The organism is Pseudomonas sp. Marseille-QA0332, assembly GCF_054950175.1.
Genome location: NZ_CM143106.1, coordinates 3,710,572 through 3,767,254, shown reverse-complemented (window position 1 = coordinate 3,767,254; position 56,683 = coordinate 3,710,572). Strand labels below are relative to the sequence as shown.

Sequence of the window (56,683 nt, the reverse complement as noted above, 5' to 3'; positions counted from 1 at the left end):
GGGCCTGCTGCGAACGAACCTCAGCCGCGGTTGCCGTTGAACTGCGCCAAGGCCGGCAACAGTTGCCTGTCGATGGCCTGGCGAACCGCCGGAAGAATGGTGGCGCTGCCGCAATACATCCGCTCGACCATACCCCGCAATGCCCGTGCGTTCGGCTCGGTCAGGCCGCGCACGGCTACTTCGCAAGCCTGTTCCGCGCTCGCGCCGGTTGGCATCTCGAAACCCAGGGCCCGCAGGCTGCCCACCAGGTCATCCTGGTCAATCAAATCCGCATGCATCATGGCTGTTGTCCTTGTTTGCTGCTGTGATCTGCGCTCGATTCTGTGTCCAGCCGGCGCCTGCGGCAAGGCTGCAGTGCCAGAGTGGCCGCTTTGGCTAAGAACAGGTCGTTCCCGGCTAAATCCGTGATCGACGAACATCGCACACTGCCAGCCATCATCAACGTCTCAGGGTTTGGTCACCCTTGTCACGACACGTGGATGTTGCTCGCTCTTGGCCCCGTACGCTCACGGCTTTGCGGGGTCATTTTTTTTGCTGGTCACAGGCAGGTAGTTCAGCGATCGGGCGTGACAGGCTCAACCGGGCAGGCGCATCACCCTTCCCAGGTACTGGGGAACCGGCAGGTCGTGCTGCGCCCTGGCCAGCGCTTCCAGCGAAGCCTGGCCAGGCTCACTGAATGGCGCCGATTTCGGCCCGTCCAGCTGCACATGCAGGAGCATCTGCTCGCTGGCGGCCAGCGCCTGGGCGAAGCCCTCGCGATGCAGGCTGTGGTAGAGATGCAGCCGCTTGCGGTCGAAACCGACGATCTGTGTCTGTACCCATACCTCGGTGCCGAGCTTCACTTCGTGCAGGTAGTTCAGATGGCACTCCAGGGTGAACAATGTGTGTCCATCCCGCTCCCGGCTGTCCGCGTCCAGCCCGATGCGTTGCATCAGCGCATCGGTGGCGTAGCTGAAGATCAGCAGGTAGTAGGCATCGCGCAGGTGACCGTTGTAGTCGACCCACTGTGCCTCGATGGACGTTCGATAGCTGATCAGTGCTGGCATATGGAAATCCTCATTCGGTGAAAGCCAGGCCGTGGCGCGCCTTGGTGTCCGCGATCGCCTGGAGTACCGCCAGCAGGCAGTCGTCGCGATAACGCTCCAGGGCGGCGATGCTGTGCTCGCCCAGTTGGGCCGAAGTGCCTTCCACGACCGCATCGATCAACCGGTCGGTAAGCTCGGGCGCCTGCAGGTGGGTCCATGGCAGTTTCAGTGCCGGACCGAACTGGGCCATGAAGTGCCGCATCCCGGCATCGCCACCGGCGAGCGTGTAGGTCAGGAAACTGCCCATGAACGACCAGCGCAGGCCGGCACCGAAACGGATCGCGTCATCGATCTCGCCGGTAGTGGCCACGCCGTCGTTGACCAGGTGCAAGGCTTCGCGCCAAAGCGCCTCGAGCAGGCGGTCGGCAATGAAGCCGGGAACTTCCTTGCGCACATGCAGCGCACGCATGCCAAGCGCGGCATAGATGCGCTTGGCTGCTTCGATGGCTTCAGGAGCGGTGTGCCGGCCGCCGACGACTTCCACCAGTGGCAGCAGGTAGACCGGATTGAACGGATGCCCGACCAGGCAACGCTCGGGGTGGGTGGCCGATTCGTAGAATTCGCTGGGCAACAGTCCGGAGGTGCTGGAACCGATGATGGCCTCGGGCTTGGCCGCGGCACTGATCCGGGCATGCAGGTCGAGCTTGAGATCCAGGCGCTCCGGTGCGCTTTCCTGGATGAAATCGGCATTTGCCACGCAGGCTTCGACGGTATCGACGAAGCGCAGGCGCGACTGCGCCGCGCCGGCGGCCAGGCCTTTGCTCTGCAGCGCCGGCCAGGCCTTGGCGATACGCTGGCGCAAGGCCTGCTCGGCACCCGGGGCGGGATCCCAGGCGAGCACGTCGAGGCCGTGGGCCAAGGCGCGGGCGACCCAGCCGCTGCCGATGACGCCGCTACCCAGCGCGGCGAAGGTCTTGATCTCGGTGATGAAGGGCATGGCGGGCTCCTGGATGGGTTCAACGGCGCTTGAGGTTCATTTTTTCCCGACCCTGGGCCGGTGTGAGCACACGGGCGCCGAGACGGGAGACGATCTCCAGCGCACGCTCGACCAGCTGGCCGTTGCTGGCCAGGACACCGCGATCGAGGTAGAGGTTGTCCTCGAGACCGACGCGCACGTTGCCGCCCAGCAGGACCGCCTGGGCCGCCATCGGCATTTGCATCCTGCCGATCCCGAACCCGGCCCAGGTCACACCTGCCGGCAGGTTGTCGACCATGGCCTTCATGGTCGTGGTGTCGGCCGGCGCGCCCCATGGAATTCCCAGACACAGTTGGAACAACGGATCGTCCAGCAAGCCCTCCTTCATCATCTGCTTGGCGAACCACAAGTGACCGGTGTCGAAGATTTCCAGCTCGGCTTTCACGCCCAGCTCGGTAATGCGCCTGGCACCGGTGCGCAGCTGACTCGGCGTGGAAACATAGATCGCATTGCCATCACCGAAGTTGAGCGTGCCGCAATCAAGGGTGCAGATTTCTGGCAGCAAGGCCTCGACATGAGCCAGGCGCTCGAGCGGGCCGACCAGGTCGGTGGCCGGGCCGAAGTCCGTCGGCGATTCGCCCGGACCGATCTCCAGGTCACCGCCCATGCCGGCGGTGAGGTTGACGATGATGTCCACGTCGGCTTCGCGGATGCGCTCCATCACTTCGCGATACAGCGCCACGTCTCGGCTGAAACGCCCGCTCTGCGGATCGCGTACATGGCAGTGGACCACGGTGGCGCCTGCCTTGGCAGCCTCCACCGCCGCTTCGGCGATCTGCCTGGGAGTGACCGGCACCAGGTGACTCTTGGCGACCGTGTCGCCTGCGCCGGTCAAGGCGCAGGTAATGATGACGTCATGGTTCATGATGGCTCCTCGTGATAGCTGTGCAGGCCCGAGCGCCGGCAAGCCGACCCCGGCAGGCTCGACGAGGATCCTGCGCGGCGCATGCTGTCTGGAGCCGGCTTGTCGGCGTTCGGGGAAGGGTCAGTTGGCGGAAAGCTCGAGATGCTCCGCTGCCGGCTTGCCGTCGAAGGTGGTGACCCCCTCGAGCCAGCGTGCCTTGTCCTCGGGGTGATCCCTGAGCCACTGACGGGCGGACGCCAGTGCATCCTTGTGGTCGAGCAGCGGCTGCATCATGCGGCTCTCCTGCTCGGCGCTGAAGGTCAGGTTGGCCAGCAAACGGTGGGCATTGGGGCAACGCTGGGCATAGTCGGGCGCGGTCACGGTCCACACCGTGGCCCTGCCCTCGTCCGGCCCCAGGGCATTCTCGCTACCGCCCAGATAGGCCATGTCGATGTTGACGTTCATCGGATGGGGCGTCCAACCGAAGAACACCACCGCCTTGTTGCGCCGCACGGCACGGTCGACGGCGGCCAGCATGCCGGCCTCGCTGGACTCCACCAGCTGGAACTTGCCCAGGCCGAACTGGTTCTTGTCGATCATGGCCTGGATCTGGGTATTGGCGCCGGAGCCCGGTTCTATGCCGTAGATCTTGCCATCGAGTTCCTTCTCGAACCTGTGGATATCGGCGAAGGTCTTCAGGCCCTTGTCCGCCAGGTACCTGGGGACCGCCAGCGTGGCGCGGGCGTCGGCCAGGCTGGGCTGGTCGAGCACCTTGACCTGGTTGGCCTGGATGAACGGAGTGATGGTCTGCTTCATGATCGGGTTCCAGTACCCCAGGAACATGTCCAGGCGGTTGTCGCGGATCCCGGCGAAGATGATCTGCTGCGAGGCGCTGGTCTGCTTGGTCTGGTAGCCCAGGCCGTCGAGCAGTACCTGGGCCATGGCGCTGGTGGCAATGACGTCGGTCCAGTTGACCACCCCCAGGCGCACGTTCTTGCAGGCGGCGGGCTCGGCGGCGAAAAGCGACGTGCAAAGGGTGCTGCTCAAGGCAAGGGACAGCAGGCTGCGGCGGACGAAGCTATGCATGGTGGCTCTCCAACGGCAGTGCGTATTGTTAGGATCGGCCTCTGCGGACCGTAGGGACACGCTACGCTGTTGACTGGATGGAAATTCGCACCCTGGCGACCCACATTTGCACGCAGGCGACCTCTGCGAGCTGGAGCGAGCAATGCCCGATGTCATTCATTTCCTGCTGTTGCCAGGCTTCTCGGCGCTGGGCTTCATCAGCGCCATCGAGCCACTGCGAGTGGCCAACCGCTTTCGTGGGCCGCTCTACCGCTGGCGAGTGCTGAGTCTCGACGGCGGCGCGGTGCAGGCGAGCAATGGCATGTCCGTGAATGCCGACGGTGTGCCAGGGGAAGTCGGCCGTGGACAGATGTTGCTGGTCGTGGCCGGTTTCGAGCCGCTGGCCGGCTTCGGGCCACTGCTGCAGCAGACCCTGCGGCGCCTGGATCACGACGGCGTGGTGCTCGGTGGTATCGACACTGGCGCCATGCTGCTGGCCGAAGCAGGGTTGCTCGACGGCTACCGGGCCACCCTGCATTGGGAAGCGCTCGAGGCCTTCAAGGAGCGTTATCCGCGGCTGCAGGCCACCCAGGAGCTGTTCGAGATCGACCGTCGGCGGATCACCTGCGCTGGCGGTACCGCCTCCATCGACCTGATGCTGGACCTGATCGGTCAGGCCCATGGCAGCGAGCTGGCAGTGCAGGTTTCCGAACAGTTCGTGCTGGGCCGCATTCGGCCCCGCCAGGACCACCAGCGCATGCAGATCGCCACTCGTTATGGTCTGCGCAACAAGAAGCTGGTGAAGGTGATCGGGGAAATGGAGCGCAACACCGAGCAGCCGATCAGCAGCCAGAGGCTGGCCGAAACGGTGCAGGTGACGCGGCGACAGCTCGAGCGGCTGTTTCGCTTGCACCTGGACGACACGCCCAGTGGCTTCTACCTGCGCTTGCGCCTGGACAAGGCACGACAGCTGCTGCGTCAGACCGACATGGGCGTACTGGAGGTGGCGATCGCTTGCGGCTTCGAGTCTGCATCGTATTTCACCCGCTGTTACCGGGCGCGGTTCGCGCGGTGTCCTCGGGAAGACCGACGGGCCTTGGAGGTTTTCTGAGCAGGCTCGAAGACAACCGTCCCTACAACCTCACACTGGCAAACGTCGATTCGTTGCGCGCCTGGCTCAGCGAGGCCAGCGGCCCGCCATGCGGCGAAAGCACCATGGCCTGCGGGATCGGCATCATTGCCACCTGCTGGGTAGTGTTCGAGCCGACGCGCTCGTCACGTGGCGGGATGCCGAAGTATTCGCGGTAGCACTTGGAGAAGTGCGGCGTGGACACGAAACCGCAGACCGAGGCCACCTCGATGATCGACATCGGGGTCTGCTTGAGCAATTGCCGGGCGCGAATCAGGCGCAGCTTGAGGTAGTAGCGCGACGGCGAGCAGTGCAGGTACTTCTGGAACAGCCGCTCGAGCTGGCGACGCGAGACCGAGACGTACACGGCCAGCTCATCCAGATCGATCGGTTCCTCGAGGTTGGCTTCCATCAGCGCGACGATTTCCTGCAGCTTGGGCTGGTTGGTGCCAAGCATGTGCTTGAGCGGCACACGCTGATGGTCCTGCTCGTTGCGGATGCGTTCGTAGACGAACATTTCGGAGATTGCCGCCGACAGTTCACGCCCGTGGTCGCGGCTGATCAGGTGCAGCATCATGTCCAGCGGCGCGGTCCCGCCGGAGCTGGTGAAGCGGTTGCGATCGAGGGTGAACAGCCGCGTGCTCATGTTCACCCGTGGGAAGGCCTCCTGCATCGCGGCCAAGCACTCCCAGTGCACGCTGCAATCGAAACCGTCGAGCAGCCCGGCGCAGGCCAGCGCCCAACTGCCGGTGCACACCGCGCCCAGCCGACGCGACTGGCGCGCCTGGGTCTGCAGCCAGGTGACATGGTCACGGGTGACGGCGCGCTGGATACCCACGCCGCCACAGACGATGACGGTATCCGTGGGCGGCGCGCCGTGCATGGCAGCGTCAGGGGTGATCCGCAAGCCGTCGCTGGCCCAGACCTGACCGCCATCGAGGGTCAACGTATGCCAGCGATACAGTTCTCGCCCGGACAGCTGGTTGGCCATGCGCAGTGGCTCGACAGCGGAAGCGAGGGAAATGAGAGTGAAGTTGTCCAGCAGGAGAAAACCGATGGACTGGGGCGCAGTGCGATTCTGTTGCGGGTTTCCGGAGGTATACGAAGTCATCGCGAGTTCTCCTCACACAATGCAGGGCGTGCCTCAGGCGGGCACTGTTTCTTGTCATGGCCCCGATTCGTCTGCGGGGCTTTGTCGAACACGACGCAATTGTCGTGCCTGAAATTGAACGGTCGTGCAACAAAGCCCAGAAGCGACCCTCATGGCGAGGCATTTCGGAACTGCCATGGGGACTTTCGTTCAGCGCTAAGGCGCGTGCCAGCGCGCTTGCTTCCGTCTCGTGGGCATTTCGGTAGCACTTGTAGGAAACGTACCAACGAACGACATGTGCAAAGTGTCACCACTGTTGCGAAGTATAGGCGACCCGGTGCGAAACGACGGCAAGGACGGCGCACCGGAATATGGCACGCCGTGGCCAGCAAGCCTTGGAAAAGCGCGTGGCGCTCAGCACTCGATGGCGCTCACCGCCAGCCCGCCGCGGGAGGTTTCCTTGTACTTGTCGTGCATGTCCGCACCGGTGTCGCGCATGGTACGGATCACCTGGTCGAGGGAAATGAAATGCTCACCGTCCCCGCGCAGGGCCATCTGTACCGCATTGATCGCCTTGACCGCGGCGATCGCATTGCGCTCGATGCATGGCACCTGGACCAGGCCGCCGACCGGGTCGCAGGTCAGCCCAAGATTGTGCTCGAGCGCAATCTCGGCGGCATTTTCCAATTGCTCCGGCGTTGCGCCGAGGACTTGGGCCAAGCCCGCCGCCGCCATGGCGCAAGCCGAGCCGACCTCGCCCTGACAACCCACCTCGGCGCCGGAGATCGAGGCGTTCTTCTTGCACAGGATGCCTACCGCCGCCGCGCCGAGGAAGAAATCGACCACCTGGGATTCGTCGACCATGTCGCTAAAGCGCATGAAATAGTGCAGCACCGCCGGAATGATGCCCGCGGCGCCATTGGTCGGTGCCGTCACCATGCGACCGCCGGCGGCATTCTCTTCGTTCACCGCCAGGGCGAACAGGTTGACCCACTCCATGGCATTGAGGGTCGAACCGATCACGTTGGGCTTGCCCAGCTCCTGCAGGCTACGGTGCAGTCTGGCTGCCCGACGGCGCACGTTGAGCCCGCCGGGCAAGGTGCCTTCGTGCTTCAGGCCATTGCTCACGCACGCCTGCATGGCCTCCCACAGCTTGAGCAGGCCGGCGCGGATTTCCTCTTCGCTGCGCCAGGCCTTCTCGTTGGCCATCATCAGTTGCGACACGCTCAGGTCGTTTTGCTTGCACAACCGCAGCAGCTCGGCTGCACTGTCGAAGTCATAGGGCAAGACGGTATCGTCGGCATCCAGCACGCCGCTCGCGGCCTGGGCGGCATCGACCACGAAACCGCCACCGACCGAGTAGTAGGTATCACGGTGCAACTCGCCATCCCTGCCCTCGGCCACCAAGGTCATGGCGTTGGGATGATAGGGCAGGTTCTCGTCGAGCAAGCGCATGTCGCGAGCCCAGACGAACTCGATGCCATGTCGAGCGTCCAGGAGCAGGACATTGGTTTCGCGCACGTCAGCAATGCGCGGAACGATCCGGGTAGGGTCGATCGCATCCGGCCATTCCCCCATCAGCCCCATCAGGGTGGCATTGTCGGTGCCATGACCGATGCCGGTCGCCGATAGCGAGCCGTACAGGCGCACTTCGACGCGCTCGACTTGCTCCAGCTCGCCGCGCTCGCGCAGGCCCTGGACGAACAAAGCGGCGGCACGCATGGGGCCGACGGTATGCGAGCTGGAGGGCCCGACACCTATCTTGAACAGGTCGAACACGCTGATGGCCATTGTCGAATCACCTCTTGATGGGCTTGTCTGCCTGCGACATTGCACAGGTGGCGGATGTGCCAGGCTCAGGCACGGAGCCGCCTTGGAGGCCGGCATCATCGGGCTTTTGAGCGTTCTCACGACGTCTGCAAGCGACGTACTTTTGTCCGTCGGCGCCGCATGCCAACGGCTGCGCCCAGGGCGTTTCCCGGCTGCCGGATGACGCAAAACGATGCACGCCGATGGCGAACAACCTATATGCGACATCGTCCTCACCAGATGCGACCCATGCTGTACTGGATACGACCCCACCAGTAGGCGATCGACCAGCACTGGTGGATGATCGAAAGCGACTCACGACTGCACGGCCCCGTCCGTTGCCGCCAGGCGACCAAGGCCGACCGCTGCCATAGAAAGCACGGCGACCCGGGACACCCGAAGACAAGAACACAGGAGTCCACCTTTCATGAAACGCCCGACCCCGCTGTTGCTGGTGGCGCTGTGCGCAGCTCCGTTGCTGGCCCAGGCCGCTGAGCCCGAACAATGCCGGACCGTCCGTTTCTCGGACGTTGGCTGGACCGACATCACCGTCACCACGGCCGTGACCAGCACGGTCCTCCAGGCGCTCGGCTACAAGACCCGCACCACCATGATCTCGGTCCCGGTGACCTACAAGTCGCTGGCCGCTGGTAAGGACCTCGACGTGTTCCTCGGCAACTGGATGCCGACCATGGAAAACGACATCAAGCAGTACCGCGATGCCGGCACCGTCGAGACGGTGCGCGCCAACCTGGAAAACGCCAAGTACACCCTGGCCGTTCCCAAGGCGCTGTACGACAAGGGACTCAAGGATTTCGCCGATATCGCCAGGTTCAAGCAGGAGCTCGCTGGCAAGATCTATGGCATCGAGCCGGGCAACGACGGCAACCGCACCATCCAGAGCATGATCGACAAGAATGCGTTCGGCCTGAAGGACGCGGGTTTCAAGCTGGTGCAATCCAGCGAGGCCGGCATGCTTTCGCAGGTCGACCGGGCCACCAAGCGCGGCGAAGCCGTGGTGTTCCTTGGCTGGGAACCGCATCCGATGAACAAGCGGTTCGACATGAAGTACCTGTCGGGCGGGGATGCGTTCTTCGGCCCCGACTATGGCAAGGCGACGGTCCTCACCAACACCCGCAAGGGTTATGTCGAGCAGTGCAGCAACGTCGGCCGGTTGCTGAAGAACCTGTCGTTCACCCTGGACATGGAAAGCACGCTGATGGGCAATGTGCTGGACGACAAGATGAAGCCTGAAGCTGCCGCCAGGGCCTGGCTGAAGGCCAACCCGCAGGTGCTCGACAGCTGGCTGGCCGGCGTGAAGACCGTGGATGGCGAACCGGGGCTGGAGGCAGCCAGGGCCAGACTGACGCAGTAGCAGCAAGCACGCCCCTGTGCCGGCGCCTTGGCCGGCACAGGCCGACTTCAATCCCTGCAGGTGGAAGCTCGCTATCATGCTTATCGATCAGAAAATACCGTTGGGGCAGTACATCGCCTCGTTCGTGGAATGGTTGACCCAGAACGGCGCCAACTACTTCGACGCCATTGCCCAGGGCCTGGAATTCATGATCCATGGCGTCACCAGCGCCCTGACCTGGTTCAACCCGTTCGCCCTCATCGTCCTGTTCGCGGGGCTTGCGCACCTGATCCAGCGCAAGTGGGCCCTTACTGCCTTTTGCGCCCTTTCGTTCCTGCTGATCCTCAACCTGGGCTACTGGCAGGAAACCATGGAGACCCTGGCCCAGGTCACCTTCGCCACGGTGGTCTGCGTCGCCATCGGCGTGCCGCTGGGCATCGTCGCCGCGCACAAGCCAATGTTCTACACCGCCATGCGCCCGGTCCTCGACCTGATGCAGACCGTGCCGACCTTCGTCTACCTGATCCCCACCCTGACGTTGTTCGGCCTGGGCGTGGTGCCGGGACTGATCTCCACCGTGGTGTTCGCCATCGCCGCGCCGATCCGCCTGACCTACCTGGGTATCTGCGACGTGCCCCAGGAACTGCTCGACGCCGGCAAGGCCTTCGGCTGTTCGCGCCGCCAGCTGCTGACGCGCATCGAGCTGCCCCACGCCATGCCGAGCATCGCCGCTGGCGTGACCCAGTGCATCATGCTGTCGCTGTCGATGGTGGTGATCGCCGCCCTGGTCGGTGCCGACGGGCTGGGCAAACCCGTGGTCAACGCGCTCAATACCGCCGACATCTCCCTGGGCTTCGAAGCCGGCCTGGCCATCGTGCTGCTGGCGATCATGCTCGACCGTATCTGCAAGCAACCGGAGCTGCCAGCGAGGAGCGAGGCATGAACATCATTCGTTTCGAAGACGTCGACGTGATCTTCTCCAACCGCCCGCGCGAGGCCCTCGCCCTGCTTGACCAAGGCATGACCCGCGAGCAGATCCTCAAGCAGACCGGCCTGGTCGTCGGTGTGGAAAAAGCCAACCTGGACATCGACAAAGGCGAGATCTGCGTGCTGATGGGGCTGTCGGGCTCGGGCAAGTCGAGCCTGCTGCGCTGCATCAACGGCCTCAACACCGTCAGCCGCGGCAAGCTGTTCGTCGAGCATGACGGCACGGCGATCGATATCGCCCACTGCAGCCCCGCCGAACTGAAGATGATGCGCACCAAGCGCATCGCCATGGTGTTCCAGAAGTTCGCCTTGATGCCCTGGTTGACCGTGCGCGAAAACATCAGCTTCGGCCTGGAAATGCAAGGGCGCCCGGAAAAGGAACGGCGCAAGCTGGTGGACGAGAAGCTCGAGCTGGTAGGCCTGAGCCAATGGCGCAACAAGAAGCCCGACGAGCTTTCCGGCGGCATGCAGCAACGGGTCGGACTGGCCCGCGCGCTGGCCATGGACGCCGATATCCTGCTGATGGACGAGCCTTTCTCGGCGCTGGACCCATTGATCCGCCAGGGCCTGCAGGACGAGCTGCTGGAGCTGCAACGCAAGTTGAGCAAGACCATCGTCTTCGTCAGCCATGACCTGGACGAAGCGTTGAAGCTCGGTAGCCGCATCGCCATCATGAAGGACGGCCGGATCATCCAGTACAGCAAGCCCGAGGAGATCGTGCTCAACCCCGCCGACGACTATGTCCGGACCTTCGTCGCCCACACCAATCCGCTCAACGTGCTATGCGGTCGCAGCCTCATGCGCAGCCTGGACAAGTGCAAGCGCATCAACGGCTCGGTATGCCTGGACCCGGGCGTTGATTCCTGGCTGGACCTGGCCGAGGGCAACACCATCAAGGGTGCGCGCCAGGGCATCAACGGGCTGGACCTGCAGGACTGGAAACCCGGCCAGGCAGTCGAGACCCTGGATCGCAAGCCTACCCTGGTGAACGCCGATATCGGCATGCGCGAAGCGCTGCAGATCCGCTATCAGACCGGCAACAAGCTGGTGCTGCAGGAAGGCAATTCAGTGGTGGGCATCCTGGGGGACAGCGAGCTGTACCACGCGCTGCTGGGACGCAACCACGGCTGAAGCCGGGCCGCCGCGCGGCCCGGCTGCGGCTCAGCGAACCACGATACCGCGCTGGGCCATGTAGGCCTTGGCTTCAGGCACCGTGTATTCGCCGAAATGGAAGATGCTCGCGGCCAATACCGCGCTGGCATGCCCCTCGAGGATTCCGTCCGCCAGATGCTGGAGGTTGCCCACGCCACCGGAGGCGATGACCGGAATCCCCAGCGCATCGCTGATCGCGCGGGTCACGCCCAGGTCGAAGCCGCTTTTCATGCCGTCCTGGTCCATGCTGGTCAGCAGGATCTCGCCAGCGCCCAGGCCTTCCATCTTGCGTGCCCACTCGACCGCGTCCAGCCCGGTCGGCTTGCGACCGCCATGGGTGAAGATCTCCCAGCGAGGCGCCTGGCCCGGTGCCGAGACCTTCTTCGCATCGATGGCGACGACGATGCACTGCGAACCGAAACGGTCGGCGGCCTCGCCGACGAACGCTGGATCGAACACCGCCGCCGTATTGATCGACACCTTGTCGGCACCGGCATTGAGCAGGTTGCGGATGTCCTGCACGGTGCGCACCCCGCCGCCCACGGTCAGGGGAATGAACACCTGGCTGGCCATGCGCTCGACCGTGTGCAAGGTGGTATCCCGACCATCGACGCTGGCGGTGATGTCGAGGAAGGTGATTTCGTCGGCGCCTTGCTCATCGTAGCGCCGAGCGATTTCCACCGGGTCGCCGGCATCGCGGATATTCTCGAACTTGACACCCTTGACCACCCGGCCGTTGTCCACGTCCAGGCAAGGGATGATACGTTTTGCTAAAGCCATGAACTTCTCCGTTGGCGGGTTTCAAGCTGCAAGCGATCATGCATTGCCTGGCTTGCAGTGCAAGGACAAGCGGTGCGGTCTCGCTTTTAGCTTGTGGCTTGCCGCTTACGCGTAGGTGTCGCAGAAAGCCTGGGCCTCGGCGACGTCAAGGGTGCCTTCGTAGATGGCGCGGCCAGTGATCGCGCCGATGATGCCAGGCGCCCTGGCTTCGAGCAGTGCCCTGATATCACCAAGATCGTGGATGCCGCCAGAGGCGATCACCGGAATCGAAGTGGCTTCGGCCAGGGCCTTGGTGAAGGGCACGTTGCAGCCTTGCATCATGCCGTCCTTGGCGATGTCGGTATAGACGATGGCCGATACCCCATCGGCCTCGAAACGCCTGGCCAGGTCGATCACCTGCACGGAGCTGACCTCGGCCCAGCCATCGGTGGCGACGAAACCGTCCTTGGCGTCCAGACCGACGATGACCTTGCCAGGGAACGCCTTGCAGGCTTCGGCGACGAATTCTGGCTGCTTGACCGCCTTGGTTCCGATGATCACGTAGCTGACCCCGGCCTTGACGTAATGCTCGATGGTTTCCAGCGAGCGGATGCCACCACCGATCTGGATCGGCAGGTCCGGGTAGCGCCTGGCGATGGCGGTCACCACTTCGCCATTGACCGGCTGGCCTTCGAAGGCGCCGTTCAGGTCGACCAGGTGCAACCGGCGGCAGCCGCCTTCGACCCACTTGGCGGCCATGCTCACCGGGTCATCGGAAAACACCGTAGAGTCTTCCATGCGGCCCTGGCGCAGGCGTACGCAGGCGCCATCCTTTAGATCGATAGCAGGAATAATCAGCATGCTGTGTCCTTCGTCGGTTCAGGCGGCAAGCTGCAAGCCACTGGCTGCATGCATGCGCATCAAATGTTCGTCAGGCGATCAAGCCGTGTCGCGCCTGCTCGGTCAATGACTCTTCTCGAGCGCCCACAGGTCGCTTTCGATGCTCTCGAAGCGCTCCTTGAGGTGTACCTGCACGTCGGCGATCGCCCGGTTGTAATAGTGCGGAGCGATTTCCTTGCTGAACAGCTCGAGCACCTCGGCCACCTCGAACGACCCCAGTCGCAGCTCGAAACGCTCTTCGAGAAAGCGCTTGAGGGTATCGAGCGCCTCGCGCTCCTGCTCTGGCGCCAGGGTCATTCGGGCAGCCTTGGGGCCAGGCCGGCCCATTACCAGCGCCCGTCCCAGGCAATGAAGTTCTGCAGCAGCTGCAGGCCGTGGGTGTGGCTCTTCTCCGGATGGAACTGCACGGCGAAGCGCGAGCCGTCGGCCAGCGCGGCGGCGAAGTCGACGCCATAGCGGCCGCGCCCCACCACCTGCCCCGGCTTGCCGGCATCGATGTAGTAGCTATGCACGAAGTAGAAGCGTGCCTGATCGGGAATGTCGTGCCAGAGCGGGTGGTCGACGGACTGGCTCACCTGGTTCCAGCCCATGTGCGGGACCTTCAGGTGCTGGTCGTCCTCGCGCAGGTCCTTGCCGAAGAAGCGTACCTGCCCGGGGAACAGACCGATGCAGTCGACGCCGGCGTTTTCCTCGCTGTGATCGAGCAAGGCTTGCATGCCCACGCAGATGCCGAGGAACGGGCGGTCCTGGCTGACTTCGCGAACCAGGCTGTCGAAGCCCAGGCGACGGATCTCGGCCATGCAGTCACGGATCGCGCCGACGCCAGGAAACACCACGCGGTCGGCTTCGCGGATCACCGCGGCGTCGCTGCTGACCAGCACCTTGCCGGCGCCTACATGCTCCAGGGCCTTGGCCACCGAGTGGAGGTTGCCCATGCCATAGTCGATGACGGCTACTGTCTGCATTACAGGCAACCCTTGGTGGAGGGCATCTGCCCGGCCATGCGTTCATCCAGTTCCACCGCCATGCGCAGCGCGCGGCCGAAGGCCTTGAACACCGTCTCGATCTGGTGGTGGGTGTTGTGCCCACGGAGATTGTCGATATGCAGGGTCACCAGGGCATGGTTGACGAAGCCCTGGAAGAATTCCTGGAACAGGTCCACATCGAAACCACCGACCGAAGCGCGGGTGTAGGGTACGTGCATCTGCAAGCCAGGGCGCCCGGAAAAATCGATGACCACGCGCGACAGCGCCTCGTCCAGCGGCACGTAGGCATGTCCGTAGCGGCGGATGCCCTTCTTGTCGCCAATGGCCTGGGCGAATGCCTGGCCCAGGGTGATGCCGACGTCTTCGACGGTATGGTGATCGTCGATGTGCAGGTCGCCCTTGCACTCGATGTCCAGATCGATCAACCCGTGCCGGGCGATCTGGTCGAGCATGTGTTCCAGGAAAGGCACGCCGATATCGAATCGGGCCTTGCCACTGCCATCGAGGTTGATCGAGGCCTTCACCTGGGTTTCCAGGGTATTGCGCTCGACGGAAGCCTTACGTTCGACCATCACCAGCTCCGCAGAATCATTGGGCGAAAAGGCCGACATTATAGGCCCAGAAGCGCGCGGCTTGGAACGCGGATGACAGGTAGCGGGGAAATTTGTTCCAGGCACGCGTGGCGCGGCCCAGGTGTGCGTGCGGCCTCGATGGGCCGCACGCTCCAGGAATCGGCGGGCGACTGTTCATCGCCGCGCTGACGCATCAATTGAACAGCACCGCCGTCTTCTGCAAGGTCACCCAGATCCCCCAGGCCAGCGGAATCCCCACCACCAGCCAGGCGAACACCACCAGCGGCTTGCTGCCAGGGGCGGCTTTCCACTCCAGGACCTGGCTGCCGTTGGCTCCCTTGTCATGGCTCAGGGCACGCTCGGCGGCAAGCTCGGCATCGGTCATGAAGTACTTGTCGGCGACCGGCCGGACCAGGGCGTTGCAGATGAAGCCCAGCACCAGCAGGCCAGCCAGGATGTACAAGGTCATGTCGTAGGCCGCCGCACGCTCGACCCCAGCCGCCAGCTGGTATTCGCGCAGGTAGGTGATCAGCACCGGGCCGAGCACGCCGGCAGCGGCCCAGGCGGTCAGCAGGCGACCGTGGATGGCACCGACCATCTGCGTGCCGAACAGGTCCGCCAAGTAGGCAGGCACCGTGGAGAAACCGCCACCGTACATCGACAGGATGATGCAGAACGCTGCCACGAACAGCGCGACGTTGCCGATGTGGCCCATGTTCGGCACCAGGCCGTAGAGCGCCACGCCGATGACGAAGAAGGCGAAATAGGTGTTCTTGCGACCGATGTAGTCGGAGAAGGACGCCCAGAAGAACCGCCCGCCGATGTTGAACAGGCTGAGCAAACCGGTGAAGCCGGCGGCAATGGCCGCGATCTGTGCCAGCTGGGCGGCGTTGAGCTCGCCGAAGCTCAGCTCGTTGCCCAGCAACTTGCCGGCGAAGACTTCCTGCAGCAGCGGCGAAGCCATGCCGAGGATACCGATACCGGCCGAAACGTTCAGGCACAGCACCAGCCAGATCAGCACGAACTGTGGCGTCTTCCAGGCCACGCTGACGTGCACGTGCCGGTCGGTGATCATGCCGCTGGCGGATTTCTTCTGCGGTACCATCCAGCCTGCCGGCTTCCAACCGGTCGGCGGTACGCGATAGGCCAGGGCACCGGCAGTCATGAACACCAGGTAGATCAGCGCCATGACCACGAAGCTCTGCCACACGCCGACGCTTTCGGCGGAAGCGAAATGCCCCATCAGCGCGGTCGCCAGCGGAGCACCGACCATGGCACCGCCACCAAAGCCCATGATGGCCATGCCGGTCGCCATGCCACGCTTGTCCGGGAACCACTTGATCAAGGTCGAGACCGGCGAGATGTAGCCCAGGCCCAGGCCGATACCGCCAATCACGCCCGAGCCCAGCCACATCAGCCACAGCTGATGGGTCTTCACGCCGATCGCCGAGATCAGCAGGCCACCGCACCAGCACAAGGCCGAGACCAGGCCAGCCTTGCGCGGGCCGGCATGCTCCAGCCAGCCACCGAGCACGGCGGCCGAGCAGCCGAGGAAGACGAAGAACAGGGTGTAGATCCAGCTGAGCATCGAGATCGGCCAGTCACAGTCGCTGCTCGACAGACGAGCCACGAAGCTCATGTCCGGTGCGCAGGCCACCGGGGCGTCGATGCCGATCGCCTGCGACAGCGGCAGCCAGAACACCGAGAAGCCGTAGGCCATGCCGATGCACAGGTGGATGGCCAGGGCCGCCGGCGGGACCAGCCAGCGGTTGAAGCCGGGACGAGCAATGATGCGCTCCTTGGACAGGAAGCCTGGCTGTTTCGCCGGCACCCCTGCCTCGATATGCTTGTTCATGATGGTTCCTATGTAGGTAAAGGCACGCTTCGAGGGTCGGATGCCCGGCTTTCCCTGGCCTGTGCGAAGGCAATGGTCAGTCTTTTCCAATCGTCCGCGACAATAGGCCGCAGTCGCTGCGAAGCGGCGCAAGAGTACCAGCGCGCACGCCGGTCCGCTCTACTGTGTCACGGTAAATTTCACCAGTGGCTTCAGCGGAGGCGCAGCCTCGCAGCCTGCAAATCGGCCAACGGCTCGGACTGCCCTGGCTGCCGCCATGGACCGAGAAATAGAGTAGGAAATATCCGATATCATTGGTCGGATACTCAGACAGTGCAGGCCGTGACGTTATACTCAGCGGCCGTCAACTTCAGAAATCGGACTACAAGGACTCGCCCATGAAAGCGTTCGGCAAAATCCTGGGGCTGGTACTTCTCGGATTGTTGCTGGTCATCGTGGCGCTGGGCTTCGCCCTGACCCACCTCTTCGACCCCAACGACTACAAAGACGAGATCCGCCAACTGGCTCGCGAAAAGGCGCACGTGGAGCTGACCCTCGATGGCGATATCGGCTGGAGCCTGTTCCCCTGGCTGGGCCTGGAGCTGCACGAGGCCAGCGTCGCCACGTTGCAGAACCCCAAGGTGCCATTCGCCGACCTGCAGATGCTCGGCCTCTCGGTGCGGGTCCTGCCGCTGCTGCGTCGCGAAGTGCAGATGAGCGATGTCCGCATCGAAGGCCTGGACCTGATCCTGGCGCGCGACGAACAGGGCCATGGCAACTGGGAAGACATCGGCAAACCGCTGCCCGATGGCAAGAGCGACACGGCCCCTGCCTCGGCGCCGGACGAGGACGTCGCCGCGGATGGCGAGCAGGCCAGCCCGGCACGTTCGGTGAAGCTGGATATCGATAGCCTGACCATCAACAACGCACGGGTCCGCTACAGCGACGCGCGCACCGGCCAGACCTTCGCCGCCGAAAGCATCCAGCTGAGCACCGATGCCGTGCATGAAGGCGTGAACATTCCACTCAAGGCCTCGGCTTTCCTCAGCGTCGGCAAGCCGAACCTCAAGGCGCGCACCGAACTCACCGGCGAGCTGCGCCTGGACCGCAAGCTCAAGCGCTATGCATTCGAGGACATGCGCCTTTCCGGCGAAACGTCGGGCGAGCCACTGGGCGGCAAGACCGTGACCTTCGCGGCGCAGGGCCAGCTGCTGGTCGACCTGGCAGCCAACGTGGCCTCCTGGAGCGGCCTGAAAGTCTCGGCTAACCAGTTGCGCGCCCTAGGCGAACTGAACGTGCGCGAGCTGGACAAGGCACCCCAGCTCAGCGGCGGGTTGTCGGTCGCCCAGTTCGACCTGCGCACCTTCCTCGAGGGCATCGGCCACCCGCTGCCGACTACCCGCGACCCGGCCGCCTTCGGCAAGCTGGAACTGGTCACGCGCCTGCAAGGCAGCGCCAGCAGCCTGGCCCTGGAGGATCTGACGCTCAAGCTCGACGAGAGCACCTTCAGCGGTCGCATCACCATCGACGACTTCGCCAGGCAAGCCCTGCGCCTGCAGCTCAGGAATGACGCCTTCGACGCCGACCGCTACCTGCCCGCCAGGAGCGAGCAGACCAAGAGTGTCGGCGCGGCCCGCCAGGCCGAGGTGCGTCAGCAGGAAGCCAGCGCAACCGCGGGCGCCGGAACCAGCCCACTGCCGGCGACGCCGACGCAGGTGGCCTGGAGCAATGAGAAGCTGCTGCCGATCGACCGTCTGCGCGCGCTCGACCTGCAGGCCGACCTGAGCTTCACCCGCCTGACCCTGAACAAGCTGGCCATCGCGGACGCCAGCCTCCAGGTGTCTGGCCAGAACGGCCTGCTCAACCTGCAAAGCCTGCGCGGCAACCTCTACAATGGCACCTTCAGCGCCAATGGCACCCTGGACGTGCGTCCGGCAGTGCCACAGCTTGGCGTTAGTACCCGGATCAACCGAGTGCCGGTGGAGCACTTCATCAAGCGCGACGATCCGCAACAGGCGCCACCCGTCAAGGGCCTGCTGACGTTGTCCGGCGACCTGACGGCCAGCGGCAACAGCCAGAAGGCCCTGATCGACACGCTCAACGGCAATGCCAGCTTCACCATCGACGACGGCGTGCTGGTCAACGCCAATCTCGAGCAGCAGCTGTGCCGGGCCATTGCCACGCTCAACCGCAAGCAGCTCAGCGGCGAGCCGCGTGGCAAGGACACACCGTTCGAAGCACTGCGCGGGACCTTGGTGCTACGCAACGGCGTGGCCAGCAACCCGGACCTCAAGGCGCGCATCCCTGGCCTGGCAGTCAATGGCAACGGCGACCTGGACTTGCGCGTACTCGGCATGGACTATCGGGTCGGCATCCTGGTCGAGGGTGACCAGCGCGCCATGCCGGACCCGGCCTGCCAGGTCAACGAACGCTACGTCGGGGTCGAGCTACCACTACGCTGCCGTGGCCCGCTGGAACTGGGCGCCAAGGCCTGCCGCCTGGACCAGGATGGTCTGGGCAAGGTCGCCGCCAAGCTGGCCGGCAACCGCCTCAACGAAAAACTCAACGAGAAGATCGACGAAAAGCTGGGTGACAAGGTCAGTCCCGAGCTCAAAGACGCGCTCAAGGGCTTGTTCAAACGATGAATCCCCAGCAGTTCTCCAGCGCCGTGCTGGATTGGTTCGACCGTCATGGCCGTCATGACCTGCCCTGGCAACAGGGCATCAACCCGTACCGTGTATGGGTTTCGGAAATCATGCTGCAGCAGACTCAGGTGAGCACCGTGCTCAACTACTTCGACCGCTTCATGCAGGCCCTGCCCACCGTCACGGATCTTGCCGCGGCGCCCGAGGACGAAGTGTTGCACCTGTGGACCGGGCTGGGCTACTACACCCGGGCGCGCAACTTGCAGAAGGCCGCGAAGATCGTGGTCGAGCAGCACGGTGGAGAGTTTCCGCGCAGTGTCGCCGAGCTGATCGAGCTGCCCGGCATCGGCCGCTCCACCGCTGGCGCCATCGCCAGCATCAGCATGGGCCTGCGAGCCCCGATCCTCGACGGCAACGTCAAGCGCGTGCTGGCCCGCTTCATCGCGCAGCCGGGCTACCCTGGCGAGCCCAAGGTGGCCAATGCCCTGTGGGCGGCGGCGGAACGCTTCACGCCGCTGACCCGGGTCAACGACTATACCCAGGCGATGATGGACCTGGGCGCGACCTTGTGTACGCGCAGCAAGCCGAGTTGCCTGATCTGCCCCCTTCAGCAAGGATGCGAAGCGCACCTGCTCGGCCTCGAGACCCGCTACCCCGAACCCAAGCCGCGCAAGACGCTGCCACAGCGGCGCACGCTGATGCCGCTGCTGGCCAACGAGCAAGGCGAGATCCTGCTCTACCGACGCCCGTCCACGGGGCTCTGGGGCGGCTTGTGGAGCCTGCCGGAACTCGACAGCCTGGGCCAGCTCGAGGACCTGGCCTACCAGCACGGCCTGCGCCTGGCCGGGCGGCAGCCGCTGGACGGGCTGACGCACACCTTCAGCCACTTCCAGTTGGCCATCGAGCCCTGGCTGGTCCAGGTCGACGGGGCCGAGCCGCGCATGGCCGAGGCCGACTGGCTCTGGTATAACCTGGCCACCCCGCCGCGCCTGGGCCTGGCCGCCCCGGTCAAGAAACTGCTCGAACGCGCGGCCGAGCAAATCACCGCAGGAGAGCCGCAATGACCCGCACCGTGTTGTGCCGCAAGTACAAAGAAGAACTGCCAGGCCTGGAGCGCCCGCCCTACCCCGGCGCCAAGGGCCAGGACATCTTCGAGCACATCTCGCAGAAGGCCTGGGCCGACTGGCAGAAGGAGCAGACCATGCTGATCAACGAGAAGCGCCTGAACATGATGAACGCCGAGGACCGCAAGTTCCTCCAGGGCGAGATGGACAAGTACTTCTCTGGCGAGGACTACGCCAAGGCCGAAGGCTACGTACCGCCTAGCGAATGAGCCCCGAAAAACGTAAGCGACGGAATTAATTTAAAAAATTTTCAAAAGACGCTTGACCGAAACCTGAAAAAGCTTTTTAATGCGCCCCGTTGCCCAGATAGCTCAGTCGGTAGAGCAGAGGATTGAAAATCCTCGTGTCGGCGGTTCGACTCCGTCTCTGGGCACCAAACATCGAAACCCCTGAATCGAAAGGTTCAGGGGTTTTTTGTTTGTGCCGCGCAAAGCCACAAGCCACAAGCCACAAGCCACAAGCCACAAGCCACAAGCCACAAGCAAAGCGATCCGCGCCGGACACGAGCGTGCAATGAGCTGCCTGTCGCGACGTTGGACTGCTTTCACTTGTAGCTCGAGACTTGAAGCATGTGACTCCAAGCCTCAAGCTTGGCTCCTTTCAGACTGCCCAAGGACCCGCCCCGCATGGCCTCCAACACCAAGCAACAGAAACGCGCCAAGCGCGCCGCCACCAAGGCCAAGCAGAACCGCATGGTGCGCAGCGGGCAGGCGGTCAAGGCCATGAGCGGCGAGAGCACCAGCGTCGAGCAGGTCTTCAGCAAGGCCATGGACTCGGGCAGCTACAACGATCTGTTCGCGCGCATGAAACAGGCCCAGGAAGGCGGCCTGGTACCGATGATCTCGGTGTTCCTGGTAGACCCGTTGCTGGCGCTGGTACTCAAGGGCCACAAGGAAGAGCATGCCACTGACTATATCGTCCTGGTGTTCACCGCCTACCGCCAATGGCTCGACGGCGCCGACGAGGACGTCACCATGGCCTGGCTGGAAAGTGACGAGTTCCAGCAGGCCTACATCTCGGCCTCCGAGCTCGTGGCCAAGCAGCAGCAACAGCAGAAGCAGTTTGGCTGAAGTCCCAAGCTGCAAGAAAAAGGCCTCGCCCCCAGGTCGGGAGCGAGGCCTTTTTTCGTCCGCCAGGATCGGTCAGTTATCCAGCACCACCTGTGCGCCAGTGACGGCATGCGACTTGCGCTTGCGCTGGACCAGCAGGCCGGCGGCGACCACGCCGATGCTCAGCAACGCGGTGGCGACGATCTCGGCGCGGTGGTCCGGACGAACCGCCATCACTGCCAACACAGCGATGATGAAGGCAATGGTGGCCCAGGTCAGGCCGGGGAACAGCCACATCCGGAAGGCGATCTTCTCGCCACGGGCTTCGCGCTGACGACGCATGCGCAGCTGCGAGACGGCGATCACCAGGTACACCAGCAAGGCGATGGCTCCCGAGCTCGCCAGCAGGAACTCGAACACCGCGGCCGGTGCGACGAAGTTGGCGAACACGGTCAGGAAGGCAGCGGCGGTGGACAGCAGGACGGCCCAATGCGGCGTGCCGGCCTTGCTCGTGCGCTGGGCCAGGGCAGGCGCATCGCCGCGCTTGCTCAGCGAGAAGAGCATGCGCGAAGCGGTGTACAGGGCTGAGTTCAGGCAGCTGGTGACCGCCACCAGGACGACGATATCGACGATCAGCTTGGCGTTGGGCACACCGACCAGGCCGAGCACGGCCTGGTACGAACCGAGCGCGGCCAGTTCGGGGCTGTTCCAGGGTACCAGGGCAACGACCAGGAAGATCGACACCAGGTAGAACAGGCAGATACGCCAGATCACCGAGTTGGTGGCCCTGGTGATCTGCTTGCCCGGATCCTTGGATTCGGCGGCGGCGATGGTGACGATCTCGGTGCCCATGAACGAGAACATGGTGGTCAGCATGGCAGCGAGCACGGCGCCCAGGCCGTTGGGCATGAAGCCTTGGGTATCGAACAGGTGGCTCGCACCGCTGACCTGGCTGCCTGGTACCAGGCCGAACATGGCCGCGCAACCGACGAAGATGAACGCGACGATGGCCAGCACCTTGAGCAGGGCGAACCAGAATTCGAACTCGCCGTAGTTCTTGACGCTGAACAGGTTGGTCAGGGTCAGCGCCAGGGTGATGACCAGGGAAAACACCCACAGGTCGACCGCTGGGAACCAGGCATGCAGGATCGCGGCAGCGGCGTTGGCCTCCAGCGGGATCACCAGCACCCAGAACCACCAGTACAGCCAGCCGATGGTGAAGCCCGCCCAGTGCCCGATCGCACGATCGGCATAGGTCGAGAACGAGCCGGTGTCCGGCGAGGCGATGGCCATTTCCGCCAGCATGCGCATCACCAGCACGACCAGCGTACCGGCAGCGGCATAGGCCAGCAGGACTGCGGGGCCGGCCTCGGCGATGGCATGGCCGGAGCCGACGAACAGACCGGCGCCGATCACGCCGGCGATGGACAGCATGGTCACATGCCGTTGCTTGAGCCCCTGAGCGAGGTCATTGGAATTGTTGGTACCGCTCATAAACCTACCTTTGCAAGGAGTGGACTTGTGCAGGAAAGCAGGACCCGACAGGCCGCTCATGGGCGCTGACGCATCCGATGGCCTGCTCCTCGCAATAAGCGCGCCAGCCGACGAACCACGCTGTCCGAAATTCCGCACAACCTTGTGCAGCAAGGCCTACAGGCCCTTTGGCCATGATTTGACCGAAAGGTCACCAATACCGCGTCTTTTGTCGGGATTACAGAAATACTCACTTACAAACGCACCAAAGGTGCGCCTTGGTAACACCTGTGCATGAATTGGGGGCATAAAAAGGAGCAACCAAAAGTGCAACCCATTTTCCTCAATGGATATCAGAGGTGTTACCGATGGCCGGCGGCTTCCCTCCGCCACCCAAAAGTGGCACCATCGCGCCTTTTTTCGTGAAGCTTCGCCATGGATGAACCGAGCGGCAGACATTCGCGCGACAGCGCGCTGCAGCGATGCGACAAACTGCCTCGATGCTCGGCGAAGCTGTCCGTCACCCCATAGCTGTCATGAAGCCGCTATGCTAGCTTGGCGCTCGCCAGGAAGGCCGCCAACAGCTGGGAACGCACCTGAACACATGAGGAACGCACATGGCCCAGGCCACGCCCGCGCTGGAAATCCGCAACCTGCACAAGCGCTACGGCGAGCAGGAGATACTCAAGGGCATTTCGCTGACCGCACGCGACGGTGACGTGATCTCGATCCTGGGTTCATCCGGCTCCGGCAAATCGACCCTGTTGCGTTGCATCAATCTGCTGGAAAACCCGCACAAGGGGCAGATCCTGGTAGCCGGCGAGGAGCTCAAGCTCAAGCCTGCCAGCAATGGTGAACTGGTCGCGGCCGACAATCGCCAGATCAATCGCCTGCGCAGCGAAATCGGTTTCGTCTTCCAGAACTTCAATCTGTGGCCACACATGTCGGTGCTCGACAACATCATCGAGGCGCCGCGCCGCGTGCTGGGCCAGAGCAAGGCCGAGGCGATCGAGCATGCCGAGGCGCTGCTGGCCAAGGTCGGCATCCGCGACAAGCGCCACGCCTACCCCGCCCAGCTGTCCGGTGGCCAGCAGCAGCGTGCCGCCATTGCCCGTACCCTGGCCATGAAGCCGAAAGTCATCCTGTTCGACGAGCCGACCTCGGCGCTCGATCCGGAAATGGTCCAGGAAGTGCTAAACGTCATCCGCGCACTGGCCGAAGAAGGTCGTACCATGTTGCTGGTCACCCACGAAATGGGCTTCGCCCGCCAGGTCTCCAGCGAGGTGGTGTTCCTCCACCAGGGCCTGATCGAAGAACAGGGGTCGCCACGGCAGGTGTTCGAGAGTCCCATCTCGGCGCGCTGCAAGCAATTCATGTCCAGCCACCGCTAACGGAGCAACACATGCAGAACTACAAGAAACTCTTCCTGGCCGCTGCCGCCACGCTGGTGTTTTCCGCCAATGCCCTGGCCGCGGAAAAACTGCGCATGGGTATCGAGGCGGCCTACCCGCCGTTCAACAACAAGGACGCCAGCGGCAACGTGGTCGGCTTCGACCGGGACATCGGCGACGCCCTGTGCGCCAAGATGAAGGTCGAGTGCGACGTGGTCACCTCCGACTGGGACGGCATCATCCCGGCCCTGAACGCCAAGAAGTTCGACTTCCTGGTGTCCTCCCTGTCGATCACCGACGAGCGCAAGCAGGCGGTGGATTTCACCGAGCCGTACTACTCCAACAAGCTGCAGTTCATCGCTCCGAAGAACGTCGACTTCAAGACCGACAAGGACTCGCTCAAGGGCAAGTCGATCGGCACCCAGCGCGCCACCCTGGCCGGCACCTGGCTTGAAGACAACTACGGCAGCGACATCGACATCAAGCTCTACGACACCCAGGAAAACGCCTACCTGGACTTGGTCGCCGGTCGCATCGACGGCATTCTCGCCGACAAGTACGTCAACTACGAATGGCTCAAGAGCAAGGATGGCCAGAACTACGAGTTCAAGGGCGAGCCGGTGGTCGACAGCGACAAGATCGGCATCGCCGTGCGCAAGGGTGACGACAAGCTGCGCAACGAGCTGAACGCCGCCCTGAAGGAAATCCTCGCCGACGGCACGTACAAGAAGATCAACGACAAGTACTTCCCGTTCAGCATCTATTGATACGCCCCGACCGGCATCGCCTGGCGCGATGCCGGTCCCTTGAATGCACCTGCCAATGACTATCGATCTGCACGGATTCGGTCCGGCCCTGGCGGCCGGCACCCTGATGACCGTAAAACTGGCGCTTTGCGCGCTACTGCTCGGGCTGGTCCTGGGCCTGCTTGGTGCCTTGGCCAAGACCTCGCCGATCAAGCCTTTGCAATGGCTTGGCGGCAGCTACTCGACCCTGGTTCGTGGCGTGCCCGAACTGCTCTGGGTCCTGCTCATCTATTTCGGCACGGTCAGCCTGATGAATCGCCTCGGCGAAGCCCTCGGCATGCCGGGCCTGGAGCTCGATGCCTTCGCCGCCGGCGTGATCGCCCTGGGGCTGTGCTTCGGCGCCTACGCCACGGAAGTGTTCCGCGGCGCGATCCTGGCCATTCCCAAGGGCCACCGCGAGGCGGGCCTGGCGCTCGGCCTGTCCAAGGGACGCATCCTTGCGCGGATCATCCTGCCGCAGATGTGGCGGGTGGCCCTTCCGGGCCTGGGCAACCTGTTTATGATCCTGATGAAAGATACCGCGCTGGTTTCGGTGATCGGCCTGGAGGAAATCATGCGCCACTCGCAGATCGCCGTGACCGTCAGCAAGGAGCCGTTCACCTTCTACATGGTTGCCGCGTTCATCTACCTGGGCCTGACCATCATTGCCATGACCGGCATGCACTTCATGGAAAAACGCGCCGCGCGCGGCTTCGCGGGGGCCGGCAAATGAACTGGGAAGTCATCATCAAGTGGCTGCCACGCCTGGCCCAGGGCGCGACCCTGACCTTGGAGCTGGTGGCCATCGCCGTGATCGCCGGGTTGATCCTGGCCATTCCGCTGGGCATCGCGCGCGCCTCGCGCAGCTGGTACGTGCGCGCCGTGCCCTATGGCTACATCTTCTTCTTCCGCGGCACACCGCTGCTGGTGCAACTGTTCCTGGTGTACTACGGGCTGGCACAGTTCGACGCGGTACGCAGCAGTTCGCTGTGGCCGTACCTGCGCGACCCGTTCTGGTGCACGGTACTGACCATGACCTTGCATACCGCTGCCTATATCGCGGAGATCCTGCGTGGCGCCCTGCAGGCGATTCCCAAGGGGGAAATCGAGGCGGCCCGGGCACTGGGCATGTCGCGGGCCAGGACCCTGGTCCATATCATGCTGCCGCGCGCGGCCCGCATCGGCCTGCCCGCCTACAGCAACGAAGTGATCCTGATGCTCAAGGCCAGCGCCCTGGCCAGTACCGTGACCCTGCTGGAACTTACCGGCATGGCGCGGACCATCATTGCCCGGACCTACCTGCCGGTGGAGATCTTCTTCGCTGCCGGCCTGTTCTACCTGCTGATTTCCTTCCTGCTGGTGCAGGGCTTCAAGCTGCTCGAGCGCTGGCTGCGCGTCGACGCCAGCCAGGGCCGCTGACCTCGACGGGGCTGGCGACAGCCCCGTTTCTTCGTGACGATCCCATGACCGCCATCCCCTACCTGCAAGGCGACCAGCTGCTCGAACGCTTCCAGGCGCTGGACCTGTTTCTGCGCCAGCACCAGTCTTTGTGGCGACCCCGGCCGTTCGTCGAGCCACAACCGCGGTGGACGCTCGAGCATGCGCCACTGGCCGACTGGCTACGCACCCGCTCGCTTGCAGAGGCCGAGGCGGCCCAGGCCGACCCGCAGCGCCTGCAGGCGCCGGCCCCCTTCCCCGCGCTGGCCGCTCAGGCCGTGACGCTCGCATCCCTCGGCGAACTCCCCGACGTGGGCCTGCACCCAGCCGGACACCGCCTGGATGTTGGCGTGCCAGGCCGCAAATGGCAGCAGATCGAAGCCTTCGGCCGGCGCCTGGCCTACCGCCAAGCCGCGACCCACTGGCTCGACTGGTGCTCGGGCAAGGGTCATCTCGGGCGCCGCCTGTTGCAGCCTGGCCAGCGCTTGACCTGCCTGGAGCACGATTCCGATCTGGTGCGCGCTGGCCAGGCCTTGAGCGACCACCATCGCCTGCCCGCGACACACGTGTGCCAGGATGTGCTGGCGCCTGGCAGCGCCAGGCATCTGGGCAGCGCCACCAGCGCTGTCGCCCTGCATGCCTGTGGTGACCTGCACGTGCACCTGCTGCGGTTGGCCAGCCAGCAAGGCTGCCACCAGGTGGCCGTGGCGCCGTGCTGCTACAACCGCATCCAGGGCACCCATTACCAGCCGTTATCCACCGCCGCACGCGCCTCGAGCCTGCAGCTCTCGCTCGACGACCTAGGCCTTGCGCTCAACGAAGCAGTGACCTCAGGCGCCCGTGCCAGACGCCAGCGCGACCTGTCCATGGCTCGCCGCCTGGCTTTCGACCTGCTGCAACGTCGCCAGCGGCACAGCGACCAATACCTGTCCACGCCATCGTTGCCGGTAGCCTGGCTGCACAAGCCCTTCGAGCAATACTGCCGCGACCTGGCCGCGCTCAAGCAGGTGCCCCTGAGCGGCACGGTGGATTGGCTCGACCTCGAAGCCAAAGGCTGGCAACGGCTCGCCGAAGTCCGCAACCTGGAGCTGGTCCGCCACCTGTTCCGCCGCCCCCTGGAACTCTGGCTGGTGCTCGATCGCGCGCTGCTGCTGGGCGAGCAGGGCTACGACGTAGCGGTCGGCACGTTCTGCGAACACGCCCTGACGCCGCGGAACCTGCTCATCCTGGGCGAACGACGAATTTGAAAACCTGTGGATAACTCTGTGTACAAGCTTTTGATGGAATGGGTTCAATCGGGTTGCAAACGCAGCCGACGAACCGCTTCGCTGGCCCTTTCGATTCTTCGACATCAATGAAAACAGGGCCTTGGGCAACCTTGGAAGAATGCGCCGAACGGTAGCGAGCACGCGGGAAACTGGCACACGCCTTGTGAATAAGCTTGTACGCCAATAGCACCAAAGGGTTCATCGACCATCCGAAAACTCCCGCCATGATTGGACGCACCCTCATACATTTGCCGCATAGGTTTGCCAGCCGCTCCAGCGATATCATGGCCATCCTCTCCCAATGGTCATTCGTCACGAACGGTACTGTCCTGTGTCAAAGTCTGGATCTGCTCTGCTCGCCCTTGCCTGCGCCTCACTCCTCGTCGGCTGCACCCATCCCGATCCCCAGCAGGCCACGGACGCCTGGGACACGCCAGCCATGCAACTGGGCGGCGACCACGGCCTGCCCACGCAGCCTGTCACCGAACGCTGCCGCAAGGACGGCTGCGACAATGCCAAGCTGTTCTTCAACCCCGGCAAGCCGATGAAGCTCGACAACGACCCGATGGCTTCCGACTGGTAGAAAATCCCCTGACAGATCGGTGACTTAGGCCAGAATCAACTAAAAACACGGAAGTGGTTTACAGCGGCCAACCGATCGCTATAATGACGCCCCTATGCCGGTATAGCTCAGCTGGTAGAGCAACTGACTTGTAATCAGTAGGTCCCGGGTTCGACTCCTGGTGCCGGCACCATATCCAGCTCCATCGCGTTCCACTGAATGCCTTGGAAGCCCCTAAAACCCGCCCTTTGGCGGGTTTTTTCGTTCCAGGACCCTCCGTCGGGATCCAACAAAATACCCCATCCCCGGGGGTATTTTTAGGGTACAGCGTCTTTCCTGCATGGAGAACGTACCCTTATGCCACGTCTAGCCGTTCCTCTCAGCGACCTCAAATGCCGTACTGCGAAACCTCGCGAACGTGCCTACAAGCTGTTCGACGGTGGCGGCATGTACCTCTTCGTGAAACCCAACGGCGTGAAAACGTGGCGATTGCGCTACTTCAAGCCCAGCGGCAAGGAAGGCACGCTGATCATCGGCAACTACCCCATCATCTCGCTGGCCGTCGCGAGGACCAAGCGCGATGAAGCCAAGGCCCTGTTGATCGACAACCTCGACCCGATGGAGGAGAAGAAGAAAGCGAAGCTAGCTGCTCAACGAGCTTCCCTGCTTTTTGAAACCGTCGCCCTGGAGTGGCACGCCGAAATGTCCCGGCGCTGGACGGAAGGACACGCCAAGACCGTCATGAGTCGGTTGCGCACCCACGTCTTCCCCCTGATCGGCCAACGCCCCATCGCTGAGCTTGATACTCATGATCTGCTTGAGGTAACCCTGCGTATCAAAGAACGCGGCACCATGGACGTTGCCCTGCGCGTGCAAAACTATCTCTCCACGATCATGCGGGGCGCGAAGCGGGCGCGGCAGATCAGCCAGAATCCGGCGCTCGATCTGGCAGGGTCGATCCATGCCCCGCGTACCGTGCACCGCCCTGCCCTCTCACTCAACCGCCTCCCCGAACTACTCAGCCGAATCGACAACTACAACGGCCGTGAGCTAACCAAGCTGGCTGTACTGCTGACGCTGCACGTGTTCGTGCGCTCCAGCGAACTGCGTTTTGCGCGCTGGGATGAGTTCGACCTGCAACGGGCAATGTGGGAGATCCCGGACACCCGTAAGCCAATCGACGGCGTCCGCAATTCCACTCGTGGGACAAAGATGAGCGGTGACATACAGATAGTGCCGCTCTCTCCCCAAGTCATCGCGATCCTTGAACGGCTGCGCGGCTTGAGTCGCTTCTCCGAACTGGTGTTGCCCGGTGACCACAAGTATTGGAAGCCAATGTCGGAGAACACGGTTAACCAGGTGCTGCGCAACGTTGGCTACGACACATCCAAGGAGGTATGCGGGCATGGATTCAGGACCATGGCCTGTAGCGCCTTGCTGGAGTCAGGGCTGTGGACGGACGCGGCGATTGAGCGGCAGATGAGCCACAAGGAACGCAATCGCGTGCGCGCCGCCTATATCCACAAGGCCGAATTTTTGGAGCAGCGCAGACTGATCATGGCGTGGTGGAGCAATTACATCGATGCCAACAGATCGGGGCATGTGACTCCACATGAGTTCGCCCATCCAGCTGGCGACAACATCACCCCCTTGCCGAGTGGGCGTGGCGCATTCAATCGTCGGTAAACCTTCCAGATCGCCACTGGCCGCTCTTTAATTCGGGTCCATCCAAACAGGGCTGCAAAGCCGCCCTGTTTGGATGGACCTCGCTTTGCAAAGCTAAAAGCCGACACTAATCCTTTGGATACCACTGATTTCCACCGGTGGATAATTTCATGCACAAGCCCAGATGCCCCGTGGATTCTGGCGTTGACCAAATTTATCCACAGGCGTAGAACTGAGGTGCAAACGCTGTCTTGGACAGCACCCAGGTGACCAGAACCTTGAAGGTCACGCCGCTCTCGCGGTGGTTCTCCCCCCAAATGGCGATTCGCATCCGGCAGCTCGCCCGGTCACCTCCCCGGTGATGGATGCCTACTTCAAATCTTGGCCCTCGTGCGCCAGACAACACCTCCTACTTCGCTGCCCTGCAGCAACCTATCCGCTTGGCCGAATATTTCGCCAACCTGCGCCCGTCTCTTTCTCCTGGAAAGAGACGGGCGCTTCTAGCACTGCTGCAGCCCTCATCGCACTTGGCTTTGCGGCTACTCCACTCGTGACAATCGGCGTGACAAACGCCGATGTCACCAGCAACAGCGATGTAGATGATGGTGCTGCAGACCACGGAATGGACTGCACCTGACTGACAGTCAGGCATGCCCCGGTCATCGCACCGCTGCGTTCACTCGGCTCAGGATCTCGCGGCACTGGTCTCGTCAGCCAATGCAGCCTCCACCCGCCCACCGGTAACGGTGCTCAGGAGGCCAGATCATGAGATGCCCTTGCTCTTGGTCGTAAAGAGCCGGCAGTCCCGCGTTAGAGGACATCCCCACAGGTCGCAGGGGCCTTGATCCCTGATAACACTCAGCATTCTTGGCGGGATGACGTGGGGCGAGGACTGGAGAGCAAGAGATGAGGTTACCGACATGGCATTGGTAGGTATGCGGGATGGCCGCAATTTCGGCTATGGCAGGCAACTGAGCTATGCAGGGCCGCAAGCGCTAAAAAACATGTTCGGCGGCGGCCATTACGGCACGGTCAAAGCGCACAGTGATCGGTGGCAGGCATTCGTGAAATGGTGCCGCTCCGAACAGGGGCCGGGTATCAATGATGCACGGCAGATTGATCGGAAGCTGTTGGCCGACTATGCGGCGTATCTGCGCGACATTGTTAAGCGCGGTGATCTCGCCGTCAGCACCGCACAAAACCGACTATCCAGCGTTAACAGGACCATGGCAGCGCTTCGCGGTGATCAGTGCGTGAAATTGCCAAGTCCGAGCAAGGCGTTGAGTATGCAGCGCAGCGGAGTTCGAGACTCAGTGCCGCAGGGCCAAGACCGAAAACAGGTTAAGCAGATTGTCGATGTGCTTTGCCGCGATCATCAGCTACGGTCCGCTGCAATCGTTCTGTTGGCGCGAGCTACCGGCATGCGCTTGCGTGAGGCCATCCTAGCCGACTTGCCACGGCTGAGCCGCGAGGCTAACGACCTAGGCAGGATTAACATCCAGGATGGCACCAAAGGCGGCCGCGCCGGCGCCTCAGCGCCACGATGGATTGCGGTGGACCACCATGTTCAAGACGCACTTGGATTTGCACGGCAGGTGTCGCCTGCGAGTAGCCGTAACCTGATTGCGCCAGACGAAACCTATCGGAATGTTCTGCAGGAAATCATCCGCCCAGCGCGGGACGTCCTGCATGCACACAATCTAAAAGGCTTCCATGAGCTACGAGCGGCGTACGCATGTGAACGCTATGAGCAAATCACCCAACACCCCGCGCCTATCAACGGCGGCCAATGTTGCCTGACAGACAGGAGCCTAGATCGTGAGGCCCGAACGCAAATCAGCTATGAGTTGGGGCACGGTCGGATCAATGTGATCGCGGCCTACATTGGAGGACGCATATGAGTAAGCCATTCGATATGGAACTGTTCTTGGCTGCGGTGCTGACGGGATCGTACGCAACGCGGCAGCGCCATTTACGGCAAGCAAAGCTCATCCAAGCGGAGATATCTGAACGCTGGCAGCTACAAACACCGTGGAGTTGGCAGAAAAAACATGTTGCTTGGTTTCTCGACCACCGACTATCGAGGCGATGCAAGGCAACTCGATATTACTACCTGCTGACCGTGCGGCTGCTGGCTCGTCGTTTAGGAAGGGCATGGGCCTTCAAATGCTAATAAGATCTGATTTTGATAATCGCGGCCGACCGCAACCGACTCGTAGCTGCCATTCTTGATGGCCGGCTATTGGCCGAAGCGAACAGTACCGGGCAGAGTTCGCTCCGTGCTACCAGCTGTCCCTACTGAAGGAAAAAATTGCTGTTAATTATTAATTCCCCGAAGTGACGGCCTATTTTCTGAGCGGGCAGCATTCTTCTTTTTTTAACTCACCCATGCGTAGGTAAGCCTGCTGCAATTCCTTAACGCACTCATCTGCGTATCTGCTGGCTATTGGTGCTTTCGCCGTATATGACCCAACTGTGTCGAACCAGTAATGAGTAGCCTCAAGTATCCGCTTACACGCCGTGTCTACAGCCGGACGGTAATCCTCAGACTTTCGCTGCGCCGCCGCGATCCGAATTTCTTCTTGAGCCTCTCTAACATTGCCCCACACGGAGAGAAAAGCCCTTGCAACCACCTCATTTGGCAGCTCCAGGACATCTATTTTATTTAATTGCTCGCAATAGTTTTCTAGCGAGCGGATCACCTGATCTAGGTCCACATGATAAACAAAAACTCCCAAGCCACAGCATGATTTGAGTAAGCGAACTGAGAAGTCATGAATATCCTTTACGCTCTCACCAATAATACTTAGACGAACCCTTGCTTTCTCCTGCGCTTTATCGTCTTCAAAAAGGCGCCTCTTTTCGTCACGCTCATCCTTAGAATTGGCTATCCAAACCGAAGCCAAAATTGCAGCAATTGAACCAACTGCTTGGACCCATGCAGGTGCGTTGGAGCTTCCCCAAGACCATCCCAACGCCCACCAGATCATAAGTGCAGTCAGCGGCGAAGCCAGTACGAAACCAACGACGTGGCGCCTATGAGTCGTGAATACAGCCTTGTTGAACAGCATTGCTATCTCCGTGCGATTATCGATAGCGAAGCATGCCCGTGAATGGTTAGCTAGTACAGAGTAAATGAACTGATTCCCCTGTTTTTAGCGCAAAAAGCTATAAACATAATCCTGACGTATGTTTGCTTTGGGTCGGTCGCGGCCACCTGCAACCCGCAATCCTTGGCCCGTAACGGATCGCCTAGTCGTTATAAAGCAGCCAAGGTGGACTTGGACTTGCCGTTTGCTTTCCAAGGCCTATAAGCTGCGATCTTTAATACCGGTTACCCTCCCAAGAGGCAACCTTTGTCTACAGATCCGCTATGCCTCATTTTTATACCGCCGCTTGTATCCTTGCTCAAAGCGGCGGGGGATCGCAAAGGCACACCACTCAGCGAGGTTGAGGTGCTTGAGATACGAGATCATGCAACCGCGACAGCAGTGCCTCTCAGTGCCGCCTTTGCGTTGGAGAAAGAGCGGGGTTATAGAGACATCGTTCCGGAAGAGTGCTGGAAGGGATGGCAGCGGGTACGGTCATTCCTCTGAGTGACCTTGGGCTACCCCCATAGCATTGGGAGCCAAGAGACTGGCTATTGAGAGGCCTTTTTCGATGGGCAGCAATCGGCCAATAGCAGTCACTCTATGTGTCCCGTAAAGCAACGGAATTCACAATCGCTACCTGACTTTTTCGAACTAGCTGTTATTAGGTGCATTGTATAATATGAGGTTTCACTTCAGTATTGACAGGATAGCTTCGCTGCTGGAATGATTTGATGTGGTGCTGAGTAATAGGGTCGGGTAGGATTGCAAAATTAACTGGAGGTAGATATGGCTTCACCACAGCAAGAGTTGGTTGTCAGGGGCGAGCAAGTCGAGCGCATTTACATAAATTACGTAGACAAAAAATACGTTGTAAATCGGCGCTACCAAAGGAAGTTGATATGGACTATTGAGGAGAAACAAAGCTTTATTGACTCTATTATTAATGGATTCCCTGTTCCAATCATTTTGCTTGCCGACCCAAAAGATAATCCGGAAGGCCATCTTGAAATTATTGATGGCATGCAGCGCATGGATGCTGTGACGTCGTTTATAAATAACGACTTCTCAGTTAATAACTCATATTTTGACTTGAATACTTTTGCTACGACAAAGGACATGTTGGACCGAAAGATTCTTGAGCAAAAAACACCATTAATGTCTAGAGAGGACTGCCTGTCTATAGCAGCCTATCCAGTCCCACTCTCTATTTATGAATTTGCAGATGGCGAATCAGTTGACGAAGTATTCAGAAGAATTAATTCTGGTGGTCGCCAACTATCTCGTCAAGAGCTACGGGTTGCAGGGGCGACCAATTCTTTTGCAGACTGTGTTCGCATTGTCTCTTCAAGAATACGCGGTGATACGTCAAATAGCACGTTGCTTTTTTTGAACGCCATGAAAAATATCAGCATTACAAATAAGGAACTTTCTTATGGGATAAATGCTGATGAAGTATTCTGGGTGAAAAATGGAATTTTAACCAAGGACAACTTGCGGCAAAGCCGAGACGAGGAGTTGGTAGCAGACGTCATCGCCTATATGGTATCTGATGGCCCCGTAGCATCTAGGACTGAATTGTTTGACGATTACTATGGAGCCAGTGTCCCATTGGAAGGGGCAAGTCTTGACCGCTTCCAAGCTATGGATCTGGCGATTCGTCGACGCAACCCAGATCTTGTCGATCTCGATTATCAACGCACTCATGATGCTCTAGTGCTGTTGCTGGCACAGGCGGAAACGTCGTTTTTCCAACTTTTGTTCCCAGGTAATGGTGTTGGGAACCCGATCCCTAGATATTTCCAAGCTGTATTCTTGGCCATGCATGACTTAATTGTTCGTAAAGGTATGGTTATTACTGATAGGGCTGGAGTCATCAATGCGCTTACCAACAAAGGCAAAAACATCGTAATACAAGAAGGGGGGCGCTGGGGGGCAGAAAATAGGGATGCCGCAGTAAAAACTGTTTTAGGAGTTATTCACCAGTTTTTTGAGGAAGATGCTAACCCAGACCCGGCAAAAGTTCATTGGGTTACCAAGTTGCAAAATCTATTAACGAACTCGAAGACAGAGCAGCCTGCATATGATTTCAAGCAGGGGTTCTTGGAGCTTTCCAATAATCCAGCATTTGACGAAGGCTCACTGGATAAAATTTTGGAAACTTGTTCTGCAATAGCAAATATTCAAAAAGGGCATAAAGGATATGTAGTGATAGGCGTCGCCGACAACTCGGCAACAGCTTTGCGAGTTAAAGGTTTATTTGGAGTTGAGCCACTTCTGTTCGGTGAGTTCCACGTCACAGGGGTCGAGCATGAAGCTAAGTTTTTGGGTAAAGATCTGGATCAATTATTTCAGATTATCACCGACAGAATTGGACGCTCCGAGATTTCTGAGCCGTTGAAGTCCTACATTAACTCACACATGAAGTGCGTGAGTTATTTCGATAAAACAGTTTTCGTTCTTGAAATTGAAGGGCAGGATCAGCCATCGCTGTATAAGAAAAAATATTTCGCGAGACGAGGAACGCAAGTTGTCGAGCTCGGGCCAGAAGATTATCCAGTGCTATTTTCAAGATTCAGATAAATTGTTTGCCATCATGAGATGACTCATAGCGATTGGTTCAGCAACCAGTAGCGCTCATGATCAACAACGACAAATACTGGCACCAGCCTCCTCCTGAAGAAAAAAAGGGGGGCGGTGCCGGTTACATCAAGCATTCTTTTTAGAACTAAACGCCCGCAAGCTGACCTATACAAAGGGCCGTTTGGGGTCGATAACGGTCGTCTATAACAGACTAGTTCGAGACACTTTGTGCTCCTCCCTAGCTAGTATTCGAAACCGGTGATCTCATCACTGAAGCTTTCAAGATGTCTTCAGCAGCAGACGTCCTCTTGCATAGAAGCAATCGATAGAGCCCCAAAATTCCCGATTCGATTCCACAGAAAGCCATAACTAGCTGATTTTTTATAGATACCTTATGAGGTACATCAAAAAATCCACTAAATTCCAAGGCCGCGAATCCCCTGCCCTCACAGCTAGAAACCGTTCGTCTGGTGCCGCATCTAGATCCGCTGCATACCAACGAATACCTCGAAGACCACCACAACCCGTCCTTTGGCAATTTGTTCGTTATGACGTTTTACCTACCACTCGCTCTGCCGCCTTGCGATAAGCCTGTTCCCGCTCGCGCTTATCCACAGCTACCACAAAAACTACAACCTCCTGATCGATCACCTGGTAGACCAATCGGTAGCCGCTACTGCGCAGCTTGATCTTGTAGCAGTCCGGGAAGCCATGCAGCCGGTTCGCCTCAACCCTCGGATTCAGCAAAACCGAGGCGAGTTTTTTCTTGAGTTGCTGCCGGACCGTATCCCCTAGCTTTTGCCATTCCTTTAGCGCTCGCGCATCGAACTCAAGGCTATAGGTCATCCAGCGAAACCCTCACTCGCTGAGGGTCGGCAAGGCGCTCGCGAACGGTCGCTAGCAGCGCCTCATCTTCATCAGTCATGAGCACAGGTTTAAAAGGCAACTGCCCGCGCTCGGCGACGTACTGCAAGGCTTGGCGCATGAGCTCGGAGGGCGTAACACCCAACCGCTCAAGCTCACGATAGGCTCGGATTTTGAGATCGTCGTCGATACGAATATTGATGGATGCCATGATGGCTTGCTCACTGTAATGACAATGGTCTTTACAGTGGCGCAATTCTGGGCAGCAAACAAGTGGCTTATGAGCACAAACCGACGAAGGACAAGGCCGTTACACGCCGATTCGATTCCACAAATAGCTATAAAGAGCTGATTTATTTATAGCTACGCAATGAGGCACACCCCAAAATCCACCAAATTCCAGCCCCGCGAATCCCCTGCCCTCACAGCAAGAAACCGTTCGTCTGGTGCCGCAGGCGCCAGCGAATGAAGATCCGGGTGTTTTCATCAGGCGCGGTCTGGGCAAGCGCGTCCAGCAGCAGCGTGTCGGCACCAATCTGAATATCCAGCTCCGGCCATTCCACCGACCATCCGCCATCGCCCAGCATCACGCCCTCGAAGGCTCCACGTTTGGTCAGGGGCGCCAAGCCTGGATACGCCTTGAGCGCATCGCGCATATCCAGGGTGAAATGTTGGTCGCTGGTAAAATCAGCTCAAGGCTGATGCCCGCCCGAGGCTGCAAAGGCAGCAGCCTGCGCTCGGCGAGGTACTGCAATGCTTGGCGCATGAGCTCGGAAGGCGTAACACCCAACCGCTCAAGCTCACGATAGGCTCGGATTTTCAGATCGGCGTCGATACGAACATTGATGAACGCCATGGTGGCTTGCCCACTGTAATGACAGTGGTCTTTACGGTGACGATTCTGAGCACCGGAGAAGTGGCTTAGGCTTTGTACGAAGAGTGCCTGCACGCCGATTCGACTCCACAAATAGCCATAAATAGCCGGTTTATCACGGGCGAACGACAGCACCTGCAGCAAGTAGATATCGAACGTCTGGTCAGGCGCCTGTGCGCCGACCTGGCCAGCCGCGAGGAGCCCTTGCCGGTACACGGCCAGGGTCGCAACCTGCAGGTCGATCCCTTGTTGCTGCAACGCTGCCTGCAGAACCTGCTGGTCAATGCCATGCGCTATGCACGGGCCGTGTCGGTGAGCCTGGAAGCCAGCGCACTGGGACTGCACCTGCATGTGGATGATCGCGGGCCCGGGATCGATGCCGTGCTGTTGGACAGCCGTCGCCCATCCGTTCGTGCGTGGCGAGGGCTCGCGCAGCCAGGTCTCCGGCGGCTATGGCCTGGGATTGAGCATCGCGCAGCGGATCGCCGTCGGCCATGGCGGCGGGCTGACGCTGGCCAATCGTGAAGGCGGGGGATCGCGCGCGACGGTATGGCTGCCGGACTTCAGTCGTTCGGCAAGGGACGATAGCGTGTCGGTGCTGCCATGACGCGCCAGAAGGCGGGCTCGCTTCGTTTCGGCGCAGCGGCACAGGTATGCCCGGGGCGGGCTAGCGGGAGGATTCCGGGACCGCGAGGCGGCCCCGGAAGCAGGATCAGAAGACGCTGATCGGGTATTCGACGAACACGCGGACTTCGTTGCCGTCGTCGTTGTAGCCGTTCTGGCGGACACTGTTCGAAGTACGCAGGATCGAGCTGCGCAGCTTGACCGAGAGATCCTTGGCCGGGCCTTCCTGGACCACGTAGCGGACCTGGTTGAACAGCTCGCGCTCCTTGCCTTCGCCGAAGCCGTGGGTGTTGATGTTGTCGCCACGCACGTAGGCGACCTTGTAGCTCAGCCCCGGCACGCCGAAGGCGCTGAAGTCCAGGCCGTAGCCGATCTGCCAGGAGCGCTCGTCCTCGGCGTTGAAGTCCGACCAGTAGGAGTTGGCCAGGTAGATGGTCGAGCCACCGTCGCCCACGCCGCCACGATCCTGGTAGTAGCCGTAGTTGTAGCCGGTGTCGCCGGTGCTGCGCTGGTGTGCGATGGTGAACGAGTGCGGGCCATAGGCGTAGGTGGCGGCCAGGCTCCAGATGGTGTTGGAGTCGCCGGTCAGGCCGGCTTCGCGCTCGTACTGGCTGTCGATGTCGCTCTTGTAGCCGTTGAAATCCAGGGTCAGGGACTGGTCGTCGGCGATTGGGTGGACATAGTTCACGCCCAGGTAGTGCTTCTTCATCACGTCTTCGATATCGGAGGTATACAGCGACGCGGTGAGGTTGTCGGTGAACTTGTAGCTGGCGCCCAGCACGTTGATCGACTTCAGGCCGCCACTGTCGCGACCCTCCATGCTCTTGCGCGCTTCCTGGGTGAAGCGGCCGGCATTGATTTCCAGGCCCTTGATCTCCTTGGAGGTGATCAGGGTACCGGTGAAGCTTTCCGGCAGCAGGCGCGAGTCATCGTATTGCAGCACCGGCAGCGATGGCATCTGGTCACCGTACTTGAGCACGGTGTTGGAGACGCGGAACTTGATCGCCGCGCCGGCACGGGCCAGGTTGTGCGGCGAGTTGGTCGGCGCGGTGTCGCTGGCCTTGAAGAAGTCGATACCCGCGCCGCCGTTGCGGCCCTTGCCGCCATCGAGGCGAATGGCATACAGGCCGAAGGCGTCCACGCCCACGCCCACGGTGCCCTGGGTGAAGCCGGAAGAGAACGTACCGATGAAGCCCTGGCCCCATTGCGCCTGGTCATTGGTGTCGTGCTTCTTGTCGCGGTTGATGTAGGCATTGCGCAACAGCACGTTCAGGCTGCTGTCTTCGACGAAGCCGTTGCTGGCGGCCTGATCGTTGGCCTGGGCCTGGGTCGCGGCGCACAGTGCCAATGCGATCAGGCTGATGCTGGTTTTCAACATTTTATTTTCCTTGTTACGAATCAAAACGCACTGCGATCCAACGCCAGGACCTACGCCCCTTCGCAGGTTCGACGCTTCGAGGATCCAGACTGAGCGGCCCGCCAGTGCTTGTTCTGCAGGCCTTTTCCAGCCGCTTGCCGGGAGGTGGCGAGCGGGCGTTGGCGGCATCCTAGCCGCCTGGACTCAAAGATGTCAAAAAAACGTGAAAAGCAGGTGCTTATAACCAAAAACAATCAGGCTTGTGGTTAATTTCATTACGCTTGCGTTGTGAGGCGGTACAAAGTTCTTATTTCTGCTTTTATTGTGGGGCTACGCGGATTAACTCGTAGGAAATGTTGCAACCTTGGCGTCAAGACGAGAAAACCACCGCAAGCGGTGGTTTTCTGAGGTTCCAGTGGCCTGTCAGCTTCAGCGTCTGACAGGTGCCGGCTGCTGCTGGGTCAGGCAATGGATGTTGCCGCCGCCGAGCAGCAGCTCGCGGCCTGGGATCATCACCACCTCGTGGTCAGGGAACACCTTGGACAGGATGGCCCTGGCCTGCGCATCGGCCGGGTCGTCGAAACTCGGGGCGATGATGCCGCCATTGACGATCAGGAAGTTGACATAGGAGCCGGCCAGGCGCACCGATGGGTTACGCTCCTGGCTACCGGCGATCTGGTCGACTCCGGCGCACTCCTCCTCGGTGGCGTGCAAGGGGCCGGGGATCGGCATCTTGTGCACCACGAACGTCCGGCCCTTGGCATCGCGGCTGCGCTCGAGCACTTCCAGGGCTGCGTGGCAACGCGAATAGTTGGGGTCGGCTGGATCATCGGTCCATGCCAGCAGCACTTCCCCAGGGCTGACGTAGCAGCAGAAGTTGTCCACATGCCCGTCGGTTTCGTCGTTGTACAAGCCTTCCGGCAACCAGATGATGGTTTCCAACGCCAAGTAGTCGCGCAGGATCTGCTCGATCTGGGCGCGATCGAGATGCGGATTGCGATTGCGGTTGAGCAGGCATTCTTCGGTGGTGATCAGCGTGCCTTCGCCGTCGACATGGATCGAACCGCCCTCGAGCACGAAGCCTGCGGTTTCGTAGCGCTGGCAGCGCTCCATCTCCAGGATCTTGCCGGCCAGTTCCTGGTCGCGGTTCCAGGGCGCGTACAAGCCACCGTCGAAACCGCCCCAGGCGTTGAAGCCCCAATCCACGCCACGCACCTGGCCGTCGTCATTGATGACGAAGGTCGGCCCGGTATCGCGAACCCAGGCATCATCGCTGCTCATTTCCACCACGCGGATGTTCGGCACATCGAGGCGGCTGCGGGCGTTCTCGTACTGTGCCGCCGAAACCGCCACGGTGACCGGTTCGAAGCGAGCAATGGCCTTGGCCAGCGTCACGTGCGCCGCCTGCGCCGGCTTGCCGCCCAGGCGCCAGTTGTCCGGACGCTCAGGCCAGACCATCCACACCTGCGTCTGGGGCGCCCACTCGGCCGGCATGTGGAAGCCGTCGGCGCGAGGAGTCGTATCGAGAGTCTTCATGGATAACCTCTGCAAAGCCGGAAGCGCAATGCCGGCGGATGAATGGGAAACGTCCAGGCGCTTTATATCGGATAAATATCGAATTTAAAAGCAGACAAAACATTAAAAACCTATGATAAGGCGGCAAAAGCCGATACAAATCGGCTTTACGCTCATCCCAGCACTCCCACGACTGCAGCTTCAGCTTGCAGCTCGTGGCCACCCTCCTACAGCCCCTCGGACAACACTCGATCGACACTGTCGACGAAATGGTCGACGCTGGCCCGGGTCGTGCACATGGGCGGCTTGATCTTGAGGATGTTCAGGTAGTCCCCGGTCGGCTGCATGAATATTCCCAGGTCACGCAAGCGATCGCACAGGATCGCCGTCTCGGCGCTGGCAGGCTCCAGCGTCTGCCGATCGCGGACCAGCTCCAGCCCGAGGTAGAAGCCTGAGCCATGGGCAGCTGCCGCAAGCGGATGCTTGTCGACCAATGCTTGCAGGCGCGCCTTGAAATAGCGGCCGACCTCCCGGGCGTTATGCCAGAGGCCTTCCTCCTGCATCACCTCCAGCACCGCGATGCCGATGCGACAGCTGACGGGGCTGCCGCCGGCCGAAGAAAAGAAATAGCCTTCGGCTTCCAGGGCTTCGGCGATCTCGCGACGGGTGATCACCGCGCCCAGAGGCTGGCCGTTGCCCATGCCCTTGGCCATGGTAATGATGTCGGGCACCACGCCCTGCTCTTCGAACCCCCAGAACCATTCGCCGAGCCTTCCGTAGCCGACCTGCACCTCGTCGGCGATGCATATTCCACCGCGCGCCCTCACCTTGGCATAGACCTCGCGCAGGTAGCCAGGCGGCAGGGCGATGCCGCCAGCATTGCCATACACCGGCTCGCAGATGAAACCGGCCAGCTGCCGACCTTGGGCATCGAGTTGGGCCAGCTTGGCCTCCACGTCGCGCAGATAGCCTGCCGCGCTGTCGATACCGCGGTAGCGACCGCGGAAGGTATTGGGTGCCTCGACCGGATGCACCCAGTCGGGCCGGGTATCGAGCGCCTGGGGATTGTCGGCGATCGAAGTGGAAATGGCATCGGTGGCCACCGACCAGCCGTGATAGGCCTCCAGCACGCTGAGCAGGTCGCGACCGCCGCTGGCGGCCCAGGCAAGGCGGATCGCCAGGTCGTTGGCCTCGGTGCCGCTGTTGACCAGAAATACCCGGTCGAAGCCTGCCGGTGCCAGTGCCAGCAGGCGTTCGGAGAATTCGGCGATGGCTGCGTAATGGAAGCGCGAGTTGGTATTGAGCAGCGACCACTGGCGCGCCGACTCGGCGGCCATGCGGGGATGCCCGTGGCCCAGTACCGCGACGTTGTTGAGCATGTCGAGGTAGGAGCGTCCCTGCATGTCGATCAGATGGTTGCGCCAGCCGCGTTCGATGTGCGGCGGTTGGGCGTAGTAATGCTTCTGCGAGCGGGCGAAGCTGGCATCGCGGCGCGCCAGCAGGGCCTGCGCATCGAGCAGGGGCTCGGCGTCACAGTCCAGGCCGAGCAAGGCACTGGGCGATGGGCAAAGCGCCAGCCAGGCCGGGGCATGCGACGGCCTGGCGAAGAACGGTGGCTCGACCCCTTCGGCGCGGCACAGCTGCACACGCAGCAGGCCATCGACCCAGCCCAGCCCCTGGCCCTCGAGCAAGGCTTGCCCGTGCGCCGGCGAATCCTTCAGCCCGTCCAGCCAGAGCGTCCAGCAGGAAGTGCGCAGGCAGCCGGAAAGCCCGGGGCCCTGCTGCCAGGTTCCGGCCAGCGGCGCCTGCAAGGCACTGCCAAGGGGTACCTGCAGCTCGACGCCCAGGGCGCAGGTGGCTGGCTCTTCGGGGGTGTCGACCTGTGTTTGCGAAAGCCGGTATTGCCCGTACAGGCTGCAAGCGGTGCCGCCCTCGCCTGCCTGCTCGGCCAGCACGCGCTGGTCGAAGCCGGCCTGTTCCCAGTTGCCGAACTGAGCGTGCGGTCCGACCACCCCCAGATCGACCCTGACGACCTCTTGTCCGCTGAGCCCGGGCAGCAGCGGCAGGCATGCGCCGAAGTTCGGCACTGGCAGCTGGTGCCCGGCGGCCAGCAGGATGGCTGCCTGCATCAGCTCGAACGGCACGCTGCTGGCGACTTCGAAGATTTCCCATTCGTGATCGATGTTGTCGCGGATATAGCGATTGCCCGGATCCACGCTCAATTGCTGCGCACTGCTCAACACCAGCACTGCCGCGCGCATCACGACCAGTGGCCAGAGTGCTTGCAGCTCGGCCTCCTGCAGCGGATTCACGGCGTGATAGGCGCGCACGGCCGGCACCACTCGCAATGGATCAGCCTCGGCGTGGTGCAGCAGCGCGGCACAGGTCACCGACAGATCGGCGATGCGCCAGGTACGCGACAGGTCGCCGAAGTCTATGACGCCCTTGAGCTGCCACTGGCGCTGCTGGTCACGCTGCCAGACCGTGTTGTCGTCGCTGATGTCCAGGTGCACGGCCTGCACGGGCAGGTGCTCGCGCCATGGCAGCAGCCGATCCAGGGCCTGGCGGGTGATAGCGGCAACCTGCTGACGCCGTGGATCGTCGCCCAGGACGGGCAGGAGTTGTTCGATCAGGGCTTCGGCATGCCTCGGGTCCCATTGCAGGGTACGTTCGAGCCCCGGATGGTCGAAGCCGGCTAGGGCCTTGTCGAGTGCCGCGCACAGCCCACCGAGTTCGCCGAACAACCGCGCCGGCATGTGTCGAAGGCGTGTCAGCGCCTGGCCTTCGAGGTAGTCCAGCAGCCGCGCATGGAGGGGCTGGCCGTCCACTTCCAGTTCCAGCAGCGCCTTCCCGCACAGCGTCGAACGTACCGCCGGCACCGGCATCCCTTGCTCGCGCAGGTGGGCCAGTGCGGCGTGCTGGGCCTGCAGCTCGAGCTGGCCGTAGCTGCCATGACAGATCTTCAGCACGTAGGTGCCCTGCTGGCTGTCCACGCGAAAGTTCAGGTCCTGCTGGCTGCCCAATGCCTGCAGCGTCGCGTCGATTCCATAATGCGTCTGCAGCAAGGCGCGCGCCTGGGCCTCGTCGATCCGTGGGGAAGGTTGGCTGGAGCGCTGGATCAGGGTGTTGACGAACATCGGTGGTCGCCCTCGGTCTATTTGCTGCCTATATCACAGGCCAGGCCCTCGCTTGGCAAGCACAAGACCGTCGGCAAGGCGCCGCGACCGCGCGAAAAGCGTTCCAGGCCGCAGCACATCCCGCGCTTGCGTATTATGATCACGGCCTACAACTCATCCTCACGTATCGACAGCAACGGAAAGGTGGCACGACACATGCGAATTCTCATTACCGGCGGAGCAGGCTTCATCGGATCGGCGCTGGTGCGTCACCTGATCGACCATACCGAGCACGAGGTGCTCAACCTGGACAAGCTGACCTACGCCGGCAACCTGGAATCGCTGAGCAGCATCGCCCTCGATACCCGCTACGAGTTCGTCCAGGCCGACATCGCCGACCAGGCGACGGTGGCGCGCACGCTGCAACGTTTCCAGCCGCAGGCCATCATGCACCTGGCCGCCGAGTCGCACGTCGACCGCTCCATCGATGGGCCATCGGCGTTCATCCAGACCAACATCGTCGGTACCTACAGCCTGCTCGAGGCCACCCGCGAGTACTGGTCGAAACTGCCGGACGACGAGCGCGCGGCGTTCCGCTTCCACCATATTTCGACCGATGAGGTCTATGGCGACCTGCACGGGGTCGATGACCTGTTCACCGAAACCACGCCGTATGCGCCCAGCTCACCGTACTCGGCGAGCAAGGCGGCCTCGGACCACCTGGTGCGTGCCTGGCATCGCACCTACGGGCTGCCGGTGCTGATCACCAACTGCTCGAACAACTATGGCCCGTTCCATTTCCCCGAGAAGCTCATTCCGCTGGTCATCCTCAACGCCCTCGAGGGCAAGCCGCTGCCGGTCTACGGCGACGGCCTGCAAGTACGCGACTGGCTGTTCGTCGAGGATCATGCCAGGGCACTGCTCAAGGTGGTCAGCGAGGGTCAGGTCGGCGAAACCTACAACATCGGCGGGCATAACGAACAGAAGAACATCGACGTGGTGCGTGGCATCTGCGCCCTGCTCGAGGAGCTGGCGCCCCAGCGCCCGGCCGGCCTGGCCCGCTACGCCGACCTGATCACCTTCGTCAAGGACCGCCCCGGCCATGACCTGCGCTATGCCATCGATGCCGGCAAGATCGAGCGCGAACTGGGCTGGGTACCGCAGGAGACCTTCGAGAGCGGCCTGCGCAAGACCGTGCAGTGGTACCTGGACAACCTGGAGTGGTGCCGCCATGTGCAGGACGGCAGCTACCAGCGCGAACGCCTGGGCAACAGCGATCCCAAGGACCTGATCGCATGACCAAGGGTATCGTCCTGGCCGGCGGCTCCGGCACGCGCCTGCATCCGATCACCTTGGGCGTTTCCAAGCAACTGCTGCCGGTCTATGACAAGCCGATGATCTACTACCCGATCTCGGTGTTGATGCTTGCGGGCATCCGCGAGATCCTCGTCATCTCCACGCCCCAGGACCTGCCGCAGTATCGCCAGCTGCTCGGCGACGGCAGCCAGTTCGGCGTACGGTTCAGCTACGCCGAGCAGCCCTCGCCCGATGGGCTGGCGCAGGCGTTCCTGATCGGCGAGGCGTTCATCGGCCAGGACCCGGTCTGCCTGATCCTTGGCGACAACATCTTCCATGGCCAGGGCTTCACCGAGCAGCTGCGCCGCGCCGTGGGCCAGCCCGACGGCGCGACCGTGTTCGGCTACTGGGTCAAGGACCCGGAGCGTTTCGGTGTCGTCGAGTACGACGGCCACGGCCGGGCCCTGTCGATCGAGGAAAAGCCGCGAGCCCCCAAGTCCAGCTATGCGGTGACCGGCCTATACTTCTACGACAACGACGTCGTGAACATTGCCCGGCACATCGCGCCATCGCCGCGCGGCGAGCTGGAAATCACCGACGTCAACAATGCCTACCTCAAGCAGGGCAAGCTACGGGTCGAGCGTTTCGGCCGTGGTTTCGCCTGGCTCGATACCGGCACCCATGACAGCCTGCTGGAAGCCTCCCAGTACGTGCAGACCATCGAGCACCGACAGGGCCTGAAAGTCGCCTGTCTCGAGGAAATCGCCTACGAGCAGGGATGGATTTCGACCACACAATTGCTGGAGCGAGCCAGGCTGTTCGGCAAGACCGGCTATGGCCAGTACCTGGCAGCCCTGGCCAAGGAGCCCTCATGACCACAAGCGCACCGCTCGACATCCTGATCATCGGCCGCAATGGCCAGCTCGCCCAGGCGCTGACCCGACACCTGCACGGTCACCGCCTGCAGGTGCTGGGACGCGCCGATTTCGACCTGGCACGCAGCGAAACCATCGGCGACCGGCTCCGGCAACTGGCTCCCCAGCTGATCATCAACGCAGCGGCCTATACCGCCGTGGACCAAGCCGAAAGCGAGCGCGCGCTGGCCTTCGCGGTCAATGCCGAGGGCCCGGGAGTGCTGGCCCAGGTCGCCGCGGAGCTGGACGTTCCGCTGATCCACTATTCGACCGACTACGTCTTCGATGGCGACAAGAAGACCCCTTACACCGAGGACGACACACCCAACCCGCTAGGCGTCTATGGCGAAAGCAAGCTGGCCGGCGAACAGGCGGTGGCCAGTGCTGGGGGGCGCCACCTGATCCTGCGCACCAGCTGGGTCTACTCGCTCGAAGGGCGCAACTTCCTGCTGACCATGCAGCGCTTGCTGCAAGAGAAGCCCGAAGTGCGCGTGGTGAACGACCAGATCGGCGCGCCGACCTCGGCCGATACCATCGCCGCCAGCAGCGCCGCGCTGATTCGTCGCTGGCAGGCCGGAGAGGCCGGCGACTGGGGGCTCTACCACCTGGCGGCGCAAGGCGAGACATCCTGGTTCGGCTTTGCCCAGGCCATCGCCGAACAGCTCGAGGCGCGCGGCCTGCCCTGCGCACGGGTGGTACCGATTCCGGCCAGCGAGTACCCGACGCCTGCCCGGCGCCCGCACAACTCGCGCCTGGACTGCAGCCGCCTGGCCGAGCGCTGGCAGGTCAGCCAGCCGCACTGGCAACAGGCGCTGATCGACTGCCTGAAGTAGCGCATAATTGCGTCAGGCCCTCCTGACGCAAGCGAGCGATGATCCCGACTTCCGTACCCCCGCGACGCCCACGCTGGCGCAGCCTGGCGCTGCTGGCCTTGTGCCTGGCGCCCTTGCTCTGGCCGCTGCATCACCTGGCCGAACGCTACTACCAGGACGAACTGGCCTCGCAGAACCGCCAGACCCTCGACCTGTACGTCGCTAACCTGCTCGGCACCCTGCACCGCTACGAGACCTTGCCGCAGATCCTCGGCGAGCTGCCTGCCCTGCGCACGGTGCTGGCCGACCCGTTGAAGCTGGAGGCCGTGACCAACGCCAATCGCCGGCTCAAGGACATCGTCGAGCAGACTGGTGCCGAAGTCATGTACCTGATGGACACGAAGGGCAATACCCTGGCCGCCTCCAACTGGGACAAGCACGACAGCTTCGTCGGGCGCAACTTCGCCTTCCGCCCGTACTTCAGCGAAGCCATGCAAGGCCGCCTGGGACGTTTCTTCGGCCAGGGCACGACGTCGGCCAAGCGCGGTTATTTCTTCGCCGCCGCCGTTCGCGATGGCGAACAAGCGATCGGCGTGCTGGTGGTCAAGGTCGACCTGGACCATACCGAAACCCTCTGGGGCCATACCCCCGAACAACTGCTGCTGACCGACCACAATGGCGTGGTGGTGCTGACCTCGCGCCCGGACTGGCGTTTTCGCGCCACCCGGCCACTGAGCGATGCCGAGCGTGAAGCGGTGATCGCCATCCAGCCGTATCCGACCCAGCTGCCGCAGCCGCTCAGCCTCGACCGTAGCGCCTGGCTGATCCAGAGCGAGTCGATCGAGGAAACCGGCTGGAACGTCAGCATTCTCGCGCCGCGTACCCTGGTCGACCGTTCGGTGCAGACGGTCATGGCCATCGGTGCCGGAGCGCTGCTGGTCCTGATGCTGCTGCTCGGCCTGGCCATGCAGCGGCGTCGCCATTACATCGACCGTATCGACTTCGAGGCCCGTGGGCGGCAGGAGCTGGAAAAGCGGGTCATGGCACGTACCGCCGACCTCGAGGGCCTGAACCAGCGCCTGAAGACCGAAGTGCTCGAACGCGAGCAGGCCCAGCAGGACCTGGTCCGTGCCCAGGACGAACTGGTCCAGGCCGGCAAGTTGTCGGTGCTCGGAACCATGTCGGCAAGCATCAGCCATGAGCTGAACCAGCCCCTGGCAGCCATTCGCAGCTATGCGGAGAACGCCGAGATCCTGCTCGATCACCAGCGCACCGAAGATGCGCGCAGCAACCTCAAGCTGATCGGCGAGCTGACCGGGCGCATGGCTTCGATCATCGCCCACCTGCGCGCCTTCGCCCGGCGCGACCGCCATGCCCCGGAAAGCGTGGCCCTGCAACCGGCCCTGGACGATGCGCTGGCCTTGCTGGCCAAGCGTCGCCGGGCGATGGCGGTGGAGCTGATTCGTGACCTGCCGGATGCCACGCTGTGGGTCCAGGCGGGCGAGACTCGCTTGCGCCAGGTCCTTGGCAACCTGCTGGCCAATGCGCTCGATGCGCTGACCGAGAAGGCCAATCCGCGTCGGCTATGGCTGAGTGCCGAAACGCGCGATGGCTACGTCTACCTGTACATTCGCGACAATGGCCCGGGCTTCACCCGCCAGGCGCTGGAACAGGCCAAGGAGCCGTTCTTCACCACCAAGACGCGGACCCAGGGCCTGGGGCTGGGCCTGGCCATCTGCGAAAGCCTGATGCGGACCCTGGGCGCCGAACTGCTGCTGGCCAACCACCCGGAAGGTGGCGCGCTGCTGACCTTGCACCTGCGGGTAGCCAAGCCTGGCGCCAACCTGCAACCTTCGGAGGACTCTTCGGCATGACGTCCGATTCCCTGATCGACAGCCACCTCCAGGTGATCCTGATCGATGACGACCCGCACCTGCGCCAGGCCTTGAGCCAGACCCTGGACCTGGCTGGCCTGAAAGTGATCGCCCTGGCCGATGCCCAGGGCCTGGCCGAGCGCATCGAGACGGACTGGCCGGGCGTGGTGGTCAGCGACATTCGCATGCCGGGCATGGATGGGCTGCAACTGCTCGAGCGTCTGCAGGCGCGTGACCGGGAGCTGCCGGTACTGTTGATCACCGGTCACGGCGACGTGCCCCTGGCGGTGCAGGCCATGCGTGCCGGCGCCTACGACTTTCTCGAGAAACCCTTCGCCAGCGATGCGCTGCTCGACAGCGTCAGGCGTGCCCTGGCCGTACGCCGCCTGGTGCTGGACAACCGCAGCCTGCGCATGGCCTTGAGCGATCGTCAGCAACTGGCTACCCGGCTGCTCGGGCAGTCGCCGGCCATGCAGCGCCTGCGCGAGCAGATCGGCGCGCTGGCCGGTACCCGCGCCGATGTGCTGATCCTCGGCGAGACCGGTGCCGGCAAGGAAGTGGTGGCGCGCGCCCTGCATGACCTGTCCAGCCGCCGTGACGGCCCATTCGTGGCGATCAACGCTGGCGCGCTGGCCGAATCGGTGGTCGAGAGCGAGCTGTTCGGCCATGAGCCTGGCGCCTTTACCGGCGCGCAGAAGCGCCGCATCGGCAAGTTCGAGTTCGCCAACGGCGGCACGCTGTTTCTCGACGAAATCGAAAGCATGAGCCTGGACGTGCAGGTCAAGCTGCTGCGCCTGCTGCAGGAACGGGTGGTCGAGCGCCTGGGCGGCAACCAGCTGATCCCGCTGGACATCCGGGTCATCGCGGCCACCAAGGAAGATCTGCGCCAGGCCGCCGACGAGGGCCGTTTCCGCGCCGACCTGTACTACCGGCTGAACGTCGCCCCGCTGCGCATCCCGGCTTTGCGCGAGCGCGGCGACGATATCCTGGTGCTGTTCCAGCATTTCGTCGACGCCGCCAGCCAACGCCATGGCCTGGCGCCGCACAGCCTGCAGCCGGCTCAGCGCGCGATGCTGCTGCGGCACGACTGGCCAGGCAACGTGCGCGAACTGCAAAATGCCGCCGAACGCTTTGCCCTGGGCCTGGAACTGGCCCTCGATGGCCAGGCGCCTGTCGAAGCCCTGCTATCGCCACCCCCTGCATCGGCCGCCAGCCTCAGCGAACAGGTCGAGCAGTTCGAGCGTTCGCTGATCACCGCCGAAATGCAACAGGCTCATACATCGATACGCAGCCTCGCCGAGGCCTTGGGCATTCCCCGCAAGACGTTGCATGACAAGTTGCGCAAGCACGGGCTGAGCTTTGCCGACAGCACCGGCGCACAGGACGACCAAGAGGACAACCGGCCGTGAATGGCTCCGCTCGACACCTTCAGGAAATACTGCACAGCGATATCCCATTGACCCGCGACATGGGGCTCGAAGTGCTCGACTGGCAGGATCATCGGCTGCGATTGCAGCTACCGCTGGCAGCCAACGTCAACCACAAGAGCACCATGTTCGGCGGCAGCCTGTATTGCGCCGCCGTGCTGGTCGGCTGGGGCTGGCTGCACCTGCGCCTGCGCGAAGCCGGCATCGAGGATGGGCACATCGTCATCCAGGAAAGCCGGATCAGTTATCCGCTACCGGTCACCGGCGCGGCGATCGCGCGCTGCCAAGCACCCGACGCGCAGGAGTGGGCGCGCTTCGTGAAGCTCTACCAGCGGCGCGGCCGTGCCCGTCTGACCCTCGACACCGTGGTCAGCAACGCCGATAGCGAGGCGCCCGCCGTGACCTTCAGTGGGCACTACGTGCTACACCGCTGAGGCCAGGTCGAGCAGGCCCTGGCGCCAGGCGGCGCCACGCGGCAAGGCCAGGAAATGCTCGTTGAGCAAGGAGTCGCGTGGCTGATAGCACAGCGCCTGGCCATCCAGCGTGAGCACCTCGCCACCCGCGCCTTCCAGCACTCCCTGGGCCGCGGCGGTATCCCATTGCGACGTCGGCGCCAGTCGTGGATAGCAGTCCGCGGCGCCTTCGGCCAACAGGCAGAACTTCAACGAGCTGCCGATGTTGGCCAGCAACGGTTCCCCGAGCCTGGCGCCAAGCCCTGCCAACAGCGCTTGCTGCCCTGGGCTGGAATGGCGACGACTGGCGACCACGGTGAAGCGCTCGCCCTCGGGCGGTCGCGTACGGACCTGGATCGGCCGCGCCGCGGCATTGCCATCGCTACGCCAGGCCCCCAGCGCCCGGCCACCGTAATAGCAGCGCCCGTTCACCGGCATCGCCACCACGCCGAAGACCACCTGCCCCTGCTCGACCAAGGCGATGTTGACGGTGAACTCCTCGCTGCCGGCGATGAACTCCTTGGTACCGTCCAGTGGATCGACCAGCCACCAGCGCTGCCATTGCCGACGCCGCTCCACGGGGATGTCGCAATCTTCCTCGGAAAGCACCGGTATCTGCGGCGCCAGCGCCTGCAAGCCCTGCACGATCACCTGATGGGCAGCCAGGTCGGCAGCCGTCACCGGCGAATCGTCGGCCTTGGTCGTCACGGCCACGTCAGCCCGCCAGAACGGCAAGATCGCCTCGCCGGCACGACGCGCCAGGCGGACCACTTCATGCATCAGTCGCGGGTCGTTCAGCATTCGAGCAAGCCTCGCTGGGACAGCAGGTCACGGGCCAGGTAGAGCGCCGCCAGGGCGCGGCCCTCAGAAAACTGCGGGTGCATCGCCAAGGCCGACAGCTCGCGCAGGTTGACTTTGTCGACCCGCATCGGCTCCGGTTCGTCGCCCTCCAGGCGCTCCTCGTACAAGTCGGTGGCCAATACCACCTGGATCTTCTGGCTCATGTAGCCGGGCGACAGCGACAGTTCGGTGAGATGCTCGAGCTGGCGGGCGCCGAAGCCTGCTTCTTCCTTGAGTTCGCGATTGGCGGCGGCCAGCACGTCTTCGCCGGGCTCGATCAGCCCCTTGGGCAGCGACAGTTCGTACGCTTCGGTACCGCCACAGTACTCCTCGACCAGCACCGCATGCTCGGCATCGAGCATGGCCACGATCATCACCGCGCCATGGCCGTGGCCGCTGCCGGCCAGGCGCTCGTAGGTCCGCTCGGTGCCATTGGCAAAACGCAGCTGGACGGCTTCGACTCGGAACAGGCGACTGCTGGCGACGATCTCGCGGGCGAGGACAGTGGGTTTCTGGCGCATGGGACAGCTCCTTGGCGTGAACGGGTTACTATACCGTGGCTTTCCGACCGATCGAGAATTTCCAATGTCCATGCTCAACTGGCCCGCCATCGATACCGTCCTGCTGGACATGGATGGCACCTTGCTCGACCTGCACTACGACAACCGCTTCTGGCTCGAACACCTGCCGGCGCGCTACGCCGAGCTGCACGGGGTGAGCCGGGCCTTGGCCGAGATGGAGCTGCAACCGTTGTTCGAACGCAATGCCGGGACGCTCAACTGGTACTGCCTGGACTTCTGGAGCCGTGAGCTGAAGCTGCCGATCCGCGAACTGAAGCGGGAAATCGCCGATCTGATCGCCCTGCGCCCCGATGCCGACGTGTTTCTCTCGGCCATCCGCCGGGCCGGCAAGCGCGTGATCCTGATCACCAATGCGCATCGCGACTCGCTATCGCTGAAGCTTGAGCGGGTGGAACTGGCGCCGTATTTCGAACGACTGATCAGCTCGCATGACTATGGGTTTCCCAAGGAGGATGCGCAGTTCTGGGATGCCCTGCAGGCCGATATCGGTTTCGATCCGGCACGCAGCCTGTTCATCGACGATACCTTGGCGATCCTGCGCAGCGCCAGGCGCTTTGGCGTAGGTCACTTGCTCGCGGTACGCCAGCCGGACAGCCGTGGCGGGCCACGCGACACGCAAGAGTTCGCGGCAGTGGAGGATTACCAGGCACTGCTCGAAGGCTTGTGAGCGTTGCGCTCGAGCGATGATGGCGCCCTGGTCGCCGCGGCCAGGTCCGCCCTGTCGCTGCGCGCTCGATCAGCGATCGAGCGCGCTCCGCGCCTTACTCTGGAATGCGCAGGACCTGGCCCGGATAGATCTTGTCCGGGTGCGAAAGCATCGGCTTGTTGGCTTCGAAGATCTTCTGGTACTTGTTGGCGTCGCCGTATTCCTTCTTGGCGATGGCGCTCAGGGTGTCGCCCTTTTCCACGGTGACGAAGCGGGCAGGCTTGGCTACCGGGCCGGTGACGGTGATCTGGTCATCGACAGTGGCCACGCCTTCGATGTTGCCCGCGGCCAGGACGATCTTTTCCTTCTCTTCCTGGCTGGCCACTTCACCCTTGAGCACCACCTTGTCGCCTTCGACCGTGGCCGTGATGTTGGGGTTGCCCAGGCCCACGGTCTCGACGTGCTTTTTGAGCTGCTCTTCGGCATTGGCATTGCCAGGGGTGAGCAGATCGATCAGTTTTTCTCCGGCGTGTTTCACGAAGCTGAACAAGCTCATTGCTTTCTCCTTGGTGAGGTCCTTCGAAAATAGGTCTGGCTTTTCCGAAAAGTGCCTGTGCCACGATCATGCTGCGTCGAAAACCGCGTTACGCGCGTGTTTTCGCCTTGCCTGATCGCTGCACGGCGGCTCTCCTCCAAACCCTAGAACAGGCATTACCGACCTGCCCAGCGGGGCTGATCGACCGTTTCTATCACTGTATCGACCCAAGCGATTAGACGGAGTTCATCCGCAAGCCTAGGCTAAGGTCGTGAGCAAAGCCGCCGGTAACCCGCCTTGATGAACAGCAAACCTCCGGTCTGCGCGGCATCCATGTCCTCGTCCCTGCCTGCCGCCAGTACTACGTACGATTACCTTCAGCTCGATGACAGCCTGGCCTGCGACACGCCGCTGGCCGAGGAAGTGGCCCTGGCCATCGTCTACAACGGCCTGAACCAGGCAGTCATGCTGGTCAGCCCGACCGACCTGGAAGACTTCGTCGTCGGTTTCAGCATTGGCAGCGGCATCATCGCCAGCACCGCCGAGCTGTATGACGTGAAGATTTCCGGCAGCGGCTCGGCGCTGTATGCCGATCTTGAGATCTCCAGCCGCGCATTCTGGAACCTGAAGGACCAGCGGCGACAGCTGGCCGGCACCAGCGGCTGCGGCTTGTGTGGCGTCGAAGCGCTGGAGCAAGCCCTGCCCGACCTGGCCACCCTGCCCGGCGCGCCATTGCCGCCAGCCAGCTGGCTGGCAGGGTTGCGCCAGCGCATCGATCGCTTCCAGCCCTTGGGCCAGCATTGCGGCGCCGTTCATGCGGCGCTGTTCATGGATCGGCATGGCGAGCTGTTGCTCGGCCGCGAGGACATAGGACGCCACAACGCCCTGGACAAGCTGATCGGCGCCCTGCTGCGCCAGCGGATCGATACCGAAGGCGGCCTGGCGATCGTGACCAGCCGCTGCAGCCTGGAACTGATCCAGAAAGTCCTGCGCGCCAGGATCCAGACCCTGGTCAGCCTTTCCGCACCGACCGGCCTGGCCTTGCAATGGGCGCGCCGACACAACCTCAACCTCATCCACCTGCCCAAACACAGTGCACCGCGGGTGTTCAGCCCCGCGGCGGAGGCGTGATAGCCGTGAGTACCTACCAGCAACTTCCGCAAAGCAAGTCCAATCCGCGCTACAAGCCCTACCATGGCCCTGCCGGGGGCTGGGGTGCGCTGCGCAGCGTGGCCAAGGCCTGGGTCGGCAGCGACAATGCCCTGAAGAACATCCGCGCCTTGCTCAAGACCAACCAGAACGGCGGCTTCGACTGCCCTGGCTGCGCCTGGGGCGACTCGCCCGAAAGCGGCATGGTGAAGTTCTGCGAGAACGGCGCCAAGGCGGTCAACTGGGAAGCGACCAAACGGCGCGTCGATGCGGCCTTCTTTGCCCGACACAGCGTCAGCGCGCTGCTCGAGCAGAGCGACTATTGGCTCGAGTATCAAGGCCGGCTGACCGACCCGATGGTCTACGACCCGGCCAGCGACCGTTACCAGCCGATCGACTGGGACAGCGCCTTCGCCTTGATCGCCCGTCATCTCAAGGGGCTTTCCAGCCCTGACCAGGCCGAGTTCTATACCTCCGGTCGGGCCAGCAACGAAGCGGCCTTCCTCTACCAGCTGTTCGTGCGCGCCTACGGGACCAACAACTTCCCCGACTGCTCGAACATGTGCCACGAAGCCAGCGGCGTGGCACTGGGCCAGAGCGTGGGGGTAGGCAAAGGCACGGTGACCTTCGATGATTTCGAGCACGCCGATGCGATCTTCGTCTGGGGCCAGAACCCTGGCACCAACCATCCGCGCATGCTCGATCCGCTGCGCGAGGCGGTCAAGCGTGGCGCCCAGGTAGTCTGCATCAACCCACTCAAGGAGCGCGGCCTGGAACGCTTCCAGCATCCGCAGAACCCGCTCGAGATGCTCACCAACAGCGACCGGCCGACCAACACCGCCTATTTCCGCCCGGCGCTGGGCGGCGACATGGCGCTGCTGCGCGGCATGGCCAAGTTCATGCTGCAATGGGAACGCGAGGCCCAGGCCAAGGGCGAGGCGGCCGTGTTCGACCATGCCTTCATCGCCGAACACGGCCATGGCATCGCCGAATACCTGGAGGTGGTCGATGCCACGTCCTGGGAGCAGATCCAGGCCCAGTCCGGCTTGCCGCTGGACGACATCGAGCATGCCGCGCGCATGTATTGCAAAGGCAAGCGCGTGATCATGTGCTGGGCCATGGGCATCACCCAGCATCGCCACTCGGTGCCGACCATCCAGGAAATCGTCAACGTCATGCTGCTGCGTGGCAACATCGGCCTGCCCGGTGCCGGCCTGTGCCCGGTACGCGGCCACAGCAACGTGCAAGGCGACCGCACCATGGGGATCAACGAGCGGCCACCGGCGTTCCTGCTCGATGCCCTCGAGAAGCGCTTCGGCTTTCAGGTGCCGCGCCACAACGGCCACAACACGGTCGAGGCGATCCAGGCCATGCTCGACGGGCGTGCCAAGGTCTTCATCGGCCTGGGCGGCAATTTCGCCCAGGCTACGCCAGACACCCAACGCACCGCTCAGGCGCTGCGCAACTGCGACCTGACCGTGCACATCAGCACCAAGCTCAACCGCAGCCACCTGGTGCATGGCAAGCAAGCGCTGATCCTGCCTTGCCTGGGCCGCACCGACATCGACCAGCAGGCCGAAGGTCCGCAGGCCGTGACGGTGGAAGACTCCTTCAGCATGGTGCATGCCTCCAACGGCCAGCTGCGTCCGCTGTCGAAGCACATGCGCTCGGAGCCGGCGGTGGTCGCTGGCATCGCCGCCGCGACCCTGGGCAAGCATCCGGTCGACTGGGAATGGCTGGTGGCCGACTATGCGCGCATTCGCGAGCTGATCGGCGATACCATCCCAGGCTTCGCCGGCTTCAACCAGCGCCTGCTCGAGCCAGGCGGGTTCTACCTGGGCAACAGCGCCGGATCTCGGCAGTGGAAGACGGCCAGCGGCCGGGCCAACTTCAAGGCCAACCTGTTGCCTGATACCTTGCTCGATGAGCGGGTACGCGCCAGTGGCCAGGTGCCGGACCTGATCCTGCAGTCGATGCGCTCGCACGACCAGTACAACACCACCATCTATGGCCTGGACGACCGCTACCGGGGTGTCAGGGGGCAGCGCGACGTGATCTTCGCCAACGAGGCGGACATCATCCGCCTGGGCTTGCAGCCAGGTCAGAAAGTCGACATCGTCTCGCTCTGGGGCGATACGCACGAACGACGGGTCAATGGCTTCACCTTGCTGGCCTTCGATATCCCGGCCGGCCA

General features: G+C 62.4%; 50 protein-coding genes, 2 tRNA genes and 3 pseudogenes (1 of these 55 cut by a window edge). 30 read left to right on the top strand and 25 right to left on the bottom strand.

Annotated elements, in window-relative coordinates:
• Window positions 1-20: 20 nt before the first annotated feature.
• The 5 genes from ACY8GK_RS17410 to choX all read right to left on the bottom strand — a co-directional run bounded on the left by ACY8GK_RS17410 (window position 21) and on the right by choX (window position 3,991).
• Complete coding sequence (locus ACY8GK_RS17410; protein ID WP_196179422.1) at window positions 21-281, bottom strand: hypothetical protein; 261 nt, start codon at window positions 279-281, stop codon at window positions 21-23.
• A 294-nt stretch (window positions 282-575) separates the two neighbouring features.
• Window positions 576-1,046, bottom strand: coding sequence for a thioesterase family protein (locus tag ACY8GK_RS17405; protein ID WP_196179424.1), 471 nt, complete (start codon window positions 1,044-1,046; stop codon window positions 576-578).
• Between the two features lie 10 nt (window positions 1,047-1,056).
• On the bottom strand, window positions 1,057-2,022 hold the full coding sequence (locus tag ACY8GK_RS17400) for an L-carnitine dehydrogenase (RefSeq protein ID WP_462401710.1): 966 nt from the start codon (window positions 2,020-2,022) through the stop codon (window positions 1,057-1,059).
• Between the two features lie 19 nt (window positions 2,023-2,041).
• Window positions 2,042-2,926 carry a 3-dehydrocarnitine:acetyl-CoA trimethylamine transferase CdhC gene (locus ACY8GK_RS17395; protein WP_196179428.1) on the bottom strand — a complete coding sequence of 295 codons (885 nt, stop codon included), beginning with the start codon at window positions 2,924-2,926 and terminating at the stop codon, window positions 2,042-2,044.
• A gap of 120 nt (window positions 2,927-3,046) precedes the next feature.
• Window positions 3,047-3,991 carry a choline ABC transporter substrate-binding protein gene (choX, locus tag ACY8GK_RS17390; protein ID WP_196179430.1) on the bottom strand — a complete coding sequence of 315 codons (945 nt, stop codon included), beginning with the start codon at window positions 3,989-3,991 and terminating at the stop codon, window positions 3,047-3,049.
• 142 nt (window positions 3,992-4,133) lie between these two features.
• On the opposite strand from choX, the gene ACY8GK_RS17385 reads away from it, so the two are divergent.
• A complete protein-coding gene (locus ACY8GK_RS17385) occupies window positions 4,134-5,081 on the top strand; it encodes a GlxA family transcriptional regulator (RefSeq protein ID WP_196179431.1) in 948 nt (315 codons plus the stop codon).
• A 22-nt stretch (window positions 5,082-5,103) separates the two neighbouring features.
• Here the strand turns inward: ACY8GK_RS17385 and gbdR are convergent, their stop codons facing one another.
• Window positions 5,104-6,210: a choline metabolism transcriptional regulator GbdR gene (gbdR, locus tag ACY8GK_RS17380; RefSeq protein ID WP_196179433.1), complete on the bottom strand. Its 1,107-nt coding sequence runs from the start codon at window positions 6,208-6,210 to the stop codon at window positions 5,104-5,106.
• A 393-nt stretch (window positions 6,211-6,603) separates the two neighbouring features.
• Window positions 6,604-7,980, bottom strand: coding sequence for an L-serine ammonia-lyase (locus tag ACY8GK_RS17375; RefSeq protein WP_462401709.1), 1,377 nt, complete (start codon window positions 7,978-7,980; stop codon window positions 6,604-6,606).
• Between the two features lie 445 nt (window positions 7,981-8,425).
• On the opposite strand from ACY8GK_RS17375, the gene ACY8GK_RS17370 reads away from it, so the two are divergent.
• The 3 genes from ACY8GK_RS17370 (at window position 8,426) to choV (ending at window position 11,470) form a co-directional block, all read left to right on the top strand.
• On the top strand, window positions 8,426-9,373 hold the full coding sequence (locus ACY8GK_RS17370; RefSeq protein ID WP_462401708.1) for a choline ABC transporter substrate-binding protein: 948 nt from the start codon (window positions 8,426-8,428) through the stop codon (window positions 9,371-9,373).
• Window positions 9,374-9,446: 73 nt separating this feature from the next.
• The gene (choW, locus tag ACY8GK_RS17365) at window positions 9,447-10,295 is read left to right on the top strand and encodes a choline ABC transporter permease subunit (RefSeq protein ID WP_462403038.1); all 849 of its coding nucleotides are present in this window, start codon (window positions 9,447-9,449) and stop codon (window positions 10,293-10,295) included.
• Complete coding sequence (choV, locus tag ACY8GK_RS17360) at window positions 10,292-11,470, top strand: choline ABC transporter ATP-binding protein (RefSeq protein ID WP_196179439.1); 1,179 nt, start codon at window positions 10,292-10,294, stop codon at window positions 11,468-11,470. Before choW ends, choV begins: the two co-directional genes overlap by 4 nt.
• A gap of 30 nt (window positions 11,471-11,500) precedes the next feature.
• Here choV and hisF read toward each other — a convergent pair whose 3' ends face one another.
• From hisF to ACY8GK_RS17330, 6 genes are all read right to left on the bottom strand, one after another.
• Complete coding sequence (gene hisF / locus ACY8GK_RS17355; RefSeq protein ID WP_196179441.1) at window positions 11,501-12,271, bottom strand: imidazole glycerol phosphate synthase subunit HisF; 771 nt, start codon at window positions 12,269-12,271, stop codon at window positions 11,501-11,503.
• A 105-nt stretch (window positions 12,272-12,376) separates the two neighbouring features.
• Window positions 12,377-13,111 (bottom strand): 1-(5-phosphoribosyl)-5-[(5-phosphoribosylamino)methylideneamino]imidazole-4-carboxamide isomerase, encoded by a 735-nt coding sequence (gene hisA / locus ACY8GK_RS17350; RefSeq protein ID WP_196179443.1) that lies wholly within the window; start codon window positions 13,109-13,111, stop codon window positions 12,377-12,379.
• Window positions 13,112-13,213: 102 nt separating this feature from the next.
• A complete protein-coding gene (locus ACY8GK_RS17345) occupies window positions 13,214-13,477 on the bottom strand; it encodes a DUF2164 domain-containing protein (RefSeq protein ID WP_196179445.1) in 264 nt (87 codons plus the stop codon).
• Complete coding sequence (gene hisH / locus ACY8GK_RS17340) at window positions 13,477-14,115, bottom strand: imidazole glycerol phosphate synthase subunit HisH (RefSeq protein ID WP_462401707.1); 639 nt, start codon at window positions 14,113-14,115, stop codon at window positions 13,477-13,479. The genes ACY8GK_RS17345 and hisH overlap by 1 nt, the downstream gene beginning before the upstream one ends.
• A complete protein-coding gene (gene hisB / locus ACY8GK_RS17335; RefSeq protein WP_196179448.1) occupies window positions 14,115-14,708 on the bottom strand; it encodes an imidazoleglycerol-phosphate dehydratase HisB in 594 nt (197 codons plus the stop codon). Before hisB ends, hisH begins: the two co-directional genes overlap by 1 nt.
• A 193-nt stretch (window positions 14,709-14,901) precedes the next feature.
• A complete protein-coding gene (locus tag ACY8GK_RS17330; protein ID WP_462401706.1) occupies window positions 14,902-16,563 on the bottom strand; it encodes an OFA family MFS transporter in 1,662 nt (553 codons plus the stop codon).
• Between the two features lie 377 nt (window positions 16,564-16,940).
• On the opposite strand from ACY8GK_RS17330, the gene ACY8GK_RS17325 reads away from it, so the two are divergent.
• From ACY8GK_RS17325 to ACY8GK_RS17305, 5 genes are all read left to right on the top strand, one after another.
• A complete protein-coding gene (locus tag ACY8GK_RS17325; protein ID WP_462401705.1) occupies window positions 16,941-19,187 on the top strand; it encodes an AsmA family protein in 2,247 nt (748 codons plus the stop codon).
• The gene (gene mutY, locus ACY8GK_RS17320; RefSeq protein ID WP_462401704.1) at window positions 19,184-20,251 is read left to right on the top strand and encodes an A/G-specific adenine glycosylase; all 1,068 of its coding nucleotides are present in this window, start codon (window positions 19,184-19,186) and stop codon (window positions 20,249-20,251) included. The genes ACY8GK_RS17325 and mutY overlap by 4 nt, the downstream gene beginning before the upstream one ends.
• Window positions 20,248-20,520, top strand: coding sequence for an oxidative damage protection protein (locus ACY8GK_RS17315; RefSeq protein ID WP_196179456.1), 273 nt, complete (start codon window positions 20,248-20,250; stop codon window positions 20,518-20,520). The genes mutY and ACY8GK_RS17315 overlap by 4 nt, the downstream gene beginning before the upstream one ends.
• A gap of 91 nt (window positions 20,521-20,611) precedes the next feature.
• Window positions 20,612-20,687: transfer RNA gene (locus ACY8GK_RS17310), tRNA-Phe, on the top strand.
• A 250-nt stretch (window positions 20,688-20,937) separates the two neighbouring features.
• On the top strand, window positions 20,938-21,381 hold the full coding sequence (locus ACY8GK_RS17305; RefSeq protein WP_196179458.1) for a hypothetical protein: 444 nt from the start codon (window positions 20,938-20,940) through the stop codon (window positions 21,379-21,381).
• Between the two features lie 72 nt (window positions 21,382-21,453).
• Here the strand turns inward: ACY8GK_RS17305 and gabP are convergent, their stop codons facing one another.
• The gene (gene gabP, locus ACY8GK_RS17300) at window positions 21,454-22,854 is read right to left on the bottom strand and encodes a GABA permease (RefSeq protein WP_196179460.1); all 1,401 of its coding nucleotides are present in this window, start codon (window positions 22,852-22,854) and stop codon (window positions 21,454-21,456) included.
• A gap of 596 nt (window positions 22,855-23,450) precedes the next feature.
• On the opposite strand from gabP, the gene ACY8GK_RS17295 reads away from it, so the two are divergent.
• From ACY8GK_RS17295 to ACY8GK_RS17250, 10 genes are all read left to right on the top strand, one after another.
• Window positions 23,451-24,224, top strand: coding sequence for an ABC transporter ATP-binding protein (locus ACY8GK_RS17295; RefSeq protein ID WP_462401703.1), 774 nt, complete (start codon window positions 23,451-23,453; stop codon window positions 24,222-24,224).
• Between the two features lie 11 nt (window positions 24,225-24,235).
• Window positions 24,236-24,991 (top strand): ABC transporter substrate-binding protein, encoded by a 756-nt coding sequence (locus tag ACY8GK_RS17290; RefSeq protein WP_196179465.1) that lies wholly within the window; start codon window positions 24,236-24,238, stop codon window positions 24,989-24,991.
• A 55-nt stretch (window positions 24,992-25,046) separates the two neighbouring features.
• Window positions 25,047-25,742, top strand: a complete 696-nt coding sequence (locus ACY8GK_RS17285; RefSeq protein WP_196179466.1) for an ABC transporter permease — start codon at window positions 25,047-25,049, stop codon at window positions 25,740-25,742.
• On the top strand, window positions 25,739-26,428 hold the full coding sequence (locus ACY8GK_RS17280) for an ABC transporter permease (RefSeq protein WP_196179468.1): 690 nt from the start codon (window positions 25,739-25,741) through the stop codon (window positions 26,426-26,428). The genes ACY8GK_RS17285 and ACY8GK_RS17280 overlap by 4 nt, the downstream gene beginning before the upstream one ends.
• Window positions 26,429-26,472: 44 nt before the next feature.
• Entirely contained in the window at window positions 26,473-27,693 is a 1,221-nt protein-coding gene (locus ACY8GK_RS17275) for a methyltransferase (RefSeq protein ID WP_462401702.1), read from the top strand.
• Window positions 27,694-28,045: 352 nt separating this feature from the next.
• Window positions 28,046-28,297, top strand: a complete 252-nt coding sequence (locus tag ACY8GK_RS17270; RefSeq protein WP_462401701.1) for a hypothetical protein — start codon at window positions 28,046-28,048, stop codon at window positions 28,295-28,297.
• 96 nt (window positions 28,298-28,393) lie between these two features.
• Window positions 28,394-28,469: transfer RNA gene (locus ACY8GK_RS17265), tRNA-Thr, on the top strand.
• A gap of 164 nt (window positions 28,470-28,633) precedes the next feature.
• Entirely contained in the window at window positions 28,634-29,962 is a 1,329-nt protein-coding gene (locus tag ACY8GK_RS17260) for a tyrosine-type recombinase/integrase (RefSeq protein WP_462401700.1), read from the top strand.
• Between the two features lie 899 nt (window positions 29,963-30,861).
• Entirely contained in the window at window positions 30,862-31,842 is a 981-nt protein-coding gene (locus tag ACY8GK_RS17255) for an integrase domain-containing protein (protein ID WP_462401699.1), read from the top strand.
• On the top strand, window positions 31,839-32,114 hold the full coding sequence (locus ACY8GK_RS17250) for a hypothetical protein (protein ID WP_462401698.1): 276 nt from the start codon (window positions 31,839-31,841) through the stop codon (window positions 32,112-32,114). The genes ACY8GK_RS17255 and ACY8GK_RS17250 overlap by 4 nt, the downstream gene beginning before the upstream one ends.
• Window positions 32,115-32,286: 172 nt before the next feature.
• Here the strand turns inward: ACY8GK_RS17250 and ACY8GK_RS17245 are convergent, their stop codons facing one another.
• Window positions 32,287-33,012 carry a hypothetical protein gene (locus ACY8GK_RS17245; protein ID WP_462401697.1) on the bottom strand — a complete coding sequence of 242 codons (726 nt, stop codon included), beginning with the start codon at window positions 33,010-33,012 and terminating at the stop codon, window positions 32,287-32,289.
• An 807-nt stretch (window positions 33,013-33,819) separates the two neighbouring features.
• On the opposite strand from ACY8GK_RS17245, the gene ACY8GK_RS17240 reads away from it, so the two are divergent.
• On the top strand, window positions 33,820-35,613 hold the full coding sequence (locus ACY8GK_RS17240) for a GmrSD restriction endonuclease domain-containing protein (protein WP_462401696.1): 1,794 nt from the start codon (window positions 33,820-33,822) through the stop codon (window positions 35,611-35,613).
• Between the two features lie 546 nt (window positions 35,614-36,159).
• Here the strand turns inward: ACY8GK_RS17240 and ACY8GK_RS17235 are convergent.
• The 4 genes and pseudogenes from ACY8GK_RS17235 to ACY8GK_RS17220 all read right to left on the bottom strand — a co-directional run.
• Window positions 36,160-36,459: a type II toxin-antitoxin system RelE family toxin gene (locus tag ACY8GK_RS17235; protein WP_462401695.1), complete on the bottom strand. Its 300-nt coding sequence runs from the start codon at window positions 36,457-36,459 to the stop codon at window positions 36,160-36,162.
• On the bottom strand, window positions 36,449-36,688 hold the full coding sequence (locus ACY8GK_RS17230; RefSeq protein WP_196174961.1) for a type II toxin-antitoxin system RelB/DinJ family antitoxin: 240 nt from the start codon (window positions 36,686-36,688) through the stop codon (window positions 36,449-36,451). Before ACY8GK_RS17230 ends, ACY8GK_RS17235 begins: the two co-directional genes overlap by 11 nt.
• Before the next feature lie 238 nt (window positions 36,689-36,926).
• A pseudogene (locus tag ACY8GK_RS17225) lies at window positions 36,927-37,204 on the bottom strand (DUF2442 domain-containing protein); the annotation flags it as partial.
• Window positions 37,190-37,333 (bottom strand): annotated as a pseudogene (locus tag ACY8GK_RS17220) (type II toxin-antitoxin system RelB/DinJ family antitoxin); the annotation flags it as partial. The pseudogenes ACY8GK_RS17220 and ACY8GK_RS17225, both read right to left, overlap by 15 nt.
• A 138-nt stretch (window positions 37,334-37,471) precedes the next feature.
• Between ACY8GK_RS17220 and ACY8GK_RS17215 the strand changes: the two are divergent.
• Window positions 37,472-37,958: pseudogene (locus ACY8GK_RS17215) on the top strand (sensor histidine kinase); the annotation flags it as partial.
• A gap of 105 nt (window positions 37,959-38,063) precedes the next feature.
• Here the strand turns inward: ACY8GK_RS17215 and ACY8GK_RS17210 are convergent.
• The 3 genes from ACY8GK_RS17210 to ACY8GK_RS17200 form a co-directional block, all read right to left on the bottom strand.
• Window positions 38,064-39,353, bottom strand: a complete 1,290-nt coding sequence (locus tag ACY8GK_RS17210) for an OprD family porin (protein WP_196174962.1) — start codon at window positions 39,351-39,353, stop codon at window positions 38,064-38,066.
• Between the two features lie 408 nt (window positions 39,354-39,761).
• Window positions 39,762-40,868, bottom strand: a complete 1,107-nt coding sequence (gene aguA / locus ACY8GK_RS17205) for an agmatine deiminase (protein ID WP_462401694.1) — start codon at window positions 40,866-40,868, stop codon at window positions 39,762-39,764.
• A 206-nt stretch (window positions 40,869-41,074) separates the two neighbouring features.
• A complete protein-coding gene (locus ACY8GK_RS17200; RefSeq protein WP_462401693.1) occupies window positions 41,075-43,984 on the bottom strand; it encodes an aminotransferase in 2,910 nt (969 codons plus the stop codon).
• Window positions 43,985-44,179: 195 nt separating this feature from the next.
• On the opposite strand from ACY8GK_RS17200, the gene rfbB reads away from it, so the two are divergent.
• The 6 genes from rfbB to ACY8GK_RS17170 are packed head-to-tail and all read left to right on the top strand — an operon-like array spanning window position 44,180 to window position 50,720.
• Window positions 44,180-45,262 (top strand): dTDP-glucose 4,6-dehydratase, encoded by a 1,083-nt coding sequence (gene rfbB / locus ACY8GK_RS17195; protein ID WP_196174965.1) that lies wholly within the window; start codon window positions 44,180-44,182, stop codon window positions 45,260-45,262.
• Window positions 45,259-46,134, top strand: a complete 876-nt coding sequence (rfbA, locus tag ACY8GK_RS17190) for a glucose-1-phosphate thymidylyltransferase RfbA (protein ID WP_462401692.1) — start codon at window positions 45,259-45,261, stop codon at window positions 46,132-46,134. The genes rfbB and rfbA overlap by 4 nt, the downstream gene beginning before the upstream one ends.
• A complete protein-coding gene (gene rfbD / locus ACY8GK_RS17185; RefSeq protein WP_196174967.1) occupies window positions 46,131-47,006 on the top strand; it encodes a dTDP-4-dehydrorhamnose reductase in 876 nt (291 codons plus the stop codon). The genes rfbA and rfbD overlap by 4 nt, the downstream gene beginning before the upstream one ends.
• A gap of 38 nt (window positions 47,007-47,044) precedes the next feature.
• Entirely contained in the window at window positions 47,045-48,859 is a 1,815-nt protein-coding gene (locus tag ACY8GK_RS17180; RefSeq protein WP_462401691.1) for a sensor histidine kinase, read from the top strand.
• Window positions 48,856-50,268, top strand: coding sequence for a sigma-54-dependent transcriptional regulator (locus ACY8GK_RS17175; RefSeq protein WP_462401690.1), 1,413 nt, complete (start codon window positions 48,856-48,858; stop codon window positions 50,266-50,268). Before ACY8GK_RS17180 ends, ACY8GK_RS17175 begins: the two co-directional genes overlap by 4 nt.
• Window positions 50,265-50,720, top strand: a complete 456-nt coding sequence (locus ACY8GK_RS17170; protein ID WP_196174970.1) for a YiiD C-terminal domain-containing protein — start codon at window positions 50,265-50,267, stop codon at window positions 50,718-50,720. Before ACY8GK_RS17175 ends, ACY8GK_RS17170 begins: the two co-directional genes overlap by 4 nt.
• Here ACY8GK_RS17170 and cysQ read toward each other — a convergent pair.
• Window positions 50,709-51,536: a 3'(2'),5'-bisphosphate nucleotidase CysQ gene (gene cysQ, locus ACY8GK_RS17165; protein ID WP_462403037.1), complete on the bottom strand. Its 828-nt coding sequence runs from the start codon at window positions 51,534-51,536 to the stop codon at window positions 50,709-50,711. The two genes, ACY8GK_RS17170 and cysQ, sit on opposite strands and share 12 nt — an antisense overlap.
• Entirely contained in the window at window positions 51,533-52,099 is a 567-nt protein-coding gene (nudE, locus tag ACY8GK_RS17160) for an ADP compounds hydrolase NudE (RefSeq protein ID WP_196174971.1), read from the bottom strand. Before nudE ends, cysQ begins: the two co-directional genes overlap by 4 nt.
• Before the next feature lie 64 nt (window positions 52,100-52,163).
• On the opposite strand from nudE, the gene yrfG reads away from it, so the two are divergent.
• Entirely contained in the window at window positions 52,164-52,826 is a 663-nt protein-coding gene (gene yrfG / locus ACY8GK_RS17155) for a GMP/IMP nucleotidase (RefSeq protein WP_196174972.1), read from the top strand.
• Window positions 52,827-52,920: 94 nt separating this feature from the next.
• On the opposite strand, the gene lysM is transcribed toward yrfG, so the two are convergent.
• Entirely contained in the window at window positions 52,921-53,361 is a 441-nt protein-coding gene (lysM, locus tag ACY8GK_RS17150) for a peptidoglycan-binding protein LysM (RefSeq protein WP_196174973.1), read from the bottom strand.
• A 279-nt stretch (window positions 53,362-53,640) separates the two neighbouring features.
• Between lysM and fdhD the strand changes: the two genes are divergently transcribed.
• Together fdhD and ACY8GK_RS17140 are read left to right on the top strand one after the other, a co-directional pair.
• Complete coding sequence (gene fdhD, locus ACY8GK_RS17145) at window positions 53,641-54,471, top strand: formate dehydrogenase accessory sulfurtransferase FdhD (RefSeq protein WP_462401689.1); 831 nt, start codon at window positions 53,641-53,643, stop codon at window positions 54,469-54,471.
• Between the two features lie 5 nt (window positions 54,472-54,476).
• Window positions 54,477-56,683 carry the 5' portion of an FdhF/YdeP family oxidoreductase gene (locus tag ACY8GK_RS17140; RefSeq protein ID WP_196174975.1) on the top strand. It continues 133 nt past the right edge of the window, so the window shows 2,207 of its 2,340 coding nt (coding positions 1-2,207); the start codon lies at window positions 54,477-54,479; the stop codon falls past the right edge of the window.

Coding starts and splice junctions, on each gene's coding strand:
- ACY8GK_RS17305 (WP_196179458.1), top strand. CDS start 20,938: ATGGCCTCCAACACCAAGCAACAGAAACGCGCCAAGCGCGCCGCCACC.
- mutY (WP_462401704.1), top strand. CDS start 19,184: ATGAATCCCCAGCAGTTCTCCAGCGCCGTGCTGGATTGGTTCGACCGT.
- ACY8GK_RS17405 (WP_196179424.1), bottom strand. CDS start 1,046: ATGCCAGCACTGATCAGCTATCGAACGTCCATCGAGGCACAGTGGGTC.
- ACY8GK_RS17325 (WP_462401705.1), top strand. CDS start 16,941: ATGAAAGCGTTCGGCAAAATCCTGGGGCTGGTACTTCTCGGATTGTTG.
- choX (WP_196179430.1), bottom strand. CDS start 3,991: ATGCATAGCTTCGTCCGCCGCAGCCTGCTGTCCCTTGCCTTGAGCAGC.
- ACY8GK_RS17235 (WP_462401695.1), bottom strand. CDS start 36,459: ATGACCTATAGCCTTGAGTTCGATGCGCGAGCGCTAAAGGAATGGCAA.
- ACY8GK_RS17290 (WP_196179465.1), top strand. CDS start 24,236: ATGCAGAACTACAAGAAACTCTTCCTGGCCGCTGCCGCCACGCTGGTG.
- ACY8GK_RS17330 (WP_462401706.1), bottom strand. CDS start 16,563: ATGAACAAGCATATCGAGGCAGGGGTGCCGGCGAAACAGCCAGGCTTC.
- hisF (WP_196179441.1), bottom strand. CDS start 12,271: ATGGCTTTAGCAAAACGTATCATCCCTTGCCTGGACGTGGACAACGGC.
- ACY8GK_RS17260 (WP_462401700.1), top strand. CDS start 28,634: ATGCCACGTCTAGCCGTTCCTCTCAGCGACCTCAAATGCCGTACTGCG.
- rfbA (WP_462401692.1), top strand. CDS start 45,259: ATGACCAAGGGTATCGTCCTGGCCGGCGGCTCCGGCACGCGCCTGCAT.
- ACY8GK_RS17295 (WP_462401703.1), top strand. CDS start 23,451: ATGGCCCAGGCCACGCCCGCGCTGGAAATCCGCAACCTGCACAAGCGC.
- ACY8GK_RS17370 (WP_462401708.1), top strand. CDS start 8,426: ATGAAACGCCCGACCCCGCTGTTGCTGGTGGCGCTGTGCGCAGCTCCG.
- hisB (WP_196179448.1), bottom strand. CDS start 14,708: ATGGTCGAACGTAAGGCTTCCGTCGAGCGCAATACCCTGGAAACCCAG.
- ACY8GK_RS17395 (WP_196179428.1), bottom strand. CDS start 2,926: ATGAACCATGACGTCATCATTACCTGCGCCTTGACCGGCGCAGGCGAC.
- ACY8GK_RS17275 (WP_462401702.1), top strand. CDS start 26,473: ATGACCGCCATCCCCTACCTGCAAGGCGACCAGCTGCTCGAACGCTTC.
- ACY8GK_RS17200 (WP_462401693.1), bottom strand. CDS start 43,984: ATGTTCGTCAACACCCTGATCCAGCGCTCCAGCCAACCTTCCCCACGG.
- ACY8GK_RS17250 (WP_462401698.1), top strand. CDS start 31,839: ATGAGTAAGCCATTCGATATGGAACTGTTCTTGGCTGCGGTGCTGACG.
- hisA (WP_196179443.1), bottom strand. CDS start 13,111: ATGCTGATTATTCCTGCTATCGATCTAAAGGATGGCGCCTGCGTACGC.
- gbdR (WP_196179433.1), bottom strand. CDS start 6,210: ATGACTTCGTATACCTCCGGAAACCCGCAACAGAATCGCACTGCGCCC.
- yrfG (WP_196174972.1), top strand. CDS start 52,164: ATGTCCATGCTCAACTGGCCCGCCATCGATACCGTCCTGCTGGACATG.
- choV (WP_196179439.1), top strand. CDS start 10,292: ATGAACATCATTCGTTTCGAAGACGTCGACGTGATCTTCTCCAACCGC.
- lysM (WP_196174973.1), bottom strand. CDS start 53,361: ATGAGCTTGTTCAGCTTCGTGAAACACGCCGGAGAAAAACTGATCGAT.
- hisH (WP_462401707.1), bottom strand. CDS start 14,115: ATGCAGACAGTAGCCGTCATCGACTATGGCATGGGCAACCTCCACTCG.
- ACY8GK_RS17245 (WP_462401697.1), bottom strand. CDS start 33,012: ATGCTGTTCAACAAGGCTGTATTCACGACTCATAGGCGCCACGTCGTT.
- rfbB (WP_196174965.1), top strand. CDS start 44,180: ATGCGAATTCTCATTACCGGCGGAGCAGGCTTCATCGGATCGGCGCTG.
- ACY8GK_RS17345 (WP_196179445.1), bottom strand. CDS start 13,477: ATGGGCCGGCCTGGCCCCAAGGCTGCCCGAATGACCCTGGCGCCAGAG.
- nudE (WP_196174971.1), bottom strand. CDS start 52,099: ATGCGCCAGAAACCCACTGTCCTCGCCCGCGAGATCGTCGCCAGCAGT.
- ACY8GK_RS17385 (WP_196179431.1), top strand. CDS start 4,134: ATGCCCGATGTCATTCATTTCCTGCTGTTGCCAGGCTTCTCGGCGCTG.
- ACY8GK_RS17400 (WP_462401710.1), bottom strand. CDS start 2,022: ATGCCCTTCATCACCGAGATCAAGACCTTCGCCGCGCTGGGTAGCGGC.
- ACY8GK_RS17375 (WP_462401709.1), bottom strand. CDS start 7,980: ATGGCCATCAGCGTGTTCGACCTGTTCAAGATAGGTGTCGGGCCCTCC.
- ACY8GK_RS17230 (WP_196174961.1), bottom strand. CDS start 36,688: ATGGCATCCATCAATATTCGTATCGACGACGATCTCAAAATCCGAGCC.
- ACY8GK_RS17180 (WP_462401691.1), top strand. CDS start 47,045: ATGATCCCGACTTCCGTACCCCCGCGACGCCCACGCTGGCGCAGCCTG.
- ACY8GK_RS17175 (WP_462401690.1), top strand. CDS start 48,856: ATGACGTCCGATTCCCTGATCGACAGCCACCTCCAGGTGATCCTGATC.
- ACY8GK_RS17210 (WP_196174962.1), bottom strand. CDS start 39,353: ATGTTGAAAACCAGCATCAGCCTGATCGCATTGGCACTGTGCGCCGCG.
- ACY8GK_RS17240 (WP_462401696.1), top strand. CDS start 33,820: ATGGCTTCACCACAGCAAGAGTTGGTTGTCAGGGGCGAGCAAGTCGAG.
- rfbD (WP_196174967.1), top strand. CDS start 46,131: ATGACCACAAGCGCACCGCTCGACATCCTGATCATCGGCCGCAATGGC.
- ACY8GK_RS17315 (WP_196179456.1), top strand. CDS start 20,248: ATGACCCGCACCGTGTTGTGCCGCAAGTACAAAGAAGAACTGCCAGGC.
- fdhD (WP_462401689.1), top strand. CDS start 53,641: ATGAACAGCAAACCTCCGGTCTGCGCGGCATCCATGTCCTCGTCCCTG.
- ACY8GK_RS17280 (WP_196179468.1), top strand. CDS start 25,739: ATGAACTGGGAAGTCATCATCAAGTGGCTGCCACGCCTGGCCCAGGGC.
- gabP (WP_196179460.1), bottom strand. CDS start 22,854: ATGAGCGGTACCAACAATTCCAATGACCTCGCTCAGGGGCTCAAGCAA.
- ACY8GK_RS17410 (WP_196179422.1), bottom strand. CDS start 281: ATGATGCATGCGGATTTGATTGACCAGGATGACCTGGTGGGCAGCCTG.
- ACY8GK_RS17255 (WP_462401699.1), top strand. CDS start 30,862: ATGGCATTGGTAGGTATGCGGGATGGCCGCAATTTCGGCTATGGCAGG.
- aguA (WP_462401694.1), bottom strand. CDS start 40,868: ATGAAGACTCTCGATACGACTCCTCGCGCCGACGGCTTCCACATGCCG.
- ACY8GK_RS17285 (WP_196179466.1), top strand. CDS start 25,047: ATGACTATCGATCTGCACGGATTCGGTCCGGCCCTGGCGGCCGGCACC.